This is a genomic window from Pseudomonas sp. LS_2 (assembly GCF_042709235.1).
Lineage (GTDB): Bacteria > Pseudomonadota > Gammaproteobacteria > Pseudomonadales > Pseudomonadaceae > Aquipseudomonas.
The window spans coordinates 1-57,671 of record NZ_JAVAYC010000023.1; the positions used below are offsets into that span (position 1 = coordinate 1).

Annotated in this window: 50 protein-coding genes and 1 tRNA gene (1 of these 51 running past the window's edge); 38 read left to right on the forward strand and 13 right to left on the reverse strand. The window is 62.9% G+C overall.

The features are described 5' to 3' along the window. The first annotated feature begins 335 nt into the window (after nt 1-335). Complete coding sequence (gene mgtE, locus RAC97_RS18790; RefSeq protein ID WP_375101050.1) at nt 336-1,778, forward strand: magnesium transporter; 1,443 nt, start codon at nt 336-338, stop codon at nt 1,776-1,778. A gap of 61 nt (nt 1,779-1,839) precedes the next feature. On the opposite strand, the gene RAC97_RS18795 is transcribed toward mgtE, so the two are convergent. Continuing rightward, entirely contained in the window at nt 1,840-2,166 is a 327-nt protein-coding gene (locus RAC97_RS18795) for an Arc family DNA-binding protein (RefSeq protein WP_029613963.1), read from the reverse strand. A 651-nt stretch (nt 2,167-2,817) separates the two neighbouring features. Between RAC97_RS18795 and RAC97_RS18800 the strand changes: the two genes are divergently transcribed. Then, a tRNA-Arg gene (locus tag RAC97_RS18800) sits at nt 2,818-2,889 on the forward strand. 77 nt (nt 2,890-2,966) lie between these two features. Here the strand turns inward: RAC97_RS18800 and RAC97_RS18805 are convergent. Further along, entirely contained in the window at nt 2,967-3,533 is a 567-nt protein-coding gene (locus RAC97_RS18805) for a hypothetical protein (protein ID WP_375101051.1), read from the reverse strand. A 212-nt stretch (nt 3,534-3,745) separates the two neighbouring features. Between RAC97_RS18805 and RAC97_RS18810 the strand changes: the two genes are divergently transcribed. Next, nucleotides 3,746-4,744, forward strand: a complete 999-nt coding sequence (locus tag RAC97_RS18810) for a diguanylate cyclase domain-containing protein (RefSeq protein ID WP_375101052.1) — start codon at nt 3,746-3,748, stop codon at nt 4,742-4,744. Nucleotides 4,745-4,747: 3 nt separating this feature from the next. On the opposite strand, the gene RAC97_RS18815 is transcribed toward RAC97_RS18810, so the two are convergent. Together RAC97_RS18815 and RAC97_RS18820 are read right to left on the reverse strand one after the other, a co-directional pair. Next, nucleotides 4,748-5,629 (reverse strand): SDR family NAD(P)-dependent oxidoreductase, encoded by an 882-nt coding sequence (locus RAC97_RS18815; protein ID WP_375101053.1) that lies wholly within the window; start codon nt 5,627-5,629, stop codon nt 4,748-4,750. Nucleotides 5,630-5,676: 47 nt separating this feature from the next. Beyond that, a complete protein-coding gene (locus RAC97_RS18820) occupies nt 5,677-6,780 on the reverse strand; it encodes a Gfo/Idh/MocA family protein (RefSeq protein WP_375101054.1) in 1,104 nt (367 codons plus the stop codon). 246 nt (nt 6,781-7,026) lie between these two features. On the opposite strand from RAC97_RS18820, the gene RAC97_RS18825 reads away from it, so the two are divergent. Continuing rightward, nucleotides 7,027-7,944: an AraC family transcriptional regulator N-terminal domain-containing protein gene (locus tag RAC97_RS18825; protein ID WP_375101055.1), complete on the forward strand. Its 918-nt coding sequence runs from the start codon at nt 7,027-7,029 to the stop codon at nt 7,942-7,944. Between the two features lie 67 nt (nt 7,945-8,011). Here the strand turns inward: RAC97_RS18825 and lpdA are convergent, their stop codons facing one another. From lpdA to RAC97_RS18845, 4 genes are read right to left on the reverse strand one after another with little or no spacing between them, the layout of a single operon-like run. Then, the gene (gene lpdA, locus RAC97_RS18830; RefSeq protein WP_375101056.1) at nt 8,012-9,391 is read right to left on the reverse strand and encodes a dihydrolipoyl dehydrogenase; all 1,380 of its coding nucleotides are present in this window, start codon (nt 9,389-9,391) and stop codon (nt 8,012-8,014) included. A gap of 2 nt (nt 9,392-9,393) precedes the next feature. Continuing rightward, complete coding sequence (locus RAC97_RS18835; protein ID WP_375101057.1) at nt 9,394-10,665, reverse strand: dihydrolipoamide acetyltransferase family protein; 1,272 nt, start codon at nt 10,663-10,665, stop codon at nt 9,394-9,396. Beyond that, complete coding sequence (locus RAC97_RS18840; RefSeq protein WP_375101058.1) at nt 10,666-11,724, reverse strand: alpha-ketoacid dehydrogenase subunit beta; 1,059 nt, start codon at nt 11,722-11,724, stop codon at nt 10,666-10,668. A gap of 1 nt (nt 11,725) precedes the next feature. Continuing rightward, the gene (locus tag RAC97_RS18845; RefSeq protein WP_375101059.1) at nt 11,726-12,958 is read right to left on the reverse strand and encodes a 3-methyl-2-oxobutanoate dehydrogenase (2-methylpropanoyl-transferring) subunit alpha; all 1,233 of its coding nucleotides are present in this window, start codon (nt 12,956-12,958) and stop codon (nt 11,726-11,728) included. A gap of 197 nt (nt 12,959-13,155) precedes the next feature. Here RAC97_RS18845 and bkdR point away from each other — a divergent pair, with 197 nt between their 5' ends. From bkdR to RAC97_RS18860, 3 genes are all read left to right on the forward strand, one after another. After that, nucleotides 13,156-13,641, forward strand: a complete 486-nt coding sequence (bkdR, locus tag RAC97_RS18850) for a Bkd operon transcriptional regulator BkdR (RefSeq protein ID WP_054891915.1) — start codon at nt 13,156-13,158, stop codon at nt 13,639-13,641. A 298-nt stretch (nt 13,642-13,939) separates the two neighbouring features. Beyond that, on the forward strand, nt 13,940-15,181 hold the full coding sequence (locus RAC97_RS18855) for a glutamine synthetase family protein (RefSeq protein WP_375101114.1): 1,242 nt from the start codon (nt 13,940-13,942) through the stop codon (nt 15,179-15,181). A 123-nt stretch (nt 15,182-15,304) separates the two neighbouring features. Continuing rightward, complete coding sequence (locus tag RAC97_RS18860) at nt 15,305-16,654, forward strand: MFS transporter (protein WP_375101060.1); 1,350 nt, start codon at nt 15,305-15,307, stop codon at nt 16,652-16,654. 156 nt (nt 16,655-16,810) lie between these two features. On the opposite strand, the gene RAC97_RS18865 is transcribed toward RAC97_RS18860, so the two are convergent. From RAC97_RS18865 to flgA, 4 genes are all read right to left on the reverse strand, one after another. Beyond that, a complete protein-coding gene (locus RAC97_RS18865; protein WP_375101061.1) occupies nt 16,811-17,554 on the reverse strand; it encodes a flagellar brake protein in 744 nt (247 codons plus the stop codon). 81 nt (nt 17,555-17,635) lie between these two features. Further along, the gene (locus RAC97_RS18870; protein ID WP_375101062.1) at nt 17,636-18,103 is read right to left on the reverse strand and encodes a flagella synthesis protein FlgN; all 468 of its coding nucleotides are present in this window, start codon (nt 18,101-18,103) and stop codon (nt 17,636-17,638) included. A gap of 47 nt (nt 18,104-18,150) precedes the next feature. Then, entirely contained in the window at nt 18,151-18,453 is a 303-nt protein-coding gene (gene flgM / locus RAC97_RS18875; RefSeq protein ID WP_375101063.1) for a flagellar biosynthesis anti-sigma factor FlgM, read from the reverse strand. Nucleotides 18,454-18,607: 154 nt separating this feature from the next. Beyond that, a complete protein-coding gene (flgA, locus tag RAC97_RS18880) occupies nt 18,608-19,360 on the reverse strand; it encodes a flagellar basal body P-ring formation chaperone FlgA (RefSeq protein WP_375101064.1) in 753 nt (250 codons plus the stop codon). A gap of 69 nt (nt 19,361-19,429) precedes the next feature. Between flgA and RAC97_RS18885 the strand changes: the two genes are divergently transcribed. The 15 genes from RAC97_RS18885 (at nt 19,430) to RAC97_RS18955 (ending at nt 36,988) form a co-directional block, all read left to right on the forward strand. Beyond that, on the forward strand, nt 19,430-20,359 hold the full coding sequence (locus RAC97_RS18885) for a chemotaxis protein CheV (protein ID WP_375101065.1): 930 nt from the start codon (nt 19,430-19,432) through the stop codon (nt 20,357-20,359). Between the two features lie 50 nt (nt 20,360-20,409). Next, nucleotides 20,410-21,237, forward strand: coding sequence for a protein-glutamate O-methyltransferase CheR (gene cheR, locus RAC97_RS18890; RefSeq protein WP_375101066.1), 828 nt, complete (start codon nt 20,410-20,412; stop codon nt 21,235-21,237). Between the two features lie 377 nt (nt 21,238-21,614). Next, nucleotides 21,615-22,022 carry a flagellar basal body rod protein FlgB gene (flgB, locus tag RAC97_RS18895; protein ID WP_375101067.1) on the forward strand — a complete coding sequence of 136 codons (408 nt, stop codon included), beginning with the start codon at nt 21,615-21,617 and terminating at the stop codon, nt 22,020-22,022. A gap of 2 nt (nt 22,023-22,024) precedes the next feature. Beyond that, a complete protein-coding gene (gene flgC, locus RAC97_RS18900) occupies nt 22,025-22,468 on the forward strand; it encodes a flagellar basal body rod protein FlgC (RefSeq protein ID WP_375101068.1) in 444 nt (147 codons plus the stop codon). A 15-nt stretch (nt 22,469-22,483) separates the two neighbouring features. Further along, a complete protein-coding gene (gene flgD, locus RAC97_RS18905) occupies nt 22,484-23,185 on the forward strand; it encodes a flagellar hook assembly protein FlgD (protein WP_375101069.1) in 702 nt (233 codons plus the stop codon). Between the two features lie 30 nt (nt 23,186-23,215). Next, nucleotides 23,216-24,568 (forward strand): flagellar hook protein FlgE, encoded by a 1,353-nt coding sequence (flgE, locus tag RAC97_RS18910; RefSeq protein ID WP_375101070.1) that lies wholly within the window; start codon nt 23,216-23,218, stop codon nt 24,566-24,568. Between the two features lie 75 nt (nt 24,569-24,643). Then, nucleotides 24,644-24,829 (forward strand): hypothetical protein, encoded by a 186-nt coding sequence (locus RAC97_RS18915; RefSeq protein WP_375101071.1) that lies wholly within the window; start codon nt 24,644-24,646, stop codon nt 24,827-24,829. A 244-nt stretch (nt 24,830-25,073) separates the two neighbouring features. Further along, nucleotides 25,074-25,814, forward strand: coding sequence for a flagellar basal body rod protein FlgF (locus RAC97_RS18920; protein ID WP_375101072.1), 741 nt, complete (start codon nt 25,074-25,076; stop codon nt 25,812-25,814). A gap of 48 nt (nt 25,815-25,862) precedes the next feature. Next, complete coding sequence (flgG, locus tag RAC97_RS18925) at nt 25,863-26,648, forward strand: flagellar basal-body rod protein FlgG (RefSeq protein ID WP_375101073.1); 786 nt, start codon at nt 25,863-25,865, stop codon at nt 26,646-26,648. A gap of 37 nt (nt 26,649-26,685) precedes the next feature. Continuing rightward, complete coding sequence (gene flgH / locus RAC97_RS18930; RefSeq protein WP_375101074.1) at nt 26,686-27,381, forward strand: flagellar basal body L-ring protein FlgH; 696 nt, start codon at nt 26,686-26,688, stop codon at nt 27,379-27,381. 12 nt (nt 27,382-27,393) lie between these two features. Then, entirely contained in the window at nt 27,394-28,503 is a 1,110-nt protein-coding gene (locus tag RAC97_RS18935) for a flagellar basal body P-ring protein FlgI (protein WP_375101075.1), read from the forward strand. Nucleotides 28,504-28,512: 9 nt separating this feature from the next. Beyond that, on the forward strand, nt 28,513-29,709 hold the full coding sequence (gene flgJ, locus RAC97_RS18940) for a flagellar assembly peptidoglycan hydrolase FlgJ (protein ID WP_375101076.1): 1,197 nt from the start codon (nt 28,513-28,515) through the stop codon (nt 29,707-29,709). A 20-nt stretch (nt 29,710-29,729) separates the two neighbouring features. After that, nucleotides 29,730-31,772, forward strand: coding sequence for a flagellar hook-associated protein FlgK (flgK, locus tag RAC97_RS18945; protein WP_375101077.1), 2,043 nt, complete (start codon nt 29,730-29,732; stop codon nt 31,770-31,772). Between the two features lie 13 nt (nt 31,773-31,785). Beyond that, complete coding sequence (locus RAC97_RS18950; protein WP_375101078.1) at nt 31,786-33,354, forward strand: flagellar hook-associated protein 3; 1,569 nt, start codon at nt 31,786-31,788, stop codon at nt 33,352-33,354. Between the two features lie 76 nt (nt 33,355-33,430). Further along, a complete protein-coding gene (locus RAC97_RS18955; protein WP_375101079.1) occupies nt 33,431-36,988 on the forward strand; it encodes a glycosyltransferase in 3,558 nt (1,185 codons plus the stop codon). Between the two features lie 67 nt (nt 36,989-37,055). On the opposite strand, the gene RAC97_RS18960 is transcribed toward RAC97_RS18955, so the two are convergent. Next, a complete protein-coding gene (locus RAC97_RS18960) occupies nt 37,056-40,577 on the reverse strand; it encodes a glycosyltransferase (RefSeq protein WP_375101080.1) in 3,522 nt (1,173 codons plus the stop codon). 288 nt (nt 40,578-40,865) lie between these two features. On the opposite strand from RAC97_RS18960, the gene RAC97_RS18965 reads away from it, so the two are divergent. The 16 genes from RAC97_RS18965 to RAC97_RS19040 all read left to right on the forward strand — a co-directional run. Beyond that, the gene (locus RAC97_RS18965; protein ID WP_375101081.1) at nt 40,866-41,801 is read left to right on the forward strand and encodes a ketoacyl-ACP synthase III; all 936 of its coding nucleotides are present in this window, start codon (nt 40,866-40,868) and stop codon (nt 41,799-41,801) included. Nucleotides 41,802-42,054: 253 nt separating this feature from the next. Continuing rightward, nucleotides 42,055-42,897 (forward strand): flagellin domain-containing protein, encoded by an 843-nt coding sequence (locus tag RAC97_RS18970; protein ID WP_375101082.1) that lies wholly within the window; start codon nt 42,055-42,057, stop codon nt 42,895-42,897. Between the two features lie 72 nt (nt 42,898-42,969). Continuing rightward, nucleotides 42,970-43,329: a flagellar protein FlaG gene (locus tag RAC97_RS18975; RefSeq protein ID WP_375101083.1), complete on the forward strand. Its 360-nt coding sequence runs from the start codon at nt 42,970-42,972 to the stop codon at nt 43,327-43,329. Nucleotides 43,330-43,412: 83 nt separating this feature from the next. Further along, nucleotides 43,413-44,831 carry a flagellar filament capping protein FliD gene (gene fliD, locus RAC97_RS18980; protein ID WP_375101084.1) on the forward strand — a complete coding sequence of 473 codons (1,419 nt, stop codon included), beginning with the start codon at nt 43,413-43,415 and terminating at the stop codon, nt 44,829-44,831. 133 nt (nt 44,832-44,964) lie between these two features. Continuing rightward, nucleotides 44,965-45,360 carry a flagellar export chaperone FliS gene (gene fliS / locus RAC97_RS18985; RefSeq protein ID WP_375101085.1) on the forward strand — a complete coding sequence of 132 codons (396 nt, stop codon included), beginning with the start codon at nt 44,965-44,967 and terminating at the stop codon, nt 45,358-45,360. A gap of 16 nt (nt 45,361-45,376) precedes the next feature. After that, entirely contained in the window at nt 45,377-45,673 is a 297-nt protein-coding gene (locus RAC97_RS18990) for a flagellar protein FliT (RefSeq protein ID WP_375101086.1), read from the forward strand. A 167-nt stretch (nt 45,674-45,840) separates the two neighbouring features. After that, nucleotides 45,841-47,310: a transcriptional regulator FleQ gene (gene fleQ / locus RAC97_RS18995; RefSeq protein ID WP_375101087.1), complete on the forward strand. Its 1,470-nt coding sequence runs from the start codon at nt 45,841-45,843 to the stop codon at nt 47,308-47,310. A gap of 358 nt (nt 47,311-47,668) precedes the next feature. After that, complete coding sequence (rfbF, locus tag RAC97_RS19000) at nt 47,669-48,439, forward strand: glucose-1-phosphate cytidylyltransferase (protein WP_375101088.1); 771 nt, start codon at nt 47,669-47,671, stop codon at nt 48,437-48,439. After that, nucleotides 48,430-49,497, forward strand: a complete 1,068-nt coding sequence (gene rfbG, locus RAC97_RS19005; RefSeq protein WP_375101115.1) for a CDP-glucose 4,6-dehydratase — start codon at nt 48,430-48,432, stop codon at nt 49,495-49,497. The genes rfbF and rfbG overlap by 10 nt, the downstream gene beginning before the upstream one ends. After that, the gene (gene rfbH, locus RAC97_RS19010; protein ID WP_375101089.1) at nt 49,490-50,815 is read left to right on the forward strand and encodes a lipopolysaccharide biosynthesis protein RfbH; all 1,326 of its coding nucleotides are present in this window, start codon (nt 49,490-49,492) and stop codon (nt 50,813-50,815) included. The genes rfbG and rfbH overlap by 8 nt, the downstream gene beginning before the upstream one ends. Further along, on the forward strand, nt 50,815-52,344 hold the full coding sequence (locus RAC97_RS19015; protein ID WP_375101090.1) for an N-acetylneuraminate synthase family protein: 1,530 nt from the start codon (nt 50,815-50,817) through the stop codon (nt 52,342-52,344). Before rfbH ends, RAC97_RS19015 begins: the two co-directional genes overlap by 1 nt. 1 nt (nt 52,345) lies before the next feature. Beyond that, nucleotides 52,346-54,175 (forward strand): thiamine pyrophosphate-binding protein, encoded by a 1,830-nt coding sequence (locus RAC97_RS19020; RefSeq protein WP_375101091.1) that lies wholly within the window; start codon nt 52,346-52,348, stop codon nt 54,173-54,175. Further along, complete coding sequence (locus RAC97_RS19025; RefSeq protein WP_375101092.1) at nt 54,175-54,810, forward strand: HAD family hydrolase; 636 nt, start codon at nt 54,175-54,177, stop codon at nt 54,808-54,810. Before RAC97_RS19020 ends, RAC97_RS19025 begins: the two co-directional genes overlap by 1 nt. Then, nucleotides 54,807-55,844 (forward strand): class I SAM-dependent methyltransferase, encoded by a 1,038-nt coding sequence (locus tag RAC97_RS19030; protein WP_375101093.1) that lies wholly within the window; start codon nt 54,807-54,809, stop codon nt 55,842-55,844. Before RAC97_RS19025 ends, RAC97_RS19030 begins: the two co-directional genes overlap by 4 nt. Continuing rightward, nucleotides 55,831-56,874, forward strand: a complete 1,044-nt coding sequence (locus tag RAC97_RS19035) for an NAD-dependent epimerase/dehydratase family protein (protein WP_375101094.1) — start codon at nt 55,831-55,833, stop codon at nt 56,872-56,874. The genes RAC97_RS19030 and RAC97_RS19035 overlap by 14 nt, the downstream gene beginning before the upstream one ends. Next, nucleotides 56,871-57,671: the 5' portion of a polysaccharide pyruvyl transferase family protein gene (locus tag RAC97_RS19040; RefSeq protein ID WP_375101095.1), read on the forward strand. Its footprint extends 552 nt past the window's final position; the window shows 801 of its 1,353 coding nt (coding positions 1-801); its start codon is at nt 56,871-56,873; the stop codon falls past the right edge of the window. The genes RAC97_RS19035 and RAC97_RS19040 overlap by 4 nt, the downstream gene beginning before the upstream one ends.

The following is a 57,671-nucleotide window of genomic DNA, read 5'->3' on the forward strand; positions in this document are numbered from 1 at the left end:
TCAAAGCGGGCTTTTTCTTTTTCGCGATTCACCGATTTGTCAGTAGTGCACAGCTAGACTCAGCTCAGGCCAGCCATTGCCGATGTGCTTTTTCGTCCGGATCAGCCGTCGCACTGATGGCTTCGAGCGTTGTCATAGCTTTATCGCGCAAGCGCTTGTTCCAGCCAAAAATTTAAGCGATCTGACCGCCCAGGCAGTGTATGATTGCGCCCGTCAGCCCCGCCGGGGCTTGTGGAAAACCACCATGGACTTACCCAGTAGTTACTCGCTAATACGCTTCATACAGCCAGATTGATTCTCCCGGCGTGCTCCACTGCTGGGGGTGGAGTTCGCCTATGACCGAAGTAGAAGTAAAGAAAGCTCAGGAAAGCCTGCAGGATCGCCTTGCCCAGGTGATCGAGCTGCTGCAGCGCCAACGCCTGGTGGAAGACCTGACGCACCGTCAGGAGGGCTACCACAACGACCTGGTGGAAAACCTGGTCCACCGGCAGAACCTCGTCGAATTGCAACGCAAGCTCGACGACCTGCACCCCGCCGACATCGCCTACATCCTTGAAGCCTTGCCGCTGGAAGATCGCCTTTCGGTCTGGCAGCTGGTGCGCTCGGACCGTGACGGCGACATCCTGCTCGAAGTTTCCGACGCGGTACGCCAGACGCTGATCGCCGACATGGACGACCACGAGCTGCTCGCCGCCGCCAAGGAAATGGACGCCGACGAGCTGGCCGACCTGGCGCCGGAACTGCCCCGCGACGTTGTCCATGAGTTGATGGAAAGCCTTGACGCCCAGCAGCGCGAGCGCGTGCGCTCGGCGTTGAGCTACGACGAAGACCAGGTCGGTGCGCTGATGGACTTCGAGATGGTGACCATCCGCGAGGACGTCAGCCTGGAAGTGGTGCTGCGCTACCTGCGTCGTCTCAAGGAGCTGCCGAACCATACCGACAAGCTGTTCGTGGTCGATTACGACGGCATACTCAAGGGCGTGCTGCCGATCAAGCGTTTGCTGGTCAACGACCCCGAGAAGAAAGTGGCCGATGTCATGGCTACCGACCCTGTCAGTTTCCACCCGGATGAAGATGGCTACGATGCGGCGCAGGCGTTCGAGCGTTATGACCTGGTTTCCGCGCCGGTGGTGGACAAGGACGCACGCCTGATTGGCCGTCTGACCATCGACGAGATGGTCGACCTGATCCGTGAGGAAAGCGAGACCGAAGTGCTCAACATGGCCGGTCTGCGCGAAGAGGAAGACATCTTTGCCTCGGTCTGGCGTTCGCTGCGCAACCGTTGGGCCTGGCTTGCGATCAACTTGATCACTGCCTTCGTCGCCTCGCGGGTGATTGGCCTGTTCGAAGGCTCCATCGAGAAGCTGGTAGCCCTGGCGGCCTTGATGCCGATCGTGGCGGGCATCGGTGGCAACTCGGGCAACCAGACCATTACCATGATCGTACGGGCCATGGCGCTGGATCAGGTCAGTCCCGGCAATACCTCGCGTTTGATGCGCAAGGAGCTGGCCGTAGCCTTGATCAACGGTCTGCTGTGGGGTGGGGTAATCGGTGTGGTCGCCTACCTGCTCTACGGCAGCTGGTCACTTGGCGTGGTGATGACTGCTGCAATGACCCTGAACCTGTTGCTTGCAGCGTTGATGGGGGTGCTGATTCCGATGACGCTGGCGCGTATGGGGCGAGACCCGGCAATGGGTGCCAGTGTCATGATCACGGCCATGACCGACAGCGGCGGGTTCTTCATTTTCCTCGGCCTAGCGACAATCTTTCTGCTCTGAGGGTTTCCACGGGCACAAAAAAAGCCAGCGTCAGCTGGCTTTTTCATGGGCCTGTGAAACCTCAGGAGGCGTCGGCAGCCATTTCCACATCGTGAGCGATGAGGGCCACCAGCGCGTTCTGCTGGCGGTGGGTAAGCTGGCGGAAGCGTTGCAGCAGCTCGCGTTCATGCAGGGAGAGTTCAGGGCTGTCCAGGCGCATGCTCAACTCGTCGCCCAGTGCACCTTCCTGGATAAGGCTTTGCTCCAGGCGGGCAATGATCTCGGAGTTCATGCTGCGGTGATGGTTGCGCGCTACCTCGGCAATGCGCTCACGCATCCCGTCTGGCAGGCGGACGACGAACTTGTCAGCGGTGCGGCTCGAATAGATAGCCTGTTTCATTGGGCGCATATAAATTGACCGGTTGTACTGGTTCAGGGGAAGCGGTTCTCAAATTGGCCGCACGGTGAAGGCTACGACCGTGGCGACGACAAAATGTTCAACCGTGATGTGATTTTGGGTGCTCATCTTGCCTCAAGGTCGCCGTTTCCTTGGCGTCAAATCTGTGACAAATAGTGAGCCGGATAAAGGCTTTTTGCCAGTACCAATTATCAGAAATGAGCACTGGTTTGAAAAGTTTTACTCTTTCCGCTTCACCCGACCGCCAGTTCTTTGCCGTCAAAATCTGGTAAATGACGACAAAGGCTAGGGAAAAACACCGGAATTGGCAGGTTCCCTATCACTGAGCATAGTGGCTATGCAATATGACGCAAGCGATGGCCGACGTCGGTCAGGCTCCTGGTATTTCTGATTTGACCTACGTATCCGGAAAAAGATTCCCCGCCAGGTGGCGGCTGTGCAGTTGGGGGCGAAGCTGTGCGAATCGCTTGAAGGTTCATCGCCAGGCCAGTGCTGACGATCGACGTGGAAGGGATTTGCTGAAAAGGATTACACGCAAAAGGCCGATCCAGGCATGACAAACGGCTAAACGCTGGTTAACATGCTCGCCGCCGCGACGCAGTATTCCAAGCCGTTGATACTGCGTAGAATCCCGGCCTTGACGTCCCCTTAGTTCAACGGATAGAACAAGCCCCTCCTAAGGGCTAGATGCTGGTTCGATTCCAGCAGGGGACACATGCCTTCCCGTTATCTCCTTCCCCAGCAAGCCCCGAGGCGCCCGGTGTCGTACCGGACCCCCCAGGTCATGCCGATCAGGCTGCCAGTTCTTCCTGCTTTTCCTTCTCCTGCGTGGCTTGCGCCGGGTCGCTGACCCCTGACGGACGGCTCGCCTGGGCAGTGGCCTCGGCCTGCTGGACCTTGGCTTGGGTCTTCGCCTCGATCTCATCCTTCATGCGCTGGGCAATCTGCCGGTCGATGGCTGCCCGTTGCTCCGGTGGCAGCGCGTTGTACTCTTCTTCGGTCAGTCCCGCTTGCGCGAGCATCTTTTCCTTGATCATCTCCTCGGGGGTCTTGTTCATGAGCTCGCGGAACGCTTCGGTGGCGCTGCCCGCAGGCACGTTCGAAGTGCTTGCGCCAGCGGCCTGGCGGGCCGCGACGTCCGGGTTCTGCAGTAGCACCTTGAGCTTGGCGAAGGCTTCCTGGCGGGCGTCTTCGGCTTGCTGTTGCGAGGTGCTGCCCTGGCTGTTCTGCTCACCAGAGGTCTTGCCGGTCGCCAGGGGTAAGCGGAATTGCATGAGCTCGGTCAATGCCTGCTCGTTGCCAGCACGTAGTGGCTGCTGAATGGCGTTCTGCCAGCTCAGGCCCATGATACTCAGCATGTCGTGTTCTCCTTGAAAGTTGTGCAGCGCTGGCAGCAGCGCAAAACCTGTGCCATTGGCGCAACGCCACGTAAAGCAAGGGGTTGCGGCTATTCTTGGCGATTGTTCGGGAGTATGTTTGCCAGCGAGGGGAACCTGCTTGCCGCCAGCGGCAAAGGTTTCGACGGCGCGGCAGTTTCAGGGCGCGGTGGCAGGGCTGCGGGGGAGCGTCCATGGGTGAGCAGGACAAGCCGGTACCGGCCGGTTTCAGCGATCAGCAGCTGCATACGTTGTTCGAGTTGGTCAGCGATGGCATCTGGGATTGGAATGCCAACACCGGCTACGTCTATCGCAACCCCGGTTGGTACGAGATGCTCGGCTACCCGCCCCATTGCATGGCCAATAACGTGCTGACCTGGGAGAGCGTCATCCACCCGGAGGACCTGGCGCGGGTGATGGCGCATTTCGAGGCGTATATCAACCGGCGTAACGAGCGCTACCGCATCGAGTACCGTTGCCGCTGCCGGGATGGCAGCTACCTCTGGGTCGAGGACAGCGGCCATGTCATCGCGCGCAACGAAGATGGCTCGGTGGCGCGCATGCTTGGCGCCCATCGCAACATCGATGCCGGCAAGCGCCTGGTGGCCGAGCTGCAGCAGAAGAACCTGTCGCTGGAGGCCCAGGTAGCCGAACGTACCCGTGAGTTGTCGTGGGTCAATCAGCAATTGCAGCGCCAGCTCGATGAGAACCGCGAGCTGGCTGAGCGCGATGCCTTGACGCGAATGGCCAATCGCTATCGCCTGGAAAAGACCTTGCAGCAGGAATGCGAACGCGCACGGCGCTATCGCCTGCCGTTCGCACTGATCGCCATGGACCTGGACGATTTCAAACCGATCAACGACTGCCATGGCCATGCCCGGGGCGATGCAGCGCTGATCGAGGTCGCCGACCGTATCCGTGCCTGCCTGCGGGCCCAGGATTTACCAGTACGCTGGGGTGGCGACGAATTCGCCGTGGTGTTGCCTGGCACGGTGCTGGCCGAGGCCTTGCAGGTCGCCGAAGCCATCAGCCGGAACATGGCGGGGTTTGCGCCGACAGGCAAATGTCGGCTGACCATGAGCTACGGGGTTGTGCAGTGGCAGGAAGGCGACGACCCGGTCGGCCTGCTGGCGCGGGCCGATCAGGCGCTGTACCGGGCCAAGGCGGCCGGCAAGAATGTGATCGCGCAGTGATTGTCAGGCGTTGAAACCTGCATCCACGGTGACCACCGACCCCGTCATGAAATGCGCGGCGGGGCTGGCAAGATAGGTCACGGCAGCGCCGATATCGGCAGGTGTGCCGTACTTGCCCAGCGAGGTGAGCCGACGGTTGGGTTCGGCCCACTCACCATCAGCCGGGTTCTGGTCGGTGTCGATCGGTCCGGGCTGCACCAGGTTGACGGTGATGCCTTGCGGCCCGAGCTCCCGGGCAAGCCCGCGGTTGAATGCCAGCAGCGCCGACTTGGACATCGAGTACACGGTCAAGTTGGGATAGGGCACCCGTTCGGCCAGGCACGAGCCGATGGTGATGATCCGCCCACCCTGTTTGAGGTGGGGAATCGCGGCTTGTGCCGCCAATGCCGCAGCGCGGGAATTCACGCTCAGCAGCGCATCGATGTCTTCAAAGCTCATCTGCGCCAGGGGGCCGGAGCGGGCGATACCTACGTTGTTGACCAGTATGTCGAGCCCGCCGAGGCGCTTTACCGTTTCCTCGACCGAGCGCCGTATGGCCGCCGGGTCGGCGCTGTCGGCCTGGACGGCAAAGCCACGACGGCCCGTGGCCTCGATCGCTTTCACCACTTCGCCGGCCCGGTCGGGCGAGCGCCAATAGGTGATGACCACATCCGCGCCCTTGGCCGCCAGTGCCAAGGCGATACCGGCGCCGATACCTCGCGAGGCACCGGTGACCAGGGCGCGTTTGCCCCGCAATTCCAGGGTTGGCTTTTCGCCTTGGCCTCCTGCGCTGGCGTTGACCTGCGCTGCTGCGGTCAGCGAAGAGGCTGCTGCGGCGGCAAGGCCGGTGGCGGCAGCGGCCAGGACATGACGGCGGGTAGTTCCAGATGGCAACTCAGGGCTCATGGTGGCGTTCCTCGAACGATGTGGCGTGGTGGGGGGGGCGGTTCAGCTCAAGCGAGGTTGGTCTGGCGCTGGCCGGTAACGGCGGCGCGCTCGACAGCCGCGACCAGGCGGCTGTTGTGCAGCGCATGGGCGAAGCCCGGCGTTAGGTAGGTACCGGCCAGCAGGTCACGTGCAAGCGAGGCGTACACCTCGCCCACGTTGATCGAGGCGCCGCTCCAGAACTCGGCAGCGGTTGGCCCGACGCCATTGGCAACGGGCGCCTGCGGGGCGGGAAAGTCGATGTTGGAGGAAAGCTCCAGGTCGCCGACCTGCACGCCCGCCAGGTGGTTGCCGGTCAACTTCAGCCAGCCCTTGGTGCCGCGCACGTGCAAGCGGAAATGCGCATCGCCGGCGGGTACGTTGGCCAGCACCTGGACGCTCACCGATGCACCGCTGGTAGTCTTGGCGATCATGTCCAGGTGGTCGGGAATCTCGCGCACGGACATTGCACCCGTGTCGACGATCTCGATTTCGGGCCAGAGCAGCTCCGTACGTGCATCGACTTCGGTGATGTTGCCCAGCACCGCCTCGATCACGTCCAGCACATGGCCGGTGGTGATCGTCAGGAAGCTGGCACCCGAGGCGGCCTTGTTGAAGTAGTCGTAGGCCTGGATGGCCTGTGGCCCATACGCGATGGTAGTGGCGCTGATCCGCGCCGAGAGGATTCGTCCCAGCTTGCCCGAGGCGACCAGCTCCGCTGCACGGCGAACCGACGGGTTGTGCCGCCCCTGCAAGCCGATCGCGGTATGCAGCGAGCCCGTCGCCCGGGCCATTTCTTCGGTCTCCGCCAGGCTCGCGCCCAACGGCGCCTCGCAGTACACCGCTTTGCCCGCTGCCAGTGCCGACAGCACCAGCGCCTTGTGGGCCGGGACCTTCACCGCGATGGTGACGATATCGATGCTGTCGTCGCTGATCAGCGCATAGGGGTCGGCGAACCAGCGTTCAGCGCCAAACGCTGCGGCGGCCGCCTTGGCGCTTTCTTCTCGCCGGGTGGCTACCGCAGCCAGCTGCAGCGAAGGTTGCGAGTACAGGGCGGGGACGTGGGAGGCGCCTGCCCAGCTTGCCTGGGTGTCAGCGCCGATGATTCCGACCTTGAAGGTTCTTTGCGTCATTTCCAGGCTCCTGGGACTGGCTGCGGGTGTGGGGCCAGCATAGGAAGTGCGCATGTTTGTCGGCTATGCAGTTTCAATCAGCGCCTGATGCACTTCTCTCAAGGCGCATCGAGCAGGCCCTTGAGCCGATCGCGCGTACTGTTGATAGGAAATGCATAGTGTTGGCGGGCGTTCAGTGGTGAAGTAGCCACACCTGGGTTTACCCTTCATCCCTTGAACCGGCCCCGTAACCGAGGACCTCGAGCCATGGTGACTCCAACATTCGCCGACCTTCAGCAGGCCATCGAGCGCCATGCACGGTATGACTACGTCACACCCATCGATGGGCTGAAGGTGGGCCGCACCGACCAGCCGTCGGAGGTTGGGCACTCCATCTACCAGCCCTCGTTCGGGGTGGTGGCGCGTGGGGTCAAGGAGTTGATGGTCGCGGAGGTCGCCTTTCGCTATGCAGCCGGGGAGTCGCTGGTGTGCGCCGCCGATGTGCCGGTGACCTCGCAGGTGACCGAGGCGAGCCCGTCGGCCTGCTACCTGGCGATCCACCTGGAGATCGACCCTGCGGTGGTCGCCGACCTGTTGCGCGAGCGTGCTGGCATGCGCCCCAAGGCCGATGCCACCTTCGTGGCCTGCAAGCACACCCTCGACCCGGAGCTGTACGACCCGCTCATCCGCTTGCTCGCCTTGCTGGACAAGCCCCGGGATATCGCGGTCATGGCACCGTTGATCCGCCGCGAGATCACCTGGAAGCTGCTTCAGACCGAACACGGGCCGCTGCTCAGCCAGCTGGCTTTCGCCACCGGACATGCCGCGCGGATCGGCCGGGCAACCGCGTGGATCCGGGAGCACTACATGCACATGCTGAACATTTCGGCGCTCGCCGACATGGCCAGCATGAGCGTTCCGAGTTTCCACCGGCATTTCAAGGCGGTCACCTCGATGTCGCCCCTGCAGTTCCAGAAGCGCGTACGCCTGCAAGAGGCGCGGCGCGGGCTGTCGAGTGCCGACAGTATTTCCTCGGTGGCCTATGGGGTGGGCTACGAAAGCATTTCGCAGTTCAACCGCGACTACCGCCGCCTGTTCAAGCTCACGCCCAGTGACGATGCCGCTACCCTGCGTGCGACCTTCAGTCGCGACATCGGGGCAGACCTGGAAACGGTTCTGGCTTGAAAAAAAAGACCCGCTGCGCCTGGTATCGCAGCGGGTCAAGTCGGCTATCGCCGCTCCAGTACCTGACTCAGATATGCAACGCGTGCCCCAGCGCACGCAGCGCCGCTTCCTGCACCGCTTCACCCAGTGTCGGGTGGGCGTGAATGGTGCCTGCCACGTCTTCGAGCCGTGCACCCATCTCCAGCGATTGGGCAAAGGCGCTGGACAGCTCGGAAACCGCCACGCCAACCGCCTGCCAGCCAAGAATCAGATGGTTGTCGCGGCGTGCCACTACGCGCACGAAACCGCTTTTCGACTCCAGGCTCATGGCCCGCCCGTTGGCCGCGAAGGGGAACTGCGCCACCAGGCAATCCACGCCTTGTTGGCCGGCCTGCTCGGGCGTTGCGCCGACCACCACGACCTCCGGGTCGGTAAAGCACACCGCGGCAATCGCCCTAGGTTCGAAGCGCCGCGTTTTGCCGGCGATCAGCTCGGCGACCATCTCGCCTTGTGCCATGGCGCGGTGCGCCAGCATGGGCTCACCGGCCACGTCACCAATCGCCCAGACGTTACGCATGCTGGTCTGGCAGCGTTCGTCGATGGCGATGGCGTGGCCATTCATCTTCAGCGCCAGGCTTTCCAGGCCGAAGCCCTGGGTACGTGGGCGACGGCCCACGGCTACCAGCACCTGGTCGGCTTCGAGTTGCAGCTGGCCGCCTTGGCTGTCGTCGGCCAGCAGCCTGCCGCCTTCATAGCCTGTGACGCTGTGGCCCAGGTGTACGGCAATGCCCAGTTTTTTCAGCGACTCGGCCACCGGTGCGGTCAGTTCGGCGTCATAGGTTGGCAGGATACGTTCGCGCGCTTCCACCACGCTGACCTGGGCGCCAAGCTTGCGGTAGGCGATACCCAGTTCCAGGCCGATGTAGCCGCCGCCGACCACCACCAGATGCTTGGGTAGCGCCTTGGGAGCCAGGGCCTCGGTGGAGGAAATCACCGCGCCGCCCAGCGGCAGCATCGGCAGGTCGACGCTGTTGGAGCCGGTGGCCAGCAGCAGGTGCTCGCACTGGATGCGCTGGCCATCGACCTCGACATTCTTGCCGTCAAGTATCTTCGCCCAGCCATGGATCACCTTCACGCCATGTTTCTTCAGCAGCGCCGCAACGCCTGTGGTCAGGCGGTCGACGATGCCGTCCTTCCACTGGACGCTGCGGCCGATGTCCAGGCGCGGCGCCTCGACGCTGATGCCCAGCGGCGAGTCGCTGGTGTAGCGGCTGGCCTGGTGAAACTGTTCGGCCACGTGGATCAGCGCCTTGGAGGGGATGCAGCCGATGTTCAGGCAGGTCCCGCCCAGTGCCTGGCCTTCGACCAGCACGGTGGGAATGCCCAGTTGTCCGGCGCGGATGGCCGCCACGTAGCCGCCAGGGCCGCCGCCGATGATCAGCAGGGTCGTATCGAGGATCTGTTGCATGCTCACTCCACGAACAGGCAGGCGGGCTGTTCCAGCAGGCCGCGCACGGCCTGGATGAACAGGGCTGCGTCCATGCCATCGACCACCCGGTGGTCGAAGGAGCTGGACAGGTTCATCATCTTGCGCACGACAATCTGGCCGTCGACCACCATGGGCCGCTCGACCATGCGGTTGACGCCGACGATCGCCACTTCCGGGGTGTTGACCACCGGCGTGCTGACGATACCGCCCAGCGCGCCGAGGCTGGTCAGGGTGATGGTCGAGCCACTCAATTCCTCGCGGCTGGCCTTGTTGTTGCGTGCAGCGTGGGCCACGCGGGCGATCTCGCTGGCATTGCCCCACAGGCTGCCGGCTTCGGCATGGCGCAACACCGGCACCATCAGGCCGTGGTCGCCCTGGGTGGCAATGCCCACGTGCACCGCGCCGTGGCGGGTGATGACCTGGGCTTCGTCGTCGTAGGTAGCGTTGATCTGCGGGAAGTCCCGTAGCGCCACCACCATGGCACGCACCAGGAACGGCAACAGGGTGAGCTTGCCGCGTGCCTCGCCATGCTTGGCGTTGAGCTGCTGACGCAGGGCTTCGAGGTTGGTCACGTCGATTTCCTCGACGTAGCTGAAGTGCGCGACCCGACGCTTGGCGTCCTGCATGCGCTGGGCGATCTTGCGGCGCAGGCCGATCACTTGCACCTGTTCGCTGTCGGTACGCTTGGCGTAGCCGCCTGGCGCTTGTCCTGCGTGGGTCTGCGGCTTGCTGATGAAGGCGTCGAGGTCTTCATGCAGGATGCGCCCGGCCGGGCCGCTGCCGTGCACGTAGCGCAGTTCGATGCCGGCATCCAGGGCACGCTTGCGCACGGCGGGGGAGGCCAGCGGCTTGTCCTGGGCCTCGCGCGGCACGATGGGCGCGGCCTCGCGAGTGACAGCCGGTTGCACGGCCTGGGGTTGTGCTTCAAGCCGTGGCGTGGGGGCTGTCGCTACCGGCGTGGCCGGCGCCTGCGTGGCCTTGGTCTGCGGCGTGTCGACATGGTTGCCGCTGCCTTGCACCTCGATGCGGATCAGCTCGCTGCCCACCGCCATCACTTCACCGGGCTGCCCGCCCAGCGCCAGTACCTTGCCGCTGACCGGCGAGGGAATTTCCACGGTGGCCTTGTCGGTCATGACATCGGCCACCACCTGGTCCTCGGCGATCACATCGCCGACTTTCACGAACCATTCCACCAACTCGACCTGCGCGATGCCTTCGCCGATGTCCGGCATCTTGATGACGTGCGTGCCCATTCAGACCTCCATGACCCGTTTCAATGCCGCACCTACCCGCGAAGGGCCTGGGAAATAAGCCCATTCCTGTGCGTGGGGGTAGGGGGTGTCCCAGCCAGTGACGCGCTCGATGGGCGCTTCGAGGTGATGGAAGCAATGCTCCTGCACCAGCGACACCAGTTCTGCGCCGAAGCCACAGGTACGGGTAGCCTCGTGGACCACCACACAGCGGCCGGTCTTCTTCACCGAGGCGACGATGGTGTCCAGGTCCAGCGGCCAGAGGCTGCGCAGGTCGATGACCTCGGCGTCGACGCCGGTTTCCTCGGCAGCCACCTGCGCCACGTAGACGGTGGTGCCATAGGTCAGCACGGTGACGTCGTTGCCGGGGCGGGTGATGGCCGCTTTGTCCAGCGGCACGGTGTAGTAGCCGTCCGGCACGGCGCTGTGCGGGTGCTTGGCCCACGGCGTTACCGGGCGGTCGTGGTGGCCGTCGAACGGGCCGTTGTACAGGCGCTTGGGCTCCAGGAAGATCACCGGGTCGTCGCATTCGATCGAGGCGATCAGCAGGCCCTTGGCGTCGTAGGGGTTCGAAGGCATGACAGTGCGCAGGCCGCATACCTGGGTGAACATCGCCTCGGGGCTCTGGCTGTGCGTCTGGCCGCCATAGATGCCGCCGCCGCATGGCATGCGCAGGGTCAGCGGCGAAATGAATTCGCCGGCCGAGCGGTAGCGCAGGCGCGCCATCTCCGAGACGATCTGGTCGGAGGCGGGGTAGAAGTAGTCGGCGAACTGGATTTCAACCACCGGGCGCAGGCCGTAGGCGCCCATGCCCACCGCAGTGCCGACGATGCCGCTTTCGGAGATCGGCGCGTCGAACACGCGCGACTTGCCGTATTTGTTCTGCAGGCCTTCGGTGCAACGGAACACGCCACCGAAGTAGCCCACGTCCTGACCGTAGATCACCACGTCTTCGTCGCGTTCGAGCATCACGTCCATGGCCGAGCGCAGCGCCTGGATCATGGTCATGGTGGTGGTGGACATGGCGGTTTCCGGGTTGATGCTGTTGTTATGGTCGTTCATCTCAGACCCCCAGTTCCTGGCGCTGACGGCGTAGGTGCTCAGGCATTTCCTTGTACACGTCCTCGAACATCGAGGCGGCGCTGGGGATATGGCCGTCGCTCAAGGTGCCGTACTGCTCGGCCTCCTTCTGCGCCTTGATGACTTCGGCTTCCAGCTCGGCGGTGACGGCCTGGTGCTCGTCCTCGCTCCAGTGGCCAGCCTTGACCAGGTGCTGCTTGAGGCGGGCGATCGGGTCGCCCAGCGGGAAGTGGCTCCAGTCGTCGGCGGGGCGGTACTTGGACGGGTCGTCCGAAGTGGAGTGCGGGCCTGCGCGGTAGGTGACCCACTCGATCAGCGTTGGGCCAAGGCCACGACGAGCGCGTTCGGCGGCCCAGCGCGAGGCGGCATAGACGGCGACGAAATCGTTGCCGTCGACCCGCAGCGAGGCGATGCCGCAGCCAACGCCACGGCCGGCGAAGGTGGTGGACTCACCACCGGCGATGGCCTGGAAGGTGGAGATCGCCCACTGGTTGTTGACCACGTTGAGGATCACCGGGGCGCGGTAGACATGGGCGAAGGTCAGGGCAGTGTGGAAGTCGGACTCAGCGGTGGCACCGTCGCCGATCCATGCCGAGGCGATCTTGGTATCGCCCTTGATCGCCGAGGCCATGGCCCAGCCGACCGCCTGCACGAACTGGGTCGCCAGGTTGCCGCTGATGGTGAAGAAACCGGCCTCGCGTACCGAGTACATGATCGGCAGCTGGCGGCCCTTGAGCGGGTCGCGGGTGTTGGACAGCAGTTGGCAGATCATCTCCACCAGCGACACGTCGCGGGCCATCAGGATGCTCTGCTGGCGATAGGTGGGAAAGCACATGTCGCTGCGGTTCAGCGCCAGCGCCTGTCCGGCGCCGATGGCTTCCTCGCCCAGGCTCTGCATGTAGAAGGACATCTTCTTCTGGCGCTGGGCAACCACCATGCGGCTGTCGAAGATACGTGTCTTGAGCATGGTGCGCAGGCCTTGGCGCAGCACTTGCGGGTCGATGTCCTCGGCCCAGGGGCCGAGTGCATCGCCGTGCTCGTCCAGCACGCGCACGAGGCTGCCGGAGAGGTCCGCAGTGTCGGCGGGCTCTACATCGATGGGGGGTTTGCGGACGGAACCTGCATCGTTCAGACGCAGGTAGGAGAAATCGGTCTGGCAGCCTGGCCGGCCTGTAGGCTCGGGCACATGCAAACGCAGGGGGGCGTACTCGTTCATGCTGTTTACGCTCGCTCGAATTTTGTTTTTGTGAGCTCTGAAGCGGTCGCCGCTGACTGCCGGCTTGTGACTGGCAGGTCAGCGTCCATTACATCTTAGAGGGACGGCAGGAGAATTTTTCTCTCAAGTTGGTTGCCTTTGCCGTTCGGGGGAGATAAACATTCTTTATAAACACAAGAAACCGGTGAATTTGTCTCATGCGCAAACTTGATCGTACGGATATCGGCATCCTCAACAGCCTGCAGGAAAACGCCCGCATCACCAATGCCGAGCTTGCGCGTTCGGTGAACCTGTCGCCCACGCCGTGCTTCAACCGGGTCAAGGCCATGGAAGAGCTGGGGGTGATTCGCCAGCAGGTGACGCTGCTGTCGCCGGAGGTGCTGGGGTTGGATGTGAATGTGTTCATCCATGTGAGCCTGGAGAAGCAGGTAGAACAGTCGCTGCACCGCTTCGAGGAGGAAATCGCCGAACGCCCTGAGGTGATGGAGTGCTACCTGATGACCGGCGACCCGGACTACCTGCTGCGCGTATTGCTGCCGAGCATCCAGGCGCTGGAGCGCTTCCTCGACTACCTGACGCGCCTGCCGGGGGTAGCCAACATCCGTTCGAGCTTTGCGCTCAAGCAGGTACGCTACAAGACTGCGTTGCCGTTGCCGGCCAATGGCATGACCTTGCGCGAGTGAGTGCGCGGCGTCTGCTTCGCGGGCAAGCCCGCTCTTACAACTAATGCGTGTTTTCAACCAAGCGCGGGTCCCTGTAGCGGCGGGCTTGCCCGCGAACATCGATGAAGCCGGTGGCATACAGCGACGCCCTACAGTGTGCTTGATATTTTAAACACCCCCGGCCTATGTTGTTCCCGTCGCCATCCACGGCACGTTTACAACCACAAGGACCAGTGTCATGAGCATCCAGCGCCTGACGGGCATCGACGAAGTCGAATGCATTACCCCGGACCTCAACGGTGTGCCACGCGGCAAGGTAATGACCGGCGAAGGCTTTCTCGAAGGTCGCCGCTTGCAGATGGCGCGCGGGGTCTTGCTGCAATGCGTCATGGGCGGCTACCCGCCGGCGAAGTTCTACGGCAGCGACGATGGCGACCTGGCGCTGGTCGCCGACCCTGCGCAAACCCACGTGTTGCCCTGGAGCGAAACGCCACGGGCGCTGGCGATCTGCGATGCGGTGGAGCTCGATGGCAGGCCGTCGGGGCTCTCGACCCGTGGGCTGCTCAAGGCAGTGATCGCCCGTTATGCCGCCCAGGGCCTGGCGCCGGTAGTCGCCACGGAGCTCGAGTTCTTCATCTTCGCCGCCAACCCCGACCCCACCCAGCCGTTCCAGCCACCGGTTGGCCTGGACGGGCGCCGCGAGATGGGCCATTCGGCTTTCAGCGTCAGTTCCAACAATGGCCTGAGACCGTTCTTCACCGAAGTCTATCGGTGCATGGCTGCATTGGGCCTGCCGCGCGACACCTTCATGCATGAAATGGGCGTCAGCCAGTTCGAGATCAACCTGTTGCACGGGGACCCACTGCTGCTGGCCGACCAGACCTTCCTGTTCAAGCACCTGCTCAAGGAAGTGGCACTCAAGCACGGCTTGACCGTGGTGTGCATGGCCAAGCCGCTGGCCCGCACGCCCGGCAGCTCGATGCACATCCACCAGAGCCTGGTGGAGGCCGCCAGTGGACGCAATGTGTTCAGCGACGAGCAGGGAAGGGCCACCGATACCTTCCATCATTTCATTGCAGGATTGCAGGCGTGCATGGCCGACTTCACCGCGCTGTTCGCCCCCAACGTCAATTCCTACCAGCGGCTATGCCACCCCTACGCCTCGCCGAACAACGCCTGCTGGTCCGAAGACAACCGTGCGGCGGGTCTGCGCATTCCAGCCAGCTCGCCGGTGGCCCGGCGCGTGGAGAACCGCCTGCCGGGCGCCGACGCCAACCCGTACCTGGCCATTGCCGCCAGCCTGGCTGCCGGCTTGCATGGCATCGAGCAGCGCCTGCAGCCGACGCTGCCGATCCAGGGCGAGTTCAGCGTGCCCGAGCACTTGAGCCTGCCGTGCACCTTGCATGCGGCGTTGGAGCGCCTGAAACGCAGCGTGCTGGCGCGGGAACTGTTCGGCGCCGAATTCATCGAAGGCTACGTCGCGACCAAGACGCTGGAGTTGAGCGACTTCTTCGATGAGATCACCCCGTGGGAGCGGCGCGTGCTGGCCGCGCAGGCCTGATTGCGACAGGCGTTTGCCGCGCGCGCCATCGGTGGCGAATTTTCCTCGCCCAAGCGCCGCGCCCCGGAAATACCCCTTATGCTTGCTAGCACTGTCTACTAGCCCTGAACACCGCGGGGATGCATGCACCAGATCTGGAAGTCTTTTCGTTCGTTGTATTTCGCGGCGCTGATGATGTTGATCGGTTCCGGTCTGCTCAGTACCTACCTTGCCTTGCGCCTGGCTGCCGATCATGTCGACAGCCTGTGGGTGGGTGCGTTGATGGCGGCCAACTATTTCGGCCTTGCGGTGGGCGGCAAGGTCGGCCACCGGTTGATTGCCCGCGTCGGGCATATTCGCGCCTACGCCACCTGTGCAGGTATCGTCGGTGCAGCGGTGCTGGGCCATGGCATGACCAGCTACCTGCCAGCCTGGGTCGGGCTGCGGATGATCGTCGGCCTGGGGATGATGTGCCAGTACATGGTCATCGAAAGCTGGCTCAATGAGCAGGCCGATGCCAAGCAGCGCGGCGCGGTGTTCAGTGGCTACATGATCGCCTCGTACCTGGGGCTGGTGCTCGGCCAGCTGATCCTGGTGGTGCACCCGCAGCTTGGCCCGGAACTGCTGATGCTGGTGGCCATGTGCTTCGCCTTGTGCCTGGTGCCGGTGGCGATGACTCGGCGCATCCACCCGGCGCCATTGCGCCCGGCACCGATGGAGCCAAAGTTCTTCATCAAGCGCGTACCGCAGTCGTTGAGTACGGTGCTGGGTGCGGGGTTGATCGTCGGCTCCTTTTACGGCCTGGCGCCGTTGTATGCGGCCCGGCAGGGGCTGAGCACCGAGCAGGTCGGTCTGTTCATGGGCTGCTGTATTTTCGCAGGGCTTCTGGTGCAGTGGCCGTTGGGCTGGTTGTCCGACCGCTACGACCGCGCGGTGCTGATTCGCGGGGCTGCTGGCGGCTTGGCGCTGGTGTCGTTGCCGCTGGCGCTGCTGCCGAGCGTGCCACTTGAGGTGCTGTTCGCGGTGGGGTTCGTGGTGTCGCTGTTGCAGTTCTGCCTGTATCCACTGGCGGTGGCGTTCTCCAACGACCACGTGGAAAGCGAGCGGCGGGTGTCGCTGACGGCGATGCTGCTGGTGACCTATGGCGTGGGGGCCAGCGTCGGGCCGCTGGTGGCGGGTGTGTTGATGAAAGTCCTCGGCGCGCAGATGCTGTACGCATTCTTCACCTTCTTCGCCCTGGTACTGGTATGGCGTATCCGGCCCAAGGCGGTCACCGGCTTGCACCAGGTGCAGGATGCACCGCTGCACCACGTGGCGATGCCGGCGGCGGGCTCGCCGTTGTCAGCGGCACTGGACCCGCGGGTCGACGAGCAGACCGTTCAGGATGTGATGCAGGCGCCGGTGGCGGCTGAGGATACCGAGGCTGAAGAAGAGCAAGGTGCGAAGGCCGGGGAAGAAGCCAGGCCGCAGGCCGACGTCGACAAGTCGGTTTGAGTTGAGCCATTACCGGCCTCTTCGCGGGTAATGCGCCGCGCCTGAGAACAGCGGCAACTGGTGGCAGCGGGCTTGCCCGCGAAAGGGCCGTCACCGACACCGCGCACAAACGAAAACGCCACCGAATCGGTGGCGTTTTTCATGGCAGCACGACGATCAATAGTCGTCCTTGTCGAACCGCCGCGCTTCACGTTGCAGCTGGTACACGAAGCTCTCTATCTTGCGCTGGCTCTGGCCGGTCAGGTTGTGGAAACGCACCCCGGCGAAGGTGGTGTTGATGCGCTCTTCGAAATGCAGGTGGCGTAGCTCTACCATCACATCGGCCAGGCCCAGCGGGTTGCTGGCCTTGAAGCGCTCGTACACCTGGCCCAGTTGCAGGCGCTCCTCGACATTGCCCTCGAAACGCAGCTTGCAGCCGGTCGCGGAGATGTCCAGCAGCTTGCCGCGCAGTGCACCGCTACCCTTGAGGTGGGTGCCATCAAGCATGATGTCGACCAGTTGCGACAGCTTCAGCGCAGCGCGGAAGGCGTTGCGGCGCTGGTGGTAGGTCATTTCGGTCGGCAACGGGCCACGGTAACAGCGGTGGCCGTCGATCTCGGTGATGGTCAGGGCATGGTTGCATTCCCAGGCGATACGTACGCCGTCATGGAAGCCTTCAACACGGAAGGGCTCGCCGTTCTCGATGAATTTTTCGCCATCACGGGGAATCATCTCGTCCAGCGCAAGGATGTCCTTATCCTTGTCGGCGTGTACCACGTAGCTCTGGAACCGCTGGCTGCGCTCATGGAAGGTGATGATCAGCGGATCGTGGCTGTCCAGCAACTGGCGCAGGTTGGCCGCGATCTCCAAAGGCGTGGTCAACACCTTTGGTGGCTGAGGAGCATCGGTTTCATTGAACACGGGTTTTCAATCTCCAGGCAAAAACGACACACGCAAGTAATGGCATTCTGCCAGTAACTTCCGTGCCTTGAACAGGATTAATCACACCTGGCTGATGGCGCGGGGCTTGTCCATGGGCGCAGTGGCGCCACGGCTGTCGTAGAGCGACGGTGAATCACCGCCCATGAGAATCCTGATCTGGCTGGCTGTGGCGTGCTGCTGCACCTGAATGATCCGACCGTTGATCTGGTTGGTCTTCTGGCAGGCATCCATGAGCTGGGTGAGCACATCCAGTTGCTGCAGGATGAGGTCGCCGTTCGGCGATTGTGCGGCCACGGCCTGTACGCCGGCGCGATCCGCGGAGAAGCCGAGGCTGGTCAGGAGGTGGTTGCGGCGCAGGCCCTGCTGTTCGAGCAGCACGATAAGCGACTGCTTGCGTGCCAGGATGTTCTCCAGCAGCGGCATGTCGCGTCCGTGCAGGGCGACCGTTTCGTTCTGCAGCAACGCGAGTAATTCCTCGGTCGGTGCGATGTCGTCTTCGATCAGTTGCAGCAGGGTAATGTCGTGCATGGCTGGCTCTTGGCGTTTAGCGTCCTTGAAGTCAGCGCGCCCGAGGGTTAGCGCTGAGCTTCGAAATCAAGCAGTTTGCTGGCGACCCGGCCGGCATCGACCTGATAGCTGCCATCGGCGATCGCCTGTTTCAACTGGGCCACACGGGCGCTGTTGACTTCAGGCTGCTCGCGCAGCTTTTCGCGGATCTGCTGCAACTGCTGTGCCTCTTGACTGAGGTGTACCGCCTCTCCGCTGGCGCTGGCCTTGGGGGTTTCGCCGGCTTTCTCGGGGGTGCCCGATGCCGTGTTGCTGCGAACCCCGCCTGTGACGGACGGAGAGTTGTTCAAACGACTGAAGTCGATAACCATGATCGAAACCTCTGGGAATTAGGACGCTTGCCTTGTTTTCGGCCAATCCGAAATAAACTTTAGGCACAAATGCATTGCCGCCTATCGGCAAGCGTGTCCGACCCGTTTTCGACACAGTTTAGGAAAAGCACCTACATACTGCTAGCCCTTCGGATTACATCGCTACTTCTACCTGCCCGGGGCCGGTGACCCTGGCCTTGACCACGCGCTTGGAGTTCAGGTTGCGCACCCGGATCTGTTCGGTCAGGCCGCCTTTGCTCAGGGCTTCGCCAGGCATGCGCACGTTGAGTGTTCCGCTGCGGGCGGTAATGACCACATGGTCGCCCTTGCGGATCACCTCGGCCTGCTCCAGGTACTGCAAGGTCAGGACCTGGTCGAGGGTAGTGGGGCGCAGCAGCTTCATGCCCACGGCCTGCTCGAGCTGGGTCAGGAAACCGGCGCCGAGGGTGCTGACGTCGCGCTCGCGCATGGTCACGGCATTTTCGTCGATCACGCTGTCGCGCTTGAGCGGGCGGGTCATCACCACCACGTCGCGGAACAGCTTGACCTGAGCCGGTACGAACACGGTCCAGGGTGCAGCGCTGTCGCAGCGTACCCGCACCGTGACCCGGCCAATCGGCTGTGCCGGGCTTTCCAGCGAGGCATCCAGCGCCTGGCTGCACAGTGGCATGCGCAGGCGCGGGTCGAGGTTGTTCACCTGGATCTCGTAGCGGCCTTCGGTCTGGGTGGTGGCCAGATAGTCCTCAACGGTGAATTCAAGAAACCCTTGGGTGACACCGATAAGCTGTTCAGGCAAGGTAGCCGCATCTGCCAGCGTGCGGGTGCCGGGTGCCAACAGGCACAGCGTGGCCAGGAGGGTGGCCAGCAGGCGCGTCAGTCGTCGGAATAATGTCGTTTTCGTGTGCATACCGCTCAAAAAAGCAAAGCCCGTGCCGACTCGTTGGCAAACGGGCTGAAAAAATAGAAGGAGACTGGCATGGCTGGAGTCATGGATTCGGTCAACCAGCGCACGCAGCTGGTGGGGCAGAATCGCCTGGAACTGTTGCTGTTCCGCCTCAATGGCGCGCAGCTCTATGGCATCAACGTGTTCAAGGTCCGCGAGGTGTTGCAGTGCCCGGAACTGACCTTGCTGCCCAAGTCTCATCCGGTCGTGCGCGGGGTGGCCAATATTCGCGGCGCGACCATTCCGATCCTCGACCTGTCGATGGCCACCGGGTTGCCGCAGTTGAGCGAGGAAACCCGTAACAGTTTCGTGATCATCACCGAGTACAACACCAAGACCCAGGGCTTTTTGGTGCATTCGGTGGAGCGCATCGTCAACATGAACTGGGAAGAGATCCACCCGCCACCCAAGGGCACCGGGCGCGATCACTACCTGACGGCAGTCACTCATGTGGACAACCGCATGGTCGAGATCGTCGATGTGGAGAAAGTGCTCGCCGAGGTGGCGCCATCGTCCGAGCAGGTGTCGGCCGGCGTGGTCGATGCCGAGGTGCAGGACAAAGCGTTGAAGCTGCGGGTGCTGACCGTCGACGATTCCTCGGTGGCGCGCAAGCAGGTCAGCCGTTGCCTGCAGACTGTCGGGGTGGAAGTCATTGCCCTCAACGATGGTCGCCAGGCCCTGGACTACCTGCGCACGCTGGTCGACGAAGGCAAGCGTCCGGAAGAAGAGTTCCTGATGATGATCTCGGATATAGAAATGCCGGAAATGGACGGCTATACCCTTACTGCCGAGATTCGTAGCGATCCACGCATGCAAAAGCTGCACATCGTCCTGCATACTTCGCTGTCCGGTGTGTTCAACCAGGCCATGGTCAAGAAGGTCGGTGCCGATGACTTCCTGGCCAAGTTCAGGCCGGACGACCTGGCCCAACGGGTGGTCGACCGAATCAAGGCCACGCATTGAAACCGCCGGGGCCTGGCCCCGGCACACGCGATTTGAAAGAGGCGGCAGCATTGTCTACGGGTAATTTGGATTTCGAACAGTTCCGGGTCTTCCTGGAGAAAGCCTGTGGCATCCTGCTGGGCGAGAATAAGCAGTATCTGGTGTCCAGCCGTCTCAACAAGCTGATGGAGCAGCAAGGCATCAAGAGCCTGGGCGAGTTGGTACAGCGCATCCAGAGCCAGCCCCGTGGTGGCCTTCGCGAGCAGGTAGTGGATGCCATGACCACCAACGAGACCCTGTGGTTTCGCGACACCTATCCGTTCGAGGTGCTCAAGAACAAGGTGGTGCCGGAGTTCATCAAGGGCAACCCAGGCCAGCGTCTGCGGATCTGGTCGGCGGCCTGTTCCTCCGGGCAGGAGCCGTATTCCATTTCCATGGCCCTGGATGAATTCGAGCGCACCAACCTCGGCCAGTTGAAAATGGGCGCGCAGATCGTCGCCACCGACCTTTCCGGAGCCATGCTCAATAACTGCAAGACCGGCGAGTACGACAGCCTGGCGATCGCCCGGGGCCTGTCCCAGGACCGCCTGCAACGCTATTTCGACGCCAAGGGGCCGGGGCGCTGGGCAGTCAAGTCGCCGATCCGCAGCCGTGTGGAGTTCCGTTCGTTCAACCTGCTCGACAGCTACGCCAGCCTGGGCAAGTTCGACATCGTGTTCTGCCGCAACGTGCTGATCTACTTCTCGGCGCAGGTCAAAAAGGACATCCTCATGCGTATCCATGGCACGCTCAAGCCGGGGGGCTACCTGTTCCTCGGGGCCTCGGAGGCGCTCAACGGCCTGCCGGACCACTACCAGATGGTGCAGTGCAGCCCGGGGATCATCTACCAGGCCAAGTGAAGTAAAGAGAAGAGGCCGGTATCGAAAGATGCCGGCCTTTTTCTTTGCCTGAGACAGACGCTGGGCAGATCGCGCAGGAGCGGGCGTGCCCGCGAATCAGCCACTGCGGTGTAGGGCGAGGGCTTCGCCTGGGTGCTCGGGCATACAGCGCCTGTGGGGTCGTGAAATACCGCCGTCAATTTTTTGGATTGCCGCTTTTGCCGCAGGACAATTGCCGCTTGCCCATCCTCGAGCGGAAGCCCTTTGCCGCTTTTCTGGCATCAGGTGGAGCGGCAATAGGGCGCAAGCCCAGTAATTTCGGGGTTTTCGATGGTTGGCACAGGCCTTGCTATAACTCGTTCAACGCAACTCCGGTCAACCTGCAAGGTTTCCCCGACATGAGCATCAGTTTCGACAAGGCACTCGGTATCCACGAAAAGGCACTGGGCTTTCGTGCCCAGCGTGCAGAGGTGCTGGCCAACAACATCGCCAACGCCGACACGCCCAACTACAAGGCGCGCGACATGGAGTTCTCCTCGGTGCTGGCTGCCGAGTCCGAGAAGCAAAATGTCGGCCGTGTCTCGCTGACCCGCACCAATGCCCAGCACATCGAGGCCCAGGGTCTGACCCTGGCCGACGAGAGCCTCAAGTACCGCACGCCGGCCCACCCGTCGATCGACCAGAACACCGTCGACGCCCAGGTCGAGCAGTCGAACTACACCGAGAACGCCATGGGCTTCCAGGCCAGCTTCACCTTGCTCAACAGTAAATTCAAAGGGCTGGTCTCGGCCCTGCGTGGAGAATAAGCATGTCCCTTGCCAGCGTCTTCCATATTGCCGGTAGCGGTATGAGTGCGCAGAACACGCGCCTGAACACCGTCGCCTCCAACATCGCCAACGCCGAGACCGTCTCCTCGAGCATCGACCAGACCTACCGCGCCCGCCACCCCGTGTTCGCCACCACCTTCGAGCAAGCGCAGAACGGTGCCGGTCAGTCGCTGTTCGAAGACCAGGGCCAGGCCGGGCAGGGCGTGCAGGTCAAGGGCATCATCGAGGACCAGAGCAACCTCGAGGCGCGCTACGAGCCGAACCACCCGGCCGCGAACAAGGACGGCTACGTCTACTACCCAAACGTCAACGTGGTCGAGGAGATGGCTGACATGATCTCCGCCAGCCGGGCATTCCAGACCAATGCCGAGCTGATGAACACCGCCAAGGCCATGATGCAGAAGGTACTGACCCTGGGTCAGTGATAAGGACGACTAACCATGGCAATCGATAACAGCACCCTCAACGATGTCCTCAGGAATTCCGGCGTCAGCGACGGCACCAGCAAGCCCCAGACCCAGGCCCAGCCTACCGACAGGAATGCGTTGGACAGGAATGCGTTCCTGAATTTGCTGGTCACCCAGATGCAGCACCAGAACCCGCTCGACCCGCAGGACAATGGCGAGTTCGTCTCGCAGCTGGCGCAGTTCAGCAGCCTGGAGGGCATCACCAACCTCAATAACTCGGTCACCGGAATCTCCGATGCCCTGGGTTCGTCCCAGGCCCTGCAGGCCTCGTCGCTGGTGGGTCGTTCGGTCATCGTGCAGAACGACAAGGCCATGGTCGACACCACCAAGAGCTTCAATGGCCAGGTCGTGGTGCCGCAGACCATCAGCGAAGGCAAGGTCACCATCAAGGACAAGGACGGCAACGTCGTGCGCACCCTCGACCTGGGCGAGCAGAAGGCCGGCAACGCCGACTTCATCTGGGACGGCAAGAACGACAAGGGCGAAGTGGCCCCGGCGGGCGAGTACAGCTTCACCGCCACCACCACGGTCGATGGCAAGTCGGTAGAGATGTACACCCTGCTGCCGGCCACCGTCACCAGTGTCACCTTTGGCGCCAAGGGCAGCGAAATGATGCTCAACCTTGCCGGTATCGGCAAGGTCGGCATCTCCAAAGTACAAACCATCGGAATCTAAGGCCGGCTACTCGGCAGAAGGAGCGAACACATGTCTTTCAATATCGGTCTTAGCGGTCTGTACGCAGCCAACAAGCAACTGGACGTTACCGGCAACAACATCGCCAACGTCGCCACCACCGGTTTCAAGTCGTCGCGTGCCGAGTTCGCCGACGTCTATGCCGGTGCCAACCGCCTCGGTGTAGGCCAGAACCAGGTCGGTAACGGCGTGCGCCTGGCAGCGGTGTCCCAGCAGTTCGGCCAGGGTGACGTGAACAACACCGGCAACGTGCTGGATATGGGTATTCAGGGCCAGGGCTTCTTCGTGCTGTCCGACAACGGCGCGCTGCAATACACCCGTGCCGGTGCCTTCCAGACTGACAACGAGAACTATGTCACCACCTCCGATGGCCTGCGCCTGCAGGGCTATGCCGCCGACGCCAACGGCAATATCCAGCGGGGTGTGCTGAGCGATCTGCGCATCGATACCTCGGCGCTGGCGCCGCGGGCCACCTCCACGATCGACCAGAGCCTGAACCTGAACTCCTCCGCCAAGGACATCCCGCTGCCGGCCGTACCGCCGGTTGCCGGTGACCCGAACCTGGCCTTCGACCCGGCTGACCAGAACACCTACACCAAGTCGTTCCCGACCAAGGTGTACGACAGCCAGGGTAACGAGCACACCATGGAGCAGTTCTACCGCAAGACCGGTACCAACGAGTGGACCATGTACACCCTGGTCGATGGTCGCAACCCGTTCGATCCTACCAGCACCACTCCGCTGAGCGGCACCATCAGCTTCAACAGCGACGGCTCGGTCAATGCCATGACCGCGAGTGCCACGGGTGTGCCGGCAGGGGCGACCTGGAGCGTGACCAACAACAACTTCAACATGGTTGGCTGGATCCCGGCTTCGCAGAACGCCGCCGGCACCTGGGGGCCGAACGGTTCGAACGGCAATGCCGACGGTATCCGCCTGGCCATGGGCAGCACCACGTCCTACAACACCGACACCGCACGCCAGCGTCCGTATCAGGACGGTTACGCCACCGGTATCCTGTCGAGCCTGTCCATCGACTCCACCGGTGTGATGTTCGCCAGCTTCAGCAACCAGCAGTCGCGTGCCATTGGCCAGGTAGCCATTGCCAGCTTCACCAACGAACAGGGCCTGCAGCAGATCGGCGGTACTCGCTGGACCGAGACCTTCGCCTCGGGCATTCCAAACGTGGATGCGCCGAAGACCGGTACCCTGGGCTCGGTGGAGTCCAACTCGCTGGAAGCTTCCAACGTCAACCTGACCCAGGAGCTGGTGGAGCTGATCAAGGCGCAGAGCAACTACCAGGCGAACGCCAAGACCATTTCCACCGAAAGCACCATCATGCAGACCATCATCCAGATGACCTGATGGTCGCGGGTTGGTCGAGTAGCGTTACCCAGGCCCCTTTCCCGTGAAGGGGCCTGTCGTTTCAAGGGAGGCGTCATGAACAAGTGGATCCTTGCCTGTGCTGCCGCGCTTTGCCTGCATCAGGCCCAGGCGGGCATGGCGCCGTGGTGGCGCTGGGAAAGCCAGGTCGATGGCCGCCTGGTGTGTTCGCAGTGGTCCCCGGGCGATGGCTGGAAGCGCTTTGCCGGGCCGTTCAATAATGGTGGGTGCCGCGAGCATTGAGGTTTTGCGCCGCGTCCCGGTAGGAGCGGGCTGTGGCGACACTGCGAATAGGCTCGCTGGGCGACGGTTTGCCGCCACCGGCAAACGCCCGCCGGATATCCGTCGTTCTTTTCCTGACCGCTTTCCCCAAAAGCCCGTATTCACGGGCTTTTTTACGTCTTTTGAAAGTTGGTTCGGAACTTGCTTTATAGCCATCAGAGCAACGGCGGGCGGCAACCGATCGCCAGCGTAGCGGAGGATGACTGTGGACAAGATGCTTTACGTGGCCATGACCGGCGCCAGCCAGAACGCGATGGCGCAGAAGGCCCATGCCAACAACCTGGCGAACGTTTCCACTACCGGTTTCCAGCGTGACCTGGAGCAGGCGCGCTCGATGCCGGTGTTCGGCGACAGCTTTCCGGCGCGTGCCTTCGCCATGAGCGAGCGGCCAGGCACCGACTTTACGCCTGGGGCGATGATCGAGACCGGTCGCGAATTGGACGTGGCGGTGTCCGGCAATGGTTTCATCGCCGTGCAGGCCCCTGACGGTAGCGAGGCCTATGTGCGTACCGGCAGCCTGAACATCGACGCCCTGGGCGTGCTGCGTGCCGGCAACGGCATGCCGGTGATCGGCAACGGCGGTCCGATCGCCATTCCCCCGGAGCAGAAGGTCGAGGTGGGCGATGACGGCACCATCAGCATCCGCGCCATGGGCGAAGACCCACGGGTGATGGCCGAGGTCGACCGCATCAAGCTGGTCAACCCGGACATCGCCAGCATGACCAAGGGCCTGGACGGGCTCATCCACACCAAGAGCGGACAGCCGGCCGATGCCGACGTGAACGTGCGGGTGGTGTCGGGTTTCCTCCAGGGCAGCAACGTCAATGCCGTCGAGGAAATGACCTCGGTGCTGGCGCTGTCCCGGCAGTTCGAGCTGCACGTCAAGATGATGAAAACAGCCGAGCAGGGCGACGAAGCCATGGCTCGGGTTTTGCAAATCGTCTAACCACTTTTGAACGGGTGCCGTAAAACAGGCGCACGAGGAGAACACTAAATGCTTCCGGCTCTTTGGGTCGCTAAAACCGGCCTGTCCGCTCAGGACACCAACCTCTCGGTCATTTCCAACAACCTGGCCAACGTCTCCACCACCGGCTTCAAGCGAGATCGTGCCGAGTTCCAGGACCTCCTTTACCAGGTCAAGCGCCAGCCGGGTGCCCAGTCCACCCAGGACAGCGAACTGCCATCGGGCCTGCAGGTCGGTACCGGTGTGCGCATTGTCGGCACCCAGAAGAACTTCCAGGTCGGCAGTCTGCAAACCACCGAGAACCCGCTGGACCTGGCGGTCAATGGCCGCGGCTTCTTCCAGGTGCTGCAACCCGATGGCACGGTTTCCTACACCCGTGACGGCACCTTCCACCTGAACTCCGATGGCCAGGTGGTCACCGCCAATGGCTTCGCCCTGGAACCGGCCATCGTCGTGCCGCCGGATGCGCAGACCTTCACCGTCGGCCAGGACGGCACCGTGTCGATCACCGTTGCCGGCAACCCGGCGCCGCAGATCATCGGCAACCTGCAGACCGCCGACTTCATCAACCCGGCCGGCCTGCAAGCGATCGGCAACAACCTGTTCCTGGAAACCGCCGCCAGCGGCGCGCCACAGATCGGCACCCCGGGCCTGAACGGCTTCGGCACCACCCAGCAGCAGACCCTGGAAAACTCCAACGTCAGCACCGTGGAAGAGCTGGTGAACATGATCACCACCCAGCGTGCCTACGAGATGAACTCCAAGGTCATCTCCACCGCCGACCAGATGCTGTCGTTCGTTACCCAGCAGCTGTAAGTCAGTCACAACCCTGTTTCACCGTGAGGTAAGCGTCATGAATCGTCTGTTGTCCGTGTTCGCCCTGGGGGGGGCGGTGTTGCTGGCAGGTTGCGTCGCGCCGACGCCAAAGCCGAACGACCCGTACTACGCGCCGGTATTGCCGCGCACCCCGATGTCGGCGGCGGCCAACAACGGTTCGATCTATCAGGCCGGCTTCGAGCAGAACCTGTATGGCGACCGCAAGGCGTTCCGGGTCGGTGACATCATCACCATCACCCTCAACGAGCGTACCTCGGCCAGCAAGAACGCCGGCTCGCAGATTCGCAAGGACAGCGAGGCCAACATCGGGCTGACCTCGTTGTTCGGCGCCGTGCCGAACACCAACAACCCGTTCGGCAGTGGCGACCTGTCGCTCAATGCCGGCTACAGCGGCGAGCGCAACACCCAGGGCGCCAGTACCGCCAGCCAGGGCAACACCCTGACCGGTTCGGTCACCGTCACCGTTGCCGAGGTGCTGCCCAACGGTATCGTTGCGGTGCGCGGCGAGAAGTGGATGACCCTCAATACCGGTGAAGAACTGGTGCGTATCGCCGGGTTGATCCGTGCCGACGATATCTCCACCGACAACACTGTGCCGTCCACTCGCGTGGCCGATGCGCGCATCACCTACTCGGGCACCGGCTCCTTCGCCGATGCCAGCCAGCCCGGTTGGTTGGACCGCTTCTTCCTCAGCCCGCTTTGGCCTTTCTGAGTACGGATGAACATGTTCAACGCAAGGCAGCTGATTGCCATGACCCTCTTGATGACCTTCGCGTTCGGCGTCCACGCCGAGCGCCTGAAGGACATCGCCAGTATCTCCGGCGTGCGCACCAACCAGTTGATCGGCTATGGCCTGGTGGTGGGTTTGAACGGCACGGGTGACCAGACCACCCAGACTCCGTTCACCCTGCAAACCTTCAACAACATGCTCTCGCAATTCGGCATCAAGGTGCCGCCGGGGTCGGGCAACGTGCAGCTCAAGAACGTCGCCGCGGTGTCGATCCATGCCGACCTGCCGCCGTTCGCCAAGCCTGGCCAGGTGGTGGACATCACCGTGTCGTCGATCGGTAACTCCAAGAGCCTGCGCGGCGGCAGCCTGCTGATGACCCCGCTCAAGGGTATCGACGGCAACGTCTACGCCATCGCCCAGGGCAATCTGGTGGTCGGCGGCTTCGATGCCGAGGGTCGCGATGGTTCACGTATCACCGTCAACGTGCCGTCGGCCGGCCGCATTCCCGGTGGGGCGACGGTCGAGCGTGCGGTGCCGAGCGGCTTCAGCCAGGGCAACAGCCTGACCCTGAACCTCAACCGCCCCGACTTCACCACTGCCAAGCGCATCGTCGACAAGGTCAACGACCTGCTCGGCCCAGGCGTGGCCCAGGCGCTGGACGGCGGCTCGGTGCGCGTCACCGCGCCGATGGACCCCACCCAGCGGGTCGACTACCTGGCGATCCTCGAAAACCTCGAGATCGACCCCGGTCAGGCATCGGCCAAGGTCATCATCAACTCGCGCACCGGTACCATCGTGATCGGCCAGAACGTCAAGGTATCGCCGGCGGCGGTGACCCACGGCAGCCTGACCGTGACCATCACCGAAGACCCGATCGTCAGCCAGCCGGGGCCATTCTCCAATGGCCAGACCGCCGTGGTACCACGTTCGCGGGTCAACGCCGAGCAGGAAGCCAAGCCGATGTTCAAGTTCGGCCCGGGCACCACGCTGGATGAAATCGTCCGCGCGGTGAACCAGGTCGGCGCAGCGCCAGGCGACCTGATGGCGATCCTCGAAGCCCTGAAGCAGGCCGGTGCGTTGCAAGCCGACCTGATCGTGATCTGAGGACGTCTGATGAATCCCAAGAGCATGGTGCGCAGCCCCGCCGACAGCGGTGCCTATACCGACATCAACCGGCTCAGCTCGCTCAAGCACGGTGACCGCGACAGCGAAGCCAACGTGCGCAAGGTGGCGCAGGAATTCGAGTCGCTGTTCATCAGTGAAATGCTCAAGGCCTCGCGCAAGGCCAGCGACGTCCTGGGCGATGGCGACCCGCTGAACACCGAGACCGTCAAGCAATACCGCGACATGTACGACCAGCAGCTGGCGGTGAGCATGTCCCGTGAAGGTGGCGGTATCGGCCTGCAGGACGTGCTGGTGCGCCAGCTCTCGAAGAACAAGCCGGTGCGCCCCAATGCCAGCCCGTTCCCGGCAGTGGCCGGGCATGCGCCGGCACTGTGGGGGGCCAAGGTGGCTGAGCCTGCAGTGGCCAGCAGCGAAACGCCAGGCGTGCGCAACGACGTCGCGGCGCTCAATTCGCGGCGCCTGGCCTTGCCTGGCAAGCTCACCGATCGACTGCTGGCTGGCATCGTGCCTTCAGCGGGGACACCGGGGGCCGTCACTAACGCTGCGCCGTTGCCTGGGCGTGGCGACATTCCTCCGGGCGGCGTGGCCACCGGCGACTGGCAACCGGCGCAGGCCTTCGCCGCCCCTGGCGGCATGCGTATTCTCGGTCGCGCCGTGGCCCAGCCGCCACTTGCACCGAGCAAGGCCTTCAGCGACAGCGATGCGTTCGTCGCCACCATGCTGCCGATGGCCGAGCAGGCCGCCAAGCGTATCGGGGTCGACCCCCGCTACCTGGTGGCCCAGGCCGCCCTGGAAACCGGTTGGGGCAAGTCGGTCATGCGCAACGCCGATGGCAGCAGCAGTCACAACCTGTTCGGCATCAAGGCCAGCAGCAACTGGCAGGGCGGGCAGGCGAGGGCGATCACCAGCGAGTTCCGCGATGGCCAGTTCGTCAAGGAAACGGCGGCATTCCGCTCCTACGACTCGTACCAGGACAGCTTCCATGACCTGGTCAACCTGTTGCAGGGCAACTCCCGCTATCAAGATGCCTTGAAGGCTGCCGATAACCCAGAACAGTTTGTGCGAGAGCTGCAGAAGGCCGGGTATGCCACTGACCCAAGCTACGCCAGCAAGATCTCGCAGATCGCTAAACAGATGAAGTCGGACACGAGCTACGCAATGCTCGGAACCACCACGCAACTTTGAAAAGCTAAGGGCACGTAACCATGGCGAGTTTGATCAATATTGGCATGTCGGGGCTAGGAGCCGCCCAGTCGGGGATGTACACCCTGGGCAACAACATCGCCAACGCCGACGTGGAAGGCTATTCTCGCCAACAGAACGTGCAGCGCACCAAGGGGTCGCAGCAGTATGGCCAGGTATTCATCGGTAGCGGCACCACCCTTGCCGACGTGCGCCGGGTTTACAACGCGTTCCTCGAGAACCAGCTGCGTACCACCACCTCGCTGTCCAGCGATGCCAACGCCTACCTGAACCAGATCAGCCCGCTGGACACCGCCCTGTCGAGCAGCGATACCGGTATCACCGCCGCGCTGAAGAGCTTCTTCACCGCCATGCAGGATGCCTCGGCCAAGCCCAACGAAGACGCCTCGCGCCAACTGCTGCTGACCAGCGCGCAACAGCTGTCCAAGCGTTTCAACACCTTGTCCTCGCAGCTCAACCAGCAGAACGCCGACATCAACGCCAACATGGCGTCGATGGCCGACCAGGTGAACAAGCTCACCGCCACCATCGCCCAGTTCAACGACCAGATCGCCCGTGTCTCGGCGATCCAGGGCAAGCCCAACGACCTGCTCGACCAGCGCGATGCGGCAGTGCGCCAGCTGAACAAGCTGGTCGGCACTCAGGTCACTGAGCGCGAAGGCAGCTACGACATCTATCTGCCCAACGGCCAGGCACTGGTGCTCGGCAACACCACCCAGAACCTGGAAGTGGCGCCGAACCGCGACGACCCGACGCGCATGTCGCTGGTCATCAACCGCGGCTCGACCAAGATGGACATCACCGGCACCACCACGGGTGGCGAACTCGGCGGCCTGCTGCGCTACCGCAAGGAAACCCTGGACCCGGCGCTCAACGAGCTGGGCCGTGTGGCCCTGGTGGTCTCGGACGCGATCAACAAGCAGTTGGGCCAGGGCATCGACAAGAACGGCGAGTTCGGTGCGCTGCTGTTCAACGACATCAACAGCGCCAAGGCCATCAGCGAGCGCAGCGTGGCTCGGCTGGGCAACAGCGCAGGCTCCGGCAACCTGGATGTGACCATCAAGGACACCGGCAAGCTGTCGACCAGCGACTACCAGGTGACCTTCACCAGCGCCACTGGCTACAACGTGCGCAAGTTGCCCGACGGCACCGACATGGGGTCCTTCGACCTGAGCGACGACCCGGCGCCGGTGATCGATGGCTTCACCCTGTCGCTCAATGGCGGTGCCCTGGCCGCAGGCGACAGCTTCAAGATCACCCCGACGCGCAATGCCGCAGGCACCATCGACGCGCCGCTGACCGACCCCAAGCGCCTGGCCTTTGCCGCGCCTCTGAGCGCCAACAGTAGCAGCGGCAACAAGGGCACCGCCTCGATCACCCAGCCGAACCTGACGTCGCAGCTGGACATCTACGATGCCGCGCAGCGCACCGACCTGCAGACCGGGCTGAAGTACTCGACGCCGGTCAAGCTGGTGTTCACCAACGATGCCTCGCCCCAGAGCTACACGCTGCACGACGCCCGCGGCAACGCGATTGGCACCGGCACCATCGTGCCGGGCCAGGCCAACAAGTTGCAGCTTTCGGTGCCGATGGTCGATGCCGCCGGCAACCCGATCATGGATGGCGCCACGCAGAAGACCTTCACCTTCGACATGGAAGTGTCCGGCTCGCCCAAGAGCGGTGACAGCTTCACCGTGTCGCTGAGCGGCCCCGGTTCCTCCGACAACCGCAACGCCAGGTCGGTGATCGACCTGCAGACCCGGTCAACCGTCGAAGTAGGCGCCGATGGCAAGGGCATCAGCATGACCGATGCCTACGCCAAGCTGGTCTCCAACGTCGGCGGCATGGCAGCCCAGGCGAGCATGGACAGCGATGCCAACGCGGCCCTGCACAAGTCGGCCACCGATGGCCGCGACGCGGTGTCGGGTGTGTCCATCGACGAAGAAACCGGCAGCCTGGTCAAGTACCAGCAGTACTACACCGCGTCGTCGCAGATCATCAAGGCGGCCCAGGAAACCTTCGCCACCTTGATCAACAGTCTTTAAGGAGCCGTAGACCGTGCGCATCTCTACTACGCAGTTCTACAACACCAGCACCAACAACTACCAACGCACCTTCGCCAACCTGGTGAAGACCCAGCAGGAAGCCAGCGACGGTATTCGCGTGCGTACTGCGGCAGACGACCCGGTAGGCGCCGCGCGCTTGTTGCAGCTCGAGCAGCAGCAGAACATGCTCGACCAGTACAAGACCAACATCACCAACGTGCGCAACTCGCTGGGCACCAGCGAGAGCACGCTCAATGCGATCGGCAACATCCTGCAGCGGGTCAACGAGCTGGCCATCGGCTCGGGCAACGCCGGCTTCACCGACGCCGACCGCAAGGCCAATGCCGAAGAGCTGCAATCCCTGGAAGATCAGCTGTTCTCGCTGATGAACAGCCGCGACGAGAACGGCAAGTACCTGTTCTCCGGCTCCAAGGGCGACACCCAGCCCTACGTGCGCAACGCCGACGGCACCTACTCGTACCAGGGCGACCAGAACCAGTTGAAGCTGCAGGTGGGCGACATGCTCAGCCTGGCTGCCAACGAGACCGGTTTCGATGCGTTCGAGCAGGCCCTCAACACCAGCCGCAGCCAGACTCGCCTGACCGCGCCAGCAGTGGACGATGGCCGTGTGGGCCTGTCCAATGGCCAGGTTTCCGGCAGCGCCACCTACAACGACCGTTTCCGCAGCGGCGAGCCATACAGCATCGAGTTCCTCAGCAGCACCGAGTACCGCATTCTCGATGCCGGTGGCAACGACGTAACCCTGGAAGCTTCCCAGGGCGGCAAGTTCGACCCGAAAAGCGACAGCACCACGGTGTCTTTCCGTGGCGTCGACCTGCGCCTGGATATCAACTTCAAGCCAGGTGACGAAGCCAACCCGGACGCGGCGATCGCCGGCCACACCTTCCAGCTGAGCTCCAAGCCCGACTCCATCGGCGGCTCGCGCAGCCCAGGCAACACCTCGGCGAGCCAGATCAACAACGCAAGCATCACCAACCAGGGCCAGTACAACGCCTCGTTCCCAGGTGGTGGGGCGATCCTCAAGTTCACCAGTGCCACCGATTTCGAGCTGTATGCCGCGCCGCTCACCGACGGCAGCCGGCCGATCTCCACGGGTACCCTGGCGGGCAACGTCGCGACCGCTTCGGGTGTCAGCTTCGAGTTGTCCGGTGCGCCGAACGCAGGTGACTCGTTCGCTATCAATGTCGACAACCACCAGACCCAGAACATCCTCGACACCATCGGCCAGTTGCGCAAGGCGCTGGCTACGCCGGTGGACGGTGATCTGAAGGCCCGGCAGGAGTTCCAGGCCGCCCTGGACTCGGCCATCGGCAACGTACGCAGCGCCAGCAACCAGGTCAGCTCGTCGATCAGCGCGATCGGTGGGCGTGGTGCGGCGCTCGATGTGCAGGCCGAGACCAACGAGGCGCTGGGCACCGAGAACACCAAGACCCAGAGCTCGATCCGCGAGAGCGACCCGGCCACGGTGATGCTGCGCCTGCAGATGCAGACCAACATGCTGACCGCTTCCCTGCAGTCCTACGCGAAGATCGCCAGCCTGTCGCTGGTCAACTACATCTGAGTCCTCCTGCTGCCTCATCCCACCTGCATCAGGCCCTTGCGGGGCCTGATGCACGGCCCTGCGAAGGTCTTTCATCGTGAACGCACACCCTGACGTCAGCATCGTCATTCCCGCCTTCAATCCGCGCTTCTTCGCCATGGCGTTGCAGAGTGCCCTGGCGCAAACCTATGAGCGCCTGGAAATCCTGGTATGCGATGACAGCAAAGGCGAAGAGATCGAGGCGATCGTTCGCTCCTTCGACGGGGTCGGTATCGCACCGGTGCGCTACGTGCGCAACGATGAACACCTGGGTTTCGTGGGCAATCTGCTCAAGGCCGTGGGAATGGCCAGCGGCGAGCTGGTCAAAGTGCTGTGCGACGACGACCGGCTGTTCCCCTTGTGCATCGAGCGCCAGGCGGCGGTGCTTCAGGCTCACGCCGACGTCAGCCTGGTGCTGGCCCAGCGTGTGTTCTGCGATGCCGAAAACAGCATGCTGCCGATGCGCCTGTCGAACGCCCGCTTCGTAAACGTCGACAAGCTGTACAAGGGCGACGACATGGTGGCCTTCCAGGAGGGGCATTCGTTCGCCTTCCTCGGCAACTTCTCGGCGGCGCTGATGCGTCGCCAGCCGGCCCTGGAACTGCTGCGCACCTTGACCCAGGAAAGCCAGGGCTTCCAGATGCTGCTCGACCAGGCGCTGTTCACCTGCCTGATGCGTTGCGGCGACATGGTCATGCTCGCCGATGTCCTGGCGGTCGAGCGCTTGCACCCCGAGCGCTTGAGCAAGCGCCCGGAATCGGTGCAGATCACCCGCGTGGAATGGGGCTGGTTGCAGCAGATGGTCATTGCCCGAGGTGGCGAAGCTGCGCCGGCAAAAGGCTGGGTGCGTCAGATTTCCTTGCTCCGGGCAGCAGAGCAGCCGAGGCAGTGGCGTGAAACCAACCTTCAGCTGACCCTGAGCAACTGGCAGACCTGCATGCAGGGGCGGGTGGGCAGCGATTCGGAAAGCTACGCCGAGTTCTACCAACAGTGGTTGCAGGCGCGCCGCTTCAGCGATGCGCGGCGTCGCAACCTGCCGGCGTTGTTGGCGGCCTGGCCGAGCCAACCGCGTATCGTCGTGCTGGTGCTGGACCCGGAGGGCGAGCGCGCCGCTGTGCAGGCAACGCTGGACAGCCTTGCCGGGCAGATCTACACCTCGCACAGCTACCGGGTATTCTCGGCTCGGACCGTCAACCGCGCAGGCCATCTGACATTGGAGCAAGACTGGGTCAGCCAGCTCAACCGCGAAGTGGCGACGCTGGCCGAGGACGACTGGGTCTACCTGCTGCGCGCCGGGGACCGCCTCAGTGAGTCGGCACTGCTGATACTGGCCGAGCGCATCGCCCTGTTCCCAGGCCTGGCGTGCGTGTACAGCGACGAGGCCAGCTGGCACGAGGGCAAGTCGCAGGATCCGGTGTTCAAGCCGGACTTCAACATCGACCTGTTCCGTAGCTACCCCTATGTGGGGCGCGCCCTGGCGTTCGCCTGTTCGGCGCTCAGGGCGCAGGACGGGTTCGACCCGGCGTTCGCCGACCTGGCCCCCCACGACCTGATCTGGCGCCTGATGGAGACGAGTGGCCCACAGGTGATCGGCCACATCGCTGAAATGCAGGTGCAGTCCACCTTCAGCTACGCGCAGTGGATGTCCTCGGCGAAAGTGCTGGAGCAGAACGGCCCGGTATTGCAGGCGCACCTCAACCGCCTCGGCATCGAGCACCAGCTTCACCAGGGCGCGCTGGCGCTGCTCAACCGCGTGCAGTACCTGCATGCCGAACAGCCGCTGGTGTCGATCATCGTGACCTGCTGCGATGACCTGGGCCGCCTGCAGCAGTGCGTGCAGAGCGTCATCGAGCAAACTACCTATCCGCGCTACGAGGTGCTGGTCGTGGCCGGAGGTGAGGTCGACCCCGACACGGCCACCTGGCTGGCGGCAATGGCCGATATCGGTGGCGGTATCCTGCGCGTGCTGCGCCTGCCGCTGCGGGGCGACGATTCTGTGTTGTTCGACCGCGCAGCCAGGCAGGCGACCGGCGAGTACTTGCTCAAGCTGTCACCGACGTTATGCGTGACCCAGCCCGACTGGCTGGATGAAATGCTCCAGCATGCGCAGCGCCCCGAAGTGGGTGTGGTGGGTGCCAAGCTCATCGACCGTTTCGATCAGGTGGTAGATGGGGGCTGGGTGTTGGGCGTTGGCCAGGCCGCAGGCCCCGCGTTCGCCGGTGAGGGCATGCATGCCCGGGGCTATCTGCAGCGTTTGCAGTGCGTGCAGAACTGGAGCGCGGTCTCCGGCGACTGCCTGCTTGTGCGCAAGGCGCTGTGGGAGGGCATGGGCGGTCTGCGTACCCAGCAATTCTCCGCCGGTCTCTGCGAGCTCGACCTGTGCCTGAGGGCCACCGGCGACGGTTACCTGGTGGTGTGGACGCCCTACGTGCATATGCGTGTCATGCCGTCCGGCGGTGCTGCGCAGGGCCTGGGGAAGGCGGAGGGCGAGGTGCAGAGGTTCGTTGACCAGTGGCTGCCGCGCCTGATCCAGGACCCGGCATACAACCCCAACTTGAACCTGACGATCGCCAACTTCGCGGTGGAGGCAACCATTCGCGGCAGCTGGAACCCGCTGTGTGCCAGCGTGGTGCCGTCGGTGCTGTGCCTGCCGATCAACGCCTCTGCTGTGGGCCACTATCGCGTCATCCAGCCATTCATCGAGCTCGAGGGTGCGGGCAAGGTGATCGGCCATGTCGCCCACGAGACCCCTCACACTGTGCAACTGGCGCGGATGAACCCCGACGTGATTGTCTTTCAGCTTCGCCATACCGAAGGGACGGCGAGTGACATCGAGCGCATTGGGCGAATCTCTTCGGCCCGCCGCGTGTTCGAGATCGATGACTACGTGTTGGCCGCGCCTTCGAAGAACAGCCATGCGCGCAACAAGCCGGCAGACATCGAGCAGCATCTGCGCCGCAGCATCGGCCTGTGCGACCGTGTGGTGGTGACCACCGATGCGCTGGCCAACGCGCTGTCGAGCATGCACAAGGATATCCGCGTGGTGCCCAACACCCTGGCGCCGCACCTGTGGACCGGCTTGCAGAGCCGCAGGCGCACTTCGTCCAAGCCGCGCGTCGGTTGGGGCGGAGGCACCAGCCATACCGGCGACCTGGAGGTGATTGCCGAGGTGGTACGGGAATTGGCCGATCAGGTCGAGTGGGTATTCTTCGGCATGTGCCCGGAAGGCCTGCGGCCCTACGTGCATGAGTTCCATCCGGTAATCGGCCTGCTGGATTACCCGCGCAAGCTGGCCAGCCTGAACCTGGATCTCGCCCTGGCGCCGCTGGAGCACCACATCTTCAACGACTGCAAGAGCAACCTGCGTTTGCTCGAGTACGGCGCTTGCCGTTATCCGGTGGTGTGCTCGGACACCGAGGCCTATCGCGGCGACCTGCCATGCACCCGGGTGCGCAGCAACAGCACCGACGAGTGGTTGCAGGCCATCCGCATGCACCTGAACGACCCTGTGGCCAGCTACAAGATGGGCGACGAGTTGCATGAGCGCGTGATGCGCGACTATGTGCTGCGCGGTGATGCCCTGAAGGCCTGGGAGTGGGGCTGGCTGGCCGATTGAGGCCGATTGGCGGCGCCTGCGGCGGATGGCACCGGCTTAGCCGGTGCCAGGCAGTCCTGAATAACGGCTAGTTGGCCAGCCAGGCGTTGCGCCAGGCTTGCAGGTGTCGCTCGTCGAGCATCCAGTCCTTGCGCACCGCGACTTGCAGCTCATCACCCAGGCGCGCTGCCGCGCCCAGGTCGCTCACGTGCGCTCGAATAGCCTCCAGCCAGTCCTGGTCACGGTTGCCCACGCGCGTGACGGGCAGGCCACCGGTGTCATAGCCAAGCACATCGCTGCAGATGACCGGGTAGCCGCAGGCGCCGTATTCCAGCAGGCGCACGTTGTCCTGAAGCGCGTTGAAACGGGTCTGCTCGCGCGGTGCCAACACCAGGTCCAGGTTCAAGCCCGCCAATACCTGCGGGTAGCGCTCCGGCGCGACCTCGGCATGCACCTCGTGCAGGTGCTCGCGCAGCGGCTCAGGGCACTTGCCCAAGAACACCCAATGCACCTCGGCAGCCAACGCTTTGACCACCTCCAGCAGCAGCATCAGGTCGCGGCTGTCCTGGGTCTGGCCGGTGAGGCCGACGCGCGGCTTGTCGCCAACCCTCCGCTGCCCTTGCAGGGCGGACCAGGCGGGCACGTGCAGGCGGCTCTCGACGATGCGGATGTCAGCGTGCAAGCCGGTGAACGCTTCTGCCATTGCGGCGCTCGGCACTACCAGGCGGTCGGCGCAGGCCAGCCCACGCTGCAAGATGGCGAGGACGTTGTCCGCTGAATCCAGGCCTTCGCGCAGCTCGGCCGGCAGTTCTGGCAGGTAGGTGTCCAGGTCCACGACCTTGAACGCCCGGCTGAAGGTTTTCATGCGCTGCATCGCGGCCAGCCGCTGCTCGCCGATTTCCCCCTGCAGGATGATGCTGTCCGGCGCGAAGCGCTCAAGGTTCGGCAGGTGCATCAGGCCCGGCGACACCGCGCCGTCGAGTTGCCCGGCCTGTTGCAAGGCAGCGAGCGGCTGCGTCAGGCGGTATTGCGTGGCCATGGACAGGTCCGCCGGGTGCGCCAGCACCGTCGGCAGTGGCTTCCACGATGACAATGGGCGCCAGGACAATGCCGTGTTGGCAAGCTGGAAGCCACCCTTGTTGAGCAGTGAAAGGTTTGGGTTGTAGGCCGTGTCGCTGGCCAGCTGCGGCAGCCACTTCGCATACAGGGCATCGTCTTCGTCGGCCGAGGCGCTGTCCGTGGCCTGGTCGCTGAGCAGCAACTGTGCATGGGCGGCCCAGACGTTCAGGTAGCCCGCCTGCTGGGCGCGCAGGCACAGATCGACATCCTGGTAGCGCGCGGGAATGTCATCGCCAAGGCCACCCAGGGCCAGGTAAAGCTCGCGGGCGATCATCAGGCAGTCGCCGCTGACGGCGCTGTAGTTCTGGTCGACTTGCAGCCGCTGCATGTAGCCCGGCGCGTCCGCCGCCAAACCGACGAAGGGACGCCCGACCGGGCCTTGCAGACCGAGGATCAGGCCGGCATGGCTGACTTTGCCATCGGCCGACAGCAGCTTGGCGCCCACGGCGCCGACTTCCGGGCGCTGCGCGTGGTTGAGCAATTCGTCCAGCCACTCGTCGTCGTAGGCAGCCACGCGGGGCGAGAGCAACAGCAGGTAGTCGCCTCGCGCCTGTTCGGCGGCAGCGTTGATGGCTTGTGCCTGGGTGGCGTGGGCGTTGTCATGGAGCACAGGACGCAGGCGCGCATCGCCCAGGCCGCCGAGGGCCTCGAGCCACGCGCGGACGTCACTGGCCGCAGGGTCGCTCTCGATCAGCAGCAACTCGTGGTGGCGGTAGCGGGTGTTCTCGAGCAGGCTTTCGATGCAGCGTTGCAGGTAGTTCAGGGCGCTGCCGGCATTGATCAGGATCGACACCAGTGGCTGCTGCCGATGGCCGTAGCGAATACGGTACTGGCCAGGCTTGTCGCCCAGCACGTCGGGTGCCTCGTAGCCACGTGCGCGCAAGTGCTGGAGGATGGCGTCTCGTTCGTCGGCAAGGTTTGCCAGTTTGGGCGCATCGCTGATCAGCAGGGGTTCGGCGATGTGGCCGAGGCCATCCAGGCCGCCGTGGCTGATCAGGCGCAGCACCAGCTCGAACTCTGGTGCCTGGGCGTAGTAGGCATCGAAGCCGCCGGCGTCCAGTACCACGTCGCGGCGCAGCAGCCAGTGACGGCCCATGGAGGCTGGAAGGCCGAGCAGGAAATCGAGGTTGAAGTCCGGTTTCAGCACCGCGCCCAGGTTGTCATCGCCCTGGCGATACAGGACATCGCAGTACAGCGCCCGGCAACCGGGGGCGTTGAGCAGCTCCAGGCCCGCCACCAGCAGGCCGCTGGTGGTCAACCCATCCCCGGCATTCACCAGGCAGAACCAGTCGAACTGTGCTTGCGCGAGCAGGCGGTTGAGCGGGTCGATCCAGTTGTCCGCCGTTACCGCGATGACCGGGCCTTCGAACGTACTCGCCTCGCTGCCTGCCACGCTGAGCAGGACAGGGTGGATGTTGCGGTAGGTATCGCTGGCCGCGGCCAGCGATTGCTGGGTCGTCGCGAGCTTGGCCGCATCGCCTTGCAGGTCGAGCACCAGCACGCCGAAGCTCGGGCCTTGGCCATGCTGTTCCAGGCGCTGCTCCACCAGGCTGCGTTGCAGGGGCGAGAGGCTGCGCTGGGCGAGCCAGTGCTGTGCGCCTGCGGCCTGGGGTTGGTGTTCTTCGACCACGCCAAGCAGCGTCAGCATCTTGCGTCGGCCGTTGCGTACGGTTTCGCTGCCCAGGTCTCCATGGCGCGCGTAGAGTTGCTGGTGGAGTGCCGGGTAGTCCTTGAACGCCTGCTGCGAGCGTCGTCCGGGCTCGGCGACGGCAACACGCATGCGCGCTTCGACGGTTTCTCTGCGCACATGGCGCAAGTTGGCGCGCAGGGCCAGGCGCATCAGGAAGTCCCAGTCCTCGAAGGCAGGCAAAAGCTCGTCGAAGCCGCCCACGGCGCCGATAAGGGCGCGCGGGCAGGCGAAGGTATTGACCGGGATGTAGTTGTTGTAGAACAGCCGCTCACGGGAAAACTCGCCGTGTCGGTAGCGTTGCTCGCGACGTTGCTCGATCCGTACGTCGTCTTCCAGCGTTTCGGTGACGAACACCGCGTCGGTGTAGACCACTTCTCCCGGATGGCTTTCGATGGCCTGTGCAAGGGTTTGCAGGTGGTCCGGCAGGTACAGGTCGTCATCGTCCAGATACACCACATAGTGCCCGCGCGCCAGACGATAGGCAGCGTTGCGTGCCGCCGCCGGGCCTTGGTTGCGGCCCTGGTAAAGGTAGGTGCTGGCGAAGGAGTAGCTGTCGAGCAGCGTTTCGACCGGCGTGCCCTTGTCGTTGACCAGGATCACTTCGAAGTCCTGGCAGGTTTGCCGGGCCAGGCTGTCCAGCGCATCGACCAGCAGGCGCGGGCGGTTGAAGGTAGTGAGGATGACGCTGAACAAGGGGGGCACGTTGTTGCGGTTGGTCTTGCTACCCTCGTCAGAAAGGGCCTGGGTCGAGCTGTCGTCGATGTCAATCCGCTCATCTTTCGATCGGGCTCGGCTGGTCATAGTCTCTCTCGTGCAAATGTGAGGGCTGGCGGTTGGCGACGCGCGAGCGTCAGTCTTCCGGCGTTGGGGCAGGGCAAGCAAAAGGTCTGCCAAGCCTTGTGCCTGGAATGCCGGGCTGTCATCAGGGCCGCGAGTGAAATGACTTTGGCGGTGCGACGTGACTTGGCAGTCGAAACGCGCATCTTTAATCTATTGAGTCAGCGGGCAAGACCGTCAGTACGGTATGCAAGGCCAATATCCATGGTCCGTAGCCCGCGAAATTCCGCCATGATCTATCGGGAAGCCACAATGATTGGCATCAAAAGCATCGCCAGCTACGTACCTGTCGAGGGCGTCGACAACTACGCCCAGGGTGCGAAGTTCGGCAAGGACCAGGATTTCATCTTCGGCAAGATCGGTTCGACCTTCCTGCCGCGCAAGGAAAATGGCCAGGAAACCTCCGACCTGTGTGTCGAGGCGGTCCGTACACTGTTCACTGCCAATCCATCGCTCGACCCTGCTGCTATAGATGTCGTCATCGTCGTGACCCAGAATGGCGACGCCGAGGGGCTGCCGCACACGGCTGCCATCGTCCAGCACAAGCTGGGGTTGTCGACCCAGGTCGCGGCCTTCGATGTTTCCCTGGGGTGTTCGGGCTACGTCTATGGCCTGTATGCGATGAAAGGCTTCATGGAGGCGGCGGGCCTCAAGAACGGCTTGCTGATCACTGCCGACCCGTATTCGAAGATCGTCGATCCCGAAGACCGCAATACCACCATGCTGTTCGGAGACGCGGCCACCGTCACCTGGATGGGCGAGGGCGCGGCCTGGCAATTGGGCAAGTCGCTGTTCGGCAGTGACGGCGCCGGTGCCGAGCACCTGCGTACCACCGACGGCAAGTTCTTCATGAACGGCCGCCAGGTGTACAACTTCGCCTTGGTCAAGGTTCCGGCACACCTGTCGCAATTGCTGGAGGCCAGCCAGCTGAAGGCGGCCGACATCGACCTGTTCTGCCTGCACCAGGGCAGCGCGGCTATCGTCGATGCGGTGTCGCAGCGCTTCGAGGACGGCGAGCATAAGGCCAGGTTCGTCAAGGACATGCTCGAAACGGGCAATACCGTGTCGTCGAGCATTCCCTTGCTGCTGGAGAAGCACGTGCTCGGCAAGCCGCTCAAGCGGGTTGCGCTCAGTGGCTTCGGTGTTGGCCTGTCGTGGGGCTCGGCAATCATCGAACGCGTCGACTGAGCTGACGCAGCCTGGAAAAAAGCGCTCGCCGGTTTCCGGTCAGCGCTTTTTTTCGTGAGGTGATTGGGGGTGGTGGGTTTCTGGCGTCAAACCCTTGATTTCATTGAAGTGGCAGGGTGCCAGTAAAAAATTTTGCAAAAGCCCTAAAGCAAACCGCTGTGACGACGATAAACATTACGAAGGTTCTCTAGGCCACACACCCGGCGAATTGCCAGGCCGGAAGCCGTAGTACCCAACCAACGAGGAATTCGTCATGGCTTTGACCGTTAACACCAACACCACCTCTCTGGGTGTTCAGAAAAACCTGAACCGTGCTACCGATGCACTGAGCACCTCGATGAGCCGTCTGTCCTCCGGCCTGAAAATCAACAGCGCCAAAGACGACGCCGCCGGCCTGCAGATCGCTACCCGCATGACCTCGCAGATCCGTGGTCAGACCATGGCGATCAAGAACGCCAACGACGGTATCTCCATCGCCCAGACCGCTGAAGGCGCGATGCAAGAGCAGACCAACATCCTGCAGCGTATGCGTGAACTGGCCGTTCAGGCTCGAAACGACTCGAACAGCGAGAAAGACCGTGAAGCGCTGAACAAAGAATTCAGCCAGATGTCCGACGAGCTGTCGCGTATCGCCAACAGCACCCAGCTCAACGGCAAGAACCTGCTGAACTCGGCTACCACCATGACCTTCCAGGTCGGTTCCGAGAGCGGCACCAACAACCAGATCTCCATCACCCTGGCCGACATGACTGCCGCGACCCTGGGTGTCGACAGCACCACGATCTCCATCTCCGGTGCCGATGCCGACATCAACGCCAACTTCGAGGCCGCCCTGAGCGCAATCGATAGTGCTCTGCAGAGCATCAACAGCACTCGTGCCGACCTGGGTGCCGCGCAAAACCGTCTGACCAGCACCATCAACAACCTGCAGAACATCAACGAGAACGCCGAAGCCGCTCGTGGCCGTGTACAGGACACCGACTTCGCTGCTGAAACTGCCCAGCTGACCAAGCAGCAGACCCTGCAGCAAGCTTCGACCTCGGTTCTGGCCCAGGCCAACCAGCTGCCATCGGCAGTCCTGAAGCTGCTGGGCTAATCTGCCAGATAGCTGATGGCGGGGGGGCGCTTCCCAGGCGCTTCCCCGCCTTTTCGTTGCGAGGTGGTTGACATGGACATGAGCGTCAAGCTGAACCTGTCTTATCCGGCCGCACGTGTGGCCGAGCAGGTTGCCGACAAGCCGGTGGCGCGGTCGACAGAAGCTACTGGCGGCAGTGAGAAAAAAGACCCGGTCAGAAAGGTGGATGACACCGACAAGGTCAAGCAAGCCGTCGCTGAAATCGAGCAGTTTCTGAAGCAAAGCCGACGTAACCTGGAATTCTCGACTGACGAGGACTCCGGCAAGATCGTGGTCAAGGTCATCGCCAGCGATACCGGCGAGTTGATCCGGCAGTTGCCCTCCGAAGAGGCGCTGCGCATCGCCGAGAGCCTGAGCGATGTCCAGAGTGTGTTGTTCGACGCCAAGGTGTAACCTGCGTCGGGTAACGACCCAACAGATTCATGTCGATCCTGCAGGAGCAGGTTCGGCGCACCAAAACTGAGAGGGACCGCAGCATGGCAAGCCCGATTATTCCTTCGACAGGCCTGGGTTCCGGTCTTGAGATCGGTAACATCGTCCAGGCCCTGGTAACTTCCGATACCGCCGCGAAGCAGGCGCAGATCAAGCGCCAGACCAACAACAATACCGCGATGATCTCGGGTATCGGCTCGCTGCGCAGTGCCCTCACGGCGTTCCAGGACGCCATGAAAAAACTCAACGACAAGGATGCGCCGGCGTTCAACGCGTTCGCTGGCACCTCCGGCAATGAGTCGGTGGTCAAGGTCAAGACCAATAACAGTGCAGTGGCGGGTAGCTTCGACATCATCGTCGACAAGCTCGCCACCAGCTCCAAGGTGGCCAGTCAGCAGTTCGCCGGTGGCGCCAGCAGTGCCATCAGTGCCGGTGAGCTGACCATCAGCCAAGGCGGCAAGGACTACAAGATCAACGTGGCCAGTGGTGCCACGCTGCAGAGCGTTCGTGACCAGATCAACAAGGAAATGAGTGCGAACGGCATTTCCGCGAACATCGTCAGCGAGGCCGGTGGTTCGCGCCTGGTGCTGTCGTCGACCACGACCGGTGCGGGTAGCGATATCTCGCTGGGTGGCATTCCTGAGCTGACCATCGATGGTACTCAGAAGGTTAATGGTACTGGTGCAGGCTACATCACTGCATTGGCCCAGGATGCCGAGCTGACCGTCGATGGCCTGAAGATTACCAGTGCCAAGAACACCGTCGAAAACGCGGTAAGTGGCTTGACCCTGGAACTGACAGGTGTCAGCCCGACGCCGTCCGGCGGTGGTGCTGCCACGGCGACCAAGGTGACAGTGGCGCAGGATAACGAAGGCTTGAGGAAGTCGGTCCAGACCTTCGTCGATGCATACAATACCCTGCAGAAGAGCATCACCCAGCTGACCAGTACCAGCCGCGATGCCGACGACAATGTCGTCCTTGGCCCGTTGACCAACGATCCTACCACACGCTCGTTGCTCGGCGACGTGCGCAGTGTGCTCAGCGAGGCGGGGGGGAGCGGCGCACTGACCAGTCTCAGCCAGCTGGGTATCAACACCACCAAGGACGGTACCTTGGAGTTAAACAGCGTCAAATTCAACACGGCGATGAACGACAAGAAGCTTGGCAGCGACCTGCAGAACCTGTTCACGGGTACCGGCGGTATCTTCGAGCGCATGAATGCGGCGATCGACCCGTACAACAAGACTGACGGTAGCCTTGCGTCGCGTAAATCCAACCTGGACGAGGTGGCCAAGAATCTCTCCGACCAGCAGGCTGCGCTGGACCGTCGTACCGATTCGCTGACGGTGTCGTTGACTCGCAAATACGTGGCGCTGGATACCGCGCTGGGCAAGATGAGGGCCCAGGCCGATCAGATCAACTCGATCTTCTCGGCCCTCGAGGCGCAGAGGCGGAACAGCTGATCCGACGGTTGTGACAAAGGCCCGGTGGCGTCATATTGGCGCCCCGGGCCTTTTGCATTGTCGCTAAAGTTTTTTCCTGTAACGGCGATACAACAGGTATTCGCAACCTATTCTGCTGCAACGAGGTAGATCCATGAACCCGATGTTGGCCCTTCGGCAATACCAGAAAGTAAACGGTGTGGCGCAGACATCCGAAGCCAGCCCGCACCGCCTGGTGCAGATGCTCATGCAAGGCGGCCTCGATCGCATGGCCCAGGCCAAGGGCGCTATCGCGCGCAACGATGTCGCGCAGAAGGGCATCCTGATCGGCAAGGCCATCGACATCATCGGCGGTCTGCGTGAAGGCCTGGACCTGGAAAACCACGCCGACAGCCTCTCGGACCTGGACAGCCTGTACCAGTACATGAGCCGACGCCTGATCGAAGCCAACGTCAACAGTGACCCGAAGATCATCGACGAGGTCGCACGCCTGCTGATCACGGTCAAGGAAGGCTGGGACGCGATCGGCGACCAGCAGCCGGCCGAGTGAGCCCTGGAGAGCGGTCATGAGTGATGTAATCGAGCGTATCGAGCAGACCCGCGAAGCCCTGCAGGCTGCGCTTGCCAGTCGCGACTGGGATGCCGTTGGCGAGCTCGACCTGGAATGCCGCGTGTGCGTGGAGGATGTCCTGGCCGAAGCCACGCACAACGAAGCGGCGGTGCGCGGTAGCCTGGAAGACCTGATGGGCGTTTATCGGCAACTGATCGAGGTTGCAAGTGGTGAGCGTCAATTGGTGGTCGACGAAATGTCGCAGATCCGTCAGGCGGAAAACGCGGCAAAGGTATACCATCTGTTCAGCTGATCGCTGGATGATACAAAAAGCGTTGCGCCATAAATTTGACTATGGGCTGTTTTTTGACTTAACTAGTGGCTGTTTTCGATAATCAGACGTCCGAACACTGACCATTCAGTCGGAATGATCTCGAGCCTGCCTGCGGGCGCCGATATGACTAGGGAAGTTGCTATTGCATGTGGCGTGAAACCAAGATCCTCCTGATCGATGACGACAGCGAGCGCCGCCGCGATCTGGCGGTGGTCCTGAACTTTCTCGGCGAAGAGAACCTTTCTTGCTCCAGCTCCGACTGGCAGCAATCGGTAGAGGCGTTGTCCTCGAGCCGGGAAGTGCTCTGCGTGCTGATCGGTACTGTCAATGCGCCGTCCAGCGTCCTGGGCGTGCTTAAGACAGTGGCGGCCTGGGATGAGTTCCTTCCTGTCCTGCTTTTAGGTGAAATTTCTTCTGCGGACTTCCCGGAGGACCTTCGCCGTCGCGTGCTTTCCAACCTGGAAATGCCGCCCAGCTACAGCCAACTGCTCGACTCGTTGCACCGTGCCCAGGTCTATCGCGAGATGTACGACCAGGCGCGCGAGCGGGGTCGTCAGCGCGAGCCGAACCTGTTCCGCAGCCTGGTCGGTACCAGCCGCGCCATCCAGCACGTACGCCAGATGATGCAGCAGGTGGCCGATACCGACGCCAGCGTGCTGATCCTGGGTGAGTCCGGCACTGGCAAGGAAGTGGTCGCGCGCAACCTGCATTATCACTCCAAGCGCCGTGAGGCGCCCTTCGTGCCGGTCAACTGCGGCGCGATTCCGGCGGAGCTGCTGGAGAGCGAGTTGTTTGGTCACGAGAAGGGCGCTTTCACCGGAGCGATCACCAGCCGTGCAGGGCGTTTCGAGCTGGCCAATGGCGGGACGCTGTTCCTCGACGAGATCGGCGACATGCCGCTGCCGATGCAGGTCAAGCTGCTGCGCGTGCTGCAGGAGCGCACCTTCGAGCGAGTGGGCAGCAACAAGACCCAGAGCATCGATGTGCGCATCATCGCCGCGACCCACAAGAATCTCGAGACCATGATCGAGGAAGGGACTTTCCGCGAAGACCTGTACTATCGCCTGAATGTCTTCCCTATCGAGATGGCGCCGCTGCGTGAGCGCGTCGAGGACATTCCGCTGCTGATGAACGAACTGATCTCGCGCATGGAGCACGAGAAACGCGGCTCCATCCGTTTCAACTCGGCGTCGATCATGTCGCTGTGCCGTCACGGCTGGCCGGGCAATGTCCGTGAGTTGGCCAACCTGGTCGAGCGCATGGCCATCATGCATCCCTACGGGGTGATCGGCGTGGCAGAGCTGCCAAAGAAGTTCCGTTACGTCGACGACGAGGACGAGCAACTGGTGGACAGTCTGCGCAGCGACCTCGAAGAGCGCGTGGCGATCAACGGCCATACGCCGAACTTCTCCAGCCACGCCATGCTGCCGCCCGAAGGCCTGGACCTCAAGGACTATCTCGGCAGCCTGGAGCAGGGGCTGATCCAGCAGGCGCTGGACGATGCCAGCGGTATCGTCGCTCGCGCCGCCGAACGCCTGCGCATCCGCCGGACCACGCTGGTGGAGAAGATGCGCAAGTACGGCATGAGCCGCCGTGAGGGTGACGGCGAGGAGTAGGCTCTGCGTTGTTGGGGGCCCTGGGTTTGGCCGAGGCCCCATATCACCGCGTCAGGGAGTCCGCGTTCTGCGGCGCCTTCTCACCCATGACCTGGCAGGTTCTCGCAGGTTTTTTCATGCAGTTGCCGATGCGTGCTTCGTCGTATTCGTGGCCAGGCCCGCTATTGGATCGAGGTGTGCGGGCAAATGCCACGGCGCGCCGATCCACCGGCGCCAAGTGAGCAACCCTCCCAAATTACAAGGAAGATGACTGGTGCGCATGCCTTGCTCAAGCAGGCATGCGTTTTGCTTTGCAAGGTATGTAGGGACAAGGGTCAGTTTTTTGTCATCCCTCCGACCAATGCGGACGAAGAGCATAATGAAAGCAGTCATTCTGGCCGGTGGGCTGGGAACACGCATCAGCGAAGAATCTCACCTGCGCCCCAAGCCGATGATCGAGATAGGTGGTAAACCGATCATCTGGCACATCATGAAGATCTACTCGCACTACGGCATCAACGACTTCGTCATCTGCCTTGGCTACAAGGGCTACGTGATCAAGGAGTACTTCGCCAACTATTTCCTGCACATGTCCGATGTGACCTTCGACATGGCGGAGAACCGTATGGATATCCACAACCGCCACGCCGAGCCCTGGCGGGTGACGCTGGTGGATACGGGTGAAAACACGGCAACGGGCGGGCGCCTGAAGCGTGTCCGCGACTACGTTGGTAATGAAACCTTCTGCCTGACCTACGGCGACGGTGTGTCCGATGTCGACATTCCGCGGCTGATCGACTTCCATCGCCAGCACGGCAAGATGGCCACGGTCACTGCCGTACAGCCGCCGGGGCGATATGGCGCGCTGGATGTGCAGGGCGAGCAGGTACGCGGCTTCCAGGAAAAACCAGCGGGCGATGGTGGTTGGATCAATGGCGGCTTCTTCGTGCTGGAGCCGGCCGTGCTCGAATACATCGAAGGCGATGACACCACCTGGGAATATGAGCCTATGCGCCGTCTGGCCGAGGATGGCCAGTTGATGAGCCACCTGCACCGCGGCTTCTGGCAGCCAATGGATACCCTGCGTGACCGCATGCAGCTCGAAGCACACTGGAAGAACGGCGAAGCAGCATGGCATCTATGGCGCTGAATCCGGCATTCTGGGCAGGGCGCCGAGTGCTGCTGACCGGGCATACCGGTTTCAAGGGCGGCTGGCTGGCGGTATGGCTACGCCAGTTGGGCGCCGACCTGCGCGGCTTCGCCTTGCCTGCCGCGACCACACCATCGCTGTGGCAGGTCGCGCAACTGCAACAGCGGGTGGCCGGCGATTTCGCCGATATCCGCGATGCCTCGGCCCTGGCGCATGCCCTGCACGACTTCCAACCCGAAGTGGTGCTGCACCTGGCGGCCCAGCCTCTGGTGCGTGAGTCCTACCGGGCGCCAGCCGACACCTATGCAACCAATGTCATGGGCACGCTCAACCTGCTGGAGGCGGTGCGTACCACGCCTTCAGTACGCGCGGTGCTGGTGGTGACCACCGACAAGTGCTACGAGAACCGCGAGTGGCCCTGGCCCTACCGCGAGCATGATGCCCTGGGCGGCTTCGACCCCTATAGCAGCAGCAAGGCCTGTGTCGAGCTGCTCTGCGCCAGCTACCGCGACGCGTTCCTGCGCGCCTCTGGCGTGGCCCTGGGCACGGCGCGGGCAGGCAATGTACTGGGGGGCGGGGACTGGTCGGCCGAGCGCTTGCTGCCGGATATCTTCCGCGCCTGGCAAGCCGGCGAAGAGGTGATCCTGCGCTATCCCCAAGCGACCCGCCCCTGGCAGCACGTGCTTGACCCGCTGATGGGCTACTTGCAGTTGGCCCAAGGCTTGGTCACGGATGCCGAGCGATACGCCGCCGCCTGGAACTTCGGCCCGGACAGCGCAGGGTTGGCCACCGTCGGCGAGATCGTCCGACGCTTGGCCGAGCGTTGGCCAGGCGAGGCGCGCTGGTCGTTGGCCGGCGATGCCCAGCCGCACGAAGCCGGCCTGCTGGCGCTGGACTCGAGCAAGGCGCGGCAGGTGCTTGGCTGGTCGCCACGCTGGTCGCTGGACGACACCCTGAAACATACCCTGGACTGGCACCTGGCCTGGTGCGCCGGGCGTGACATGAACATCGTTACCCGCGAGCAGATCGCGGTTCACCAAGGCGGAACCCATGAGTGATAGTACGGCGCAGCAGTTGCGCCAACAGATTGCCGAACTGGTCGGACGCTACGCCGAACTGCAGATGGCACCCAAACCCTTCGTGCCGGGGCACAGCAGCGTTCCGCCTTCGGGCAAGGTAATCGGCGCGGGTGAACTGCAGTCGATGACCGAGGCCGTGCTGGATGGCTGGCTGACTACCGGCCGCTTCAACGAGGCCTTTGAAAAACGCCTGGCCAAGTACTTGGGGCGCCGCTGCGTACTCACCACCAATTCTGGCTCTTCGGCCAACCTGCTGGCTTTTTCCGCCCTTACTTCACCACGCCTCGGCGACCGGGCGATCAAGCCTGGCGACGAGGTGATCGGCGTTGCTGCCGGTTTCCCGACCACCGTCAACCCCATTCTGCAGTTCGGCGCAGTGCCGGTGTTCGTCGATGTCGAGATGGGCACTTACAACATCGACCCGGCGCTGATCGAGGCGGCCATCGGCCCGAAGACCAAGGCCATCATGTTGGCCCATACCCTGGGCAATCCCTTCGACCTGAGCGTGGTACGGGCCCTGTGCGACAAGTACGGCCTGTGGCTGATCGAAGACTGCTGCGACGCCCTCGGTTCGACCTACCAGGGTCGAATGGTCGGCACCTTTGGCGACATCGGCACCCTCAGCTTCTACCCGGCCCACCACATCACCATGGGCGAAGGCGGGGCGGTGTTCACCGAGTCGCCGTTGCTCAAGCGCATCATTGAATCGTTCCGCGACTGGGGCCGCGATTGTTATTGCGCGCCGGGCGAAGACAACACCTGCAGCAAGCGCTTCTGCTGGCAGATGGGCGACCTGCCACAAGGCTACGACCACAAGTACACCTACTCGCACCTGGGCTACAACCTGAAGATCACCGACATGCAGGCCGCCTGCGCGCTGGCCCAGATGGACCGGGTCGATGGCTTCGTGGCCGCGCGCAAGCGCAACTTCGGCTGGCTGACCGAGCGCCTGGCCGGTTGCGCGGACAAATTGATCCTGCCCCAGGCCACGAGCGGTAGCGACCCTTCCTGGTTCGGCTACCCGATCACCCTGCGTGACGGCAGCGGCGTCGATCGCCTCGAGCTGTTGCGCTACCTGGACGAGCAGGGTGTGGGTACACGCTTGCTGTTCGCCGGCAACCTGACCCGCCAGCCCTACATGAAGGGGCAGAACTACCGGGTTTCCGGCGAGTTGACGGTAACCGACAAGATCATGAACGACACGTTCTGGATCGGCCTGTGGCCGGGCTTGAGCGATGACCATCTGGAACATGCGGCCAGTCACATCGAAGCCTGGCTCAATCGAGGAACCCACTGATGAGCATTTCCTCTTCTGCCAACACCGGCACGTTGTTCGACAAACCGCTGTTCATCCTGGAAATGGCCAACAACCACATGGGCGATGTGGCCCACGGCGTGGCGCTGATTCGCGCCTTTGCCGACGTGTGCAAGGCGTTCCCGTTCCGCTTTGCCTTCAAGCTGCAATACCGTGACCTGGATACCTTCATTCATCCGGCGATGCGTGGCCGTGACGATGTGAAGTACATCAAGCGCTTCAGCGAAACCCGCTTGTCCCGCGAGCAGTTCGATACCCTGGTGGCGGAAATCCGCGCCAACGGTTTCCTCTGCCTGTCCACGCCGTTCGACGAAGCATCGGTGGACGTGATCGAAGAGCAGGGGCTGGACGCGATCAAGATCGCCAGTTGCTCGATGAGCGACTGGCCGCTGCTGGAGCGGGTGGTAAAGACCCAGCACCCGATGATCGTCTCCACTGCCGGCTCGACCCTCGAGGAGCTCGATCGCCTGGTCAGCTTCCTGGCCCACAGGCAGAAGAGTTTCGCCATTCTGCACTGCGTAGGCGAGTATCCGACCGCGGATGCCAACATGCACCTGTCGCAGGTGGACTTCCTGCGCCGTCGCTACCCTGGCGTGCGCGTGGGGTTCTCCACCCATGAGAACCCGGACAACACCGATATCGTCAAGATTGCGCTGGCCAAGGGCGCGCGCATCTTCGAAAAGCACGTCGGTCTGCCCACCGAGCAGTTCCCGCTCAATGCGTATTCGGCAAGCCCGGAGCAGGTTCGCCGCTGGTTGGAAGCGGCGCAGTATGCCTTGCTGTTGTGCGGTGAAGGCGAGCAGCGCCTGCCGGTGAACGAAAATGAAGTGGCCAGCCTGCGCTCCCTGCGTCGCGGGGTGTTCGCGCGCCGGGCCATTGCTGCGGGTGAGGTGGTGCAAGCCAGCGATGTGTACTTCGCTTTCCCACCGCAGGACGGCCAGATCACCGCCAATGACTGGTCGAAATACGCCACCTTCACGGCCCAAGCGGATATCCCCGAAGATGGCGCACTGAGCACCCACAACAGCACGCGGCGTGACGTGCGTGACAAGGTCTGGGCGATCGTCCAGCGCGTGCGTGCGCAACTGAGCGACAGTCACGTGGTGGTGCCGGGCCGCGTCGATCTGGAGATATCCCACCATTATGGCCTGGACCAGTTCGACGAGATCGGTTTGACCATGCTCACCGTGGTCAATCGGGGCTACTGCAAGAAACTGTTGATGCTCTTGCCGGGTCAGCAACACCCCGAGCAATACCACAAGCTCAAGGAAGAAACTTTCCATGTCCTGCACGGCGAGCTGACCCTGCAACTGGACGGCGTACCGCGGGTCTGCCGTCCAGGGGATGTGGTGACCGTCGAGCCGGGTGTGCGTCATGCCTTCCACAGTCAGGGCGGGGCAATCATCGAAGAGTTGTCCTCCACGCATTTCACCAATGATTCGTTCTATACCGACGAAGCGATCAATGCCAATCGCGACCGTAAAACCCTCTTGAGCTATTGGATGGACTGACGTGCCTAGCCATTATCGTGTTGCTGACTACATTGCTGACTTCATCGCCAAGCTGGGTGTGGAGCACGTCTTCCTGTTGCCCGGCGGCGGGGCCATGCACCTCAACGATGCGGTCGGCAAGCACCCCGACCTGGATGTCGTGGCCTGCCACCATGAACAGGCCGCCGCGATTGCCGCCGAAGCCTACTGCCGGATCAACGAGAATATCGGGGTGGCGATGGTCACCACCGGCCCGGGTGCGACCAACGCAGTAACCGCCGTTGCCGGTGCCTGGATCGAGTCGGTGCCGTTGCTGATCGTCTCCGGCCAGGTCAAGCGTGCCGATCTGCTACGTGGTGCGCCACTGCGTCAGAAGGGCGTGCAGGAGGTGGACATCGTCAGCGTGGTCGAGCCGATCACCAAATACGCAGTCACTGTCCAGCAGCCCGAGGACATTCGCCGCGAACTGGAGCGCGCCGTCTTCCTGGCTAAGGATGGCCGTGCCGGCCCGGTATGGATCGACGTTCCGCTGGACGTGCAGGGCGCGCCGATCGATCCCGATACCCTGGTGGGTTGGGACGAGGGCGTCGCATCCGTTACCGCCTTGGATGCAGCGGCGCTGGAGCAGGTTCGCGGCTTGCTCGAGGATGCCCAGAGGCCGCTGATTCTCGCCGGTCACGGCGTTCGCTTGAGCGGCGCGGCTGCTGGCTTTCGTGACCTGGTCGAGTCGATGGGCGTGCCATTGGTGACGACCTGGAACGCGATGGACCTGCTGCCCCACGAGCACCCGTTGTACGTCGGTCGTCCGGGTGTGGTAGCCCTGCGTGCCCCTAACTTCGCGGTGCAGAATGCCGACCTGCTGATCGCCGTCGGCTGTCGTCTGGATAACATCATCACCGCCTATGCGCCCCGCGACTTTGCTCGCGGCGCACGCAAGGTCGTGGTGGATGTGGACAGCAACGAGATCGCCAAGCTCGACATGGAAATCGACGTCGCCGTTACCAGCGATGCTGCAAGCTTCATCACCACGCTGGCAGACTCCCTTAAAGGTGCCTCGTTCAGTCGGCCACAGTGGTTGCAGCGCTGCCAGGACTGGAAAGCCCGTTATGGCGTAAACGACGGTAAGCCGTTCCCGGCCAGCGGGCCGATCAGTCACTTCCAGTTCGCCGATGCGCTATCCAATGCCGTGCCGGAAAATACCCTGGTCAGCACGGGCAGTTCGGGGTTGGCGGTCGAAGTGTTCTACACCGTGTTCCGTAACCGTCCTGGCCAGCGGGTATTCCTGACCTCGGGCCTGGGCGCGATGGGCTATGGCCTGCCGGCGGCCATTGGCGCGTGCTTCGCCAATGGCTGCAAGCCGATGGTGGCGGTGGAAAGCGATGGCAGCCTGCAATTGAACATCCAGGAACTGGCCACGTTGCGCGGCTTCAACCTGCCGATCTGCCTGGTGGTGATGAACAACGGCGGTTATGCCTCGATCCGCAATACCCAGCGCAACTACTTCGAAGGCCGCTATGTCGGTACTGGCCCGGAAGCTGGCTTGTGGATGCCGGACCTGGAAGAGTTGGCACGTGCATACCATCTGCCGTTCAAGCGTATCAGCGACGTCGCCGAACTCGAGCAGGGCCTGGCTGAAGCCGTGCGACTGCCTAGCCCGATGATCGTGGAAGTGCTGTTGATGAAGGATGAGGCGTTGAGCCCCAAGGTCGCCGCGATTCCACAGGCTGATGGATCGATGACCTCCATGCCGCTGGAGGACATGAGCCCCTTGCTGCCGCTGGCAGTATTGGAAGAGGAAATGGCGGGCAATCTCACCCCGGTATCGCGCCGGGTTCGGCAGCAGGCCAAGTGATGAAGCGCCACCTTCTGTTTGATTTCGACGGCACTCTGGTCGATTCTGCACCAGCGATTCTCGCCTGCTTTTCCCGTGTGCTGCAGGCACATGGCCTACAGGCCAGGTGCGCCATCGACGCCAGCCTGATCGGCCCGCCTTTGCGCCAGACACTGGCGGTACTGAGCGGCAGTGACGATGCAGCTTTGCTCGATGCCCTGGGCGCCACGTTCAAGCAGCTGTATGACGCCGAAGCCTGCCTGGAAACCCCCGCGTACGCGGGTTGCCAGGCCTTGCTGGAGCAATTGCACGCGCAGGGCTACAGCCTGTCCATCGCGACCAACAAACGCCTGTTGCCGACTCAGCGCATCCTCGCCGCGCTGGGGTGGCAACAATTGTTCAGCGAAGTGCTCGCCAGTGACTCCTACCCTGAGCGCTACAAGGACAAGGCCGGCATGATCGCCGCCTTGCTCGAGGATGCCGGCATCTCTGCGCGGTCGGCCATCTACATCGGCGATACCGTCGCAGACGGTCGCGCAGCCGCTGCCAACGAAGTCGAGTTCTGGCCGGTGGCCTGGGGCTACGGTCAGTTCACCAGTGAAGAGCGGCCACTGCCTTCTCCGCACGAACTGCTGGAACGCCTGGGGCGCCCATGAACACAGCCACTACAGCCAGCCCATGCCCCTGCTGCGGATCTCTCGAGACGTTGCTGCCCAGCCCGCAATACACCGCTTGCCGGCTGTGTGGACACCGTTGGCGGCTGCCGATGGAGCAGGCGAGCTACTACGAGACGCTGTCGGTCGCTCGTAACGATCTGGATACCCCCTGGTTCAAACGCAAGATCGGCGAGCGCGTAGCCGCGGTATCTGGCTTGCTGAAGACCGGTACGGAACGCGTGCTCGAAATCGGCTGTGCCGAGGGCGAGCTCGGCCGCGAGATAAAGGCGCGCTTTGCCGTTACCTACGAGGGTGTGGAGCTGTCGCAGGACCGGGTGTTGGCGGAGCAAAAGCTTGACCGTGTGTTCCCTACGCCTGCGGGGCAGATCCAGGCAACACCGTACCAGTTGATCGTGTCCTTCCATGTGTTGGAGCACATCGCTCGCCCCGAGCAGGAACTGGCGGCCTGGTCGAGCCTGCTGAGCGCGGACGGGTGTGTGCTGGTAGAGGTTCCAAACGAGGCCGGGCATCCGCTGCTGGTCAGCGATCGCAACGTCGAGCACCTGCACCAGTTCACCCCGGCGTCGCTGACGCTGTTGCTGGCGCGTTGCGGCTTTGCGTGCGATGCGTTGTCGGTGGGGCATTACGAGTCGCCGGTCTATTCGGACTCGATCCGCCTCGTCGCCCGCTTGCAGCCTACGGCCGAACGCCGACAGGCGCGTCTGTTGCAGCGGTTTCGTGACAGAACCGGTGGCCCGTTCCTGGTCTACGGAATCGGCGGCGACTACCTCAATTACCTGGCGCCGCTGGCCGATTCGCTGGAGATCCACGCGTTGCTGGACTCGTCCGAAGCCAAGTGGGGACAGCGCATGGGGCAGCATGTGGTCGGTGGCTATGACCCGCAGGCGCATGCCGAACTGCCTATCGTCATCTGCTCCATCCGCTTCGCTGCGCAGATCCGTCAGCACCTGCTCGACCTTGGCATTGCCGCGCAGCGCCTGATCGGCCTGGATAGCATTTATGAAGACGCCTGATTCCATCCTCGCTGCGGATTTGACCAACATGCTGGCCGCACCGCTGCCCTGGGAAGCGCTGCACGGTCGCCACATCCTGGTCACTGGCGCTTCGGGTTTCATCGGCGGGCATGTCGTCGAAGCCCTGGCTTGGCTCAATCGCACCCAGCCCCAAGCGAACCTTCGTGTTCATGCCTTGGCCCGGGATTTGGTAAAGCTTCGCCGGCGCATGCCCTGGCTGGATATTCCAGGCGAGGTGACGCCGCTGATCCAGGACGTCGCGCAACCCTGCCGCCTGGCGACGCCGCTGGACTTCATCATCCATGCCGCCAGCCCGGCCAGCCCCAAGGATTACCTGCAATTGCCGGTCGATACGATTCGTGCCAACACCGAGGGGACCCGGGCACTGCTTGAGCTGGCCCGGGACAAGCAGGCAGGTTTTCTGTTTCTCAGCAGCGGCGCGGTTTACGGGGACAATCCCTGGCAAACCGATGCCATCGCCGAAGGGGACTTTGGCCGCGAAGATCCGTTGTCGCCGAGGGCCTGCTACAGCGAGAGCAAACGCTTGGCCGAAACCCTGTGCAGGGCTTACCACACCCAGTACGCGGTGGACGCGAAGATCGCGCGGATCTCCCACTGCTATGGGCCCGGCATGCGTCTGGACGATGGCCGGGCAATCTGCGACCTGCTTGCCGATATTCTTCACGACCGGGACATCCGGCTCGACTCCGATGGAAGCGCCTCCCGTCCGTTTTGCTACGTCTCCGATACTGTGCTCGGGCTGTTCCACATTTTGCTGCGAGGCCAGGCGGGCCACGCCTACAACGTCGGCGAAACCCAGGAAACCAGCATTCTGGAGCTGGCCGAGAAGATGATTGCCGCAGCTGGCAAGACCGGGCAGCTGCAGGTCAGGGCAAAGGCGCGCAGTGGTCCGGCACCCGCCCTGAGAAACTCCGGGCATTTCAATATCGACAAGATCCGCGCGCTCGGATGGGCGCCAAGAACCCATTTGGATGCGGGTTTGTCCAGGCTATTGCAGGCTACTCTATGAATGCTGCTGATTCGCGTCCGACCCTGATTGGTTACCTTCCTCCGCTGGAGGGTATCCGGAAGACAGGGGCCAATTACCAATATCACTCCCAGTTCATCAATATCGGGGATATTGTCTACGCCCACGCAGGTGCCATGCTGACGTCCGGACGTCATTTTCAGGCCTGGGATTTTCGGATGAGCGCCGAAGAGGTCAATGAAAAATTTTCCCGTGTCGTGTTTTTCATACCTTGCAGAATCGCCCCCCATCCGTATGACCGGGACGGCTACCCGTACGAATTCGTCACCTCTTTCATCGAGAAGCTGAAGGTTCCTTTTTTCAGCCTCGGTGAGTCCGTCCAGGCGCGGGAGTACGAATACAGCCCAGATTTCCACAAAGGGCTTTCTTCAACGGTTCGTCGCTACCTGGGTGTGATCGCCGACCGGTCGCCGGTGGTGGGGACGCGAGGTAATTACTCGGCAGAAGTCCTCAACAACCTGGGCATCAAGAATGCGGTTCCCCTGGGGTGTCCTTCGCTTTACTTGAATGGCCCTGCGCTGAACCCGTCGTTGCTGGAGGTACCGAACAGCCCTGAAAAAGTGGCCGTGTGTTACTCCAATTACCAGGGGAACCTTCATAGCCGAATAGATGACTTTCTGCGTCTGGCCAGTCAGAACAACTATCACTATGTCGAGCAGGTCTTTGGCCTGCTGACGCAAGCGCTTTATTACCCTGGCAAGGTCAGGGCGGCAGATATCCATGCGGCTCGGCGGTTCTATAAAGACATGGCCCCAGTGCTTGCCCTGTTGAAGCAGAAA

Coding starts and splice junctions, on each gene's coding strand:
- RAC97_RS18845 (WP_375101059.1), bottom strand. CDS start 12,958: ATGAACGAGTACGCCCCCCTGCGTTTGCATGTGCCCGAGCCTACAGGC.
- lpdA (WP_375101056.1), bottom strand. CDS start 9,391: ATGCAACAGATCCTCGATACGACCCTGCTGATCATCGGCGGCGGCCCT.
- bkdR (WP_054891915.1), top strand. CDS start 13,156: ATGCGCAAACTTGATCGTACGGATATCGGCATCCTCAACAGCCTGCAG.
- RAC97_RS18815 (WP_375101053.1), bottom strand. CDS start 5,629: ATGAGCCCTGAGTTGCCATCTGGAACTACCCGCCGTCATGTCCTGGCC.
- RAC97_RS19015 (WP_375101090.1), top strand. CDS start 50,815: ATGAGCATTTCCTCTTCTGCCAACACCGGCACGTTGTTCGACAAACCG.
- RAC97_RS18825 (WP_375101055.1), top strand. CDS start 7,027: ATGGTGACTCCAACATTCGCCGACCTTCAGCAGGCCATCGAGCGCCAT.
- RAC97_RS18860 (WP_375101060.1), top strand. CDS start 15,305: ATGCACCAGATCTGGAAGTCTTTTCGTTCGTTGTATTTCGCGGCGCTG.
- flgJ (WP_375101076.1), top strand. CDS start 28,513: ATGAATCCCAAGAGCATGGTGCGCAGCCCCGCCGACAGCGGTGCCTAT.
- fliS (WP_375101085.1), top strand. CDS start 44,965: ATGAACCCGATGTTGGCCCTTCGGCAATACCAGAAAGTAAACGGTGTG.
- RAC97_RS18805 (WP_375101051.1), bottom strand. CDS start 3,533: ATGCTGAGTATCATGGGCCTGAGCTGGCAGAACGCCATTCAGCAGCCA.
- RAC97_RS19035 (WP_375101094.1), top strand. CDS start 55,831: ATGAAGACGCCTGATTCCATCCTCGCTGCGGATTTGACCAACATGCTG.
- flgA (WP_375101064.1), bottom strand. CDS start 19,360: ATGCACACGAAAACGACATTATTCCGACGACTGACGCGCCTGCTGGCC.
- RAC97_RS18840 (WP_375101058.1), bottom strand. CDS start 11,724: ATGAACGACCATAACAACAGCATCAACCCGGAAACCGCCATGTCCACC.
- RAC97_RS18965 (WP_375101081.1), top strand. CDS start 40,866: ATGATTGGCATCAAAAGCATCGCCAGCTACGTACCTGTCGAGGGCGTC.
- RAC97_RS18820 (WP_375101054.1), bottom strand. CDS start 6,780: ATGACGCAAAGAACCTTCAAGGTCGGAATCATCGGCGCTGACACCCAG.
- RAC97_RS18795 (WP_029613963.1), bottom strand. CDS start 2,166: ATGCGCCCAATGAAACAGGCTATCTATTCGAGCCGCACCGCTGACAAG.
- RAC97_RS19030 (WP_375101093.1), top strand. CDS start 54,807: ATGAACACAGCCACTACAGCCAGCCCATGCCCCTGCTGCGGATCTCTC.
- flgB (WP_375101067.1), top strand. CDS start 21,615: ATGAGCATCAGTTTCGACAAGGCACTCGGTATCCACGAAAAGGCACTG.
- flgD (WP_375101069.1), top strand. CDS start 22,484: ATGGCAATCGATAACAGCACCCTCAACGATGTCCTCAGGAATTCCGGC.
- RAC97_RS18870 (WP_375101062.1), bottom strand. CDS start 18,103: ATGCACGACATTACCCTGCTGCAACTGATCGAAGACGACATCGCACCG.
- RAC97_RS19025 (WP_375101092.1), top strand. CDS start 54,175: ATGAAGCGCCACCTTCTGTTTGATTTCGACGGCACTCTGGTCGATTCT.
- flgC (WP_375101068.1), top strand. CDS start 22,025: ATGTCCCTTGCCAGCGTCTTCCATATTGCCGGTAGCGGTATGAGTGCG.
- mgtE (WP_375101050.1), top strand. CDS start 336: ATGACCGAAGTAGAAGTAAAGAAAGCTCAGGAAAGCCTGCAGGATCGC.
- RAC97_RS18885 (WP_375101065.1), top strand. CDS start 19,430: ATGGCTGGAGTCATGGATTCGGTCAACCAGCGCACGCAGCTGGTGGGG.
- fliD (WP_375101084.1), top strand. CDS start 43,413: ATGGCAAGCCCGATTATTCCTTCGACAGGCCTGGGTTCCGGTCTTGAG.
- flgE (WP_375101070.1), top strand. CDS start 23,216: ATGTCTTTCAATATCGGTCTTAGCGGTCTGTACGCAGCCAACAAGCAA.
- RAC97_RS18855 (WP_375101114.1), top strand. CDS start 13,940: ATGACCGGCGAAGGCTTTCTCGAAGGTCGCCGCTTGCAGATGGCGCGC.
- RAC97_RS18915 (WP_375101071.1), top strand. CDS start 24,644: ATGAACAAGTGGATCCTTGCCTGTGCTGCCGCGCTTTGCCTGCATCAG.
- flgG (WP_375101073.1), top strand. CDS start 25,863: ATGCTTCCGGCTCTTTGGGTCGCTAAAACCGGCCTGTCCGCTCAGGAC.
- rfbF (WP_375101088.1), top strand. CDS start 47,669: ATGAAAGCAGTCATTCTGGCCGGTGGGCTGGGAACACGCATCAGCGAA.
- rfbG (WP_375101115.1), top strand. CDS start 48,430: ATGGCGCTGAATCCGGCATTCTGGGCAGGGCGCCGAGTGCTGCTGACC.
- RAC97_RS18960 (WP_375101080.1), bottom strand. CDS start 40,577: ATGACCAGCCGAGCCCGATCGAAAGATGAGCGGATTGACATCGACGAC.
- RAC97_RS18975 (WP_375101083.1), top strand. CDS start 42,970: ATGGACATGAGCGTCAAGCTGAACCTGTCTTATCCGGCCGCACGTGTG.
- flgH (WP_375101074.1), top strand. CDS start 26,686: ATGAATCGTCTGTTGTCCGTGTTCGCCCTGGGGGGGGCGGTGTTGCTG.
- flgM (WP_375101063.1), bottom strand. CDS start 18,453: ATGGTTATCGACTTCAGTCGTTTGAACAACTCTCCGTCCGTCACAGGC.
- fleQ (WP_375101087.1), top strand. CDS start 45,841: ATGTGGCGTGAAACCAAGATCCTCCTGATCGATGACGACAGCGAGCGC.
- RAC97_RS18810 (WP_375101052.1), top strand. CDS start 3,746: ATGGGTGAGCAGGACAAGCCGGTACCGGCCGGTTTCAGCGATCAGCAG.
- flgK (WP_375101077.1), top strand. CDS start 29,730: ATGGCGAGTTTGATCAATATTGGCATGTCGGGGCTAGGAGCCGCCCAG.
- RAC97_RS18935 (WP_375101075.1), top strand. CDS start 27,394: ATGTTCAACGCAAGGCAGCTGATTGCCATGACCCTCTTGATGACCTTC.
- RAC97_RS18970 (WP_375101082.1), top strand. CDS start 42,055: ATGGCTTTGACCGTTAACACCAACACCACCTCTCTGGGTGTTCAGAAA.
- rfbH (WP_375101089.1), top strand. CDS start 49,490: ATGAGTGATAGTACGGCGCAGCAGTTGCGCCAACAGATTGCCGAACTG.
- RAC97_RS18990 (WP_375101086.1), top strand. CDS start 45,377: ATGAGTGATGTAATCGAGCGTATCGAGCAGACCCGCGAAGCCCTGCAG.
- RAC97_RS18835 (WP_375101057.1), bottom strand. CDS start 10,665: ATGGGCACGCACGTCATCAAGATGCCGGACATCGGCGAAGGCATCGCG.